The 53,397-nt window shown below is 61.6% G+C and carries 58 protein-coding genes, 1 tRNA gene and 3 pseudogenes (1 of these 62 only partly in view); 37 read left to right on the forward strand and 25 right to left on the reverse strand.

Annotated features, from left to right (window positions below; genetic code table 11):
• The 8 genes from HJB82_RS04320 to lipA form a co-directional block, all read left to right on the forward strand.
• Nucleotides 1-1,242, forward strand: partial view of a pyruvate dehydrogenase complex E1 component subunit beta gene (locus HJB82_RS04320; protein ID WP_221139619.1) — the 3' portion only. The gene continues 144 nt to the left of window position 1, outside the view; only the last 1,242 of its 1,386 coding nucleotides appear in the window; its start codon lies beyond the left edge, outside the window; it ends in the stop codon at nucleotides 1,240-1,242.
• Between the two features lie 15 nt (nucleotides 1,243-1,257).
• Nucleotides 1,258-2,610, forward strand: a complete 1,353-nt coding sequence (locus HJB82_RS04325; RefSeq protein ID WP_207584099.1) for a pyruvate dehydrogenase complex dihydrolipoamide acetyltransferase — start codon at nucleotides 1,258-1,260, stop codon at nucleotides 2,608-2,610.
• A 19-nt stretch (nucleotides 2,611-2,629) separates the two neighbouring features.
• Nucleotides 2,630-3,271 (forward strand): SGNH/GDSL hydrolase family protein, encoded by a 642-nt coding sequence (locus HJB82_RS04330; RefSeq protein ID WP_207584100.1) that lies wholly within the window; start codon nucleotides 2,630-2,632, stop codon nucleotides 3,269-3,271.
• 2 nt (nucleotides 3,272-3,273) lie between these two features.
• A complete protein-coding gene (locus HJB82_RS04335) occupies nucleotides 3,274-3,855 on the forward strand; it encodes an N-acetyltransferase (RefSeq protein ID WP_221117265.1) in 582 nt (193 codons plus the stop codon).
• A 16-nt stretch (nucleotides 3,856-3,871) separates the two neighbouring features.
• Nucleotides 3,872-5,317, forward strand: a complete 1,446-nt coding sequence (lpdA, locus tag HJB82_RS04340) for a dihydrolipoyl dehydrogenase (protein ID WP_221117264.1) — start codon at nucleotides 3,872-3,874, stop codon at nucleotides 5,315-5,317.
• A 137-nt stretch (nucleotides 5,318-5,454) separates the two neighbouring features.
• A complete protein-coding gene (locus tag HJB82_RS04345; protein ID WP_003539329.1) occupies nucleotides 5,455-5,709 on the forward strand; it encodes a GlsB/YeaQ/YmgE family stress response membrane protein in 255 nt (84 codons plus the stop codon).
• A 24-nt stretch (nucleotides 5,710-5,733) separates the two neighbouring features.
• Nucleotides 5,734-5,982, forward strand: a complete 249-nt coding sequence (locus tag HJB82_RS04350; protein WP_012757333.1) for a GlsB/YeaQ/YmgE family stress response membrane protein — start codon at nucleotides 5,734-5,736, stop codon at nucleotides 5,980-5,982.
• Between the two features lie 45 nt (nucleotides 5,983-6,027).
• Entirely contained in the window at nucleotides 6,028-6,999 is a 972-nt protein-coding gene (lipA, locus tag HJB82_RS04355) for a lipoyl synthase (protein ID WP_221139620.1), read from the forward strand.
• A gap of 9 nt (nucleotides 7,000-7,008) precedes the next feature.
• On the opposite strand, the gene HJB82_RS04360 is transcribed toward lipA, so the two are convergent.
• The gene (locus HJB82_RS04360) at nucleotides 7,009-7,671 is read right to left on the reverse strand and encodes a class I SAM-dependent methyltransferase (RefSeq protein ID WP_259669481.1); all 663 of its coding nucleotides are present in this window, start codon (nucleotides 7,669-7,671) and stop codon (nucleotides 7,009-7,011) included.
• 150 nt (nucleotides 7,672-7,821) lie between these two features.
• Here HJB82_RS04360 and HJB82_RS04365 point away from each other — a divergent pair, with 150 nt between their 5' ends.
• Nucleotides 7,822-8,382, forward strand: a complete 561-nt coding sequence (locus HJB82_RS04365; RefSeq protein WP_221139680.1) for an AAA family ATPase — start codon at nucleotides 7,822-7,824, stop codon at nucleotides 8,380-8,382.
• Here HJB82_RS04365 and HJB82_RS04370 read toward each other — a convergent pair.
• On the reverse strand, nucleotides 8,379-8,855 hold the full coding sequence (locus HJB82_RS04370) for a DUF1772 domain-containing protein (RefSeq protein ID WP_221139621.1): 477 nt from the start codon (nucleotides 8,853-8,855) through the stop codon (nucleotides 8,379-8,381). The genes HJB82_RS04365 and HJB82_RS04370 overlap by 4 nt on opposite strands.
• Nucleotides 8,856-8,879: 24 nt before the next feature.
• Nucleotides 8,880-9,248, reverse strand: coding sequence for an antibiotic biosynthesis monooxygenase (locus tag HJB82_RS04375; RefSeq protein ID WP_221117262.1), 369 nt, complete (start codon nucleotides 9,246-9,248; stop codon nucleotides 8,880-8,882).
• 96 nt (nucleotides 9,249-9,344) lie between these two features.
• Between HJB82_RS04375 and HJB82_RS04380 the strand changes: the two genes are divergently transcribed.
• The 4 genes and pseudogenes from HJB82_RS04380 (at nucleotide 9,345) to HJB82_RS04390 (ending at nucleotide 10,922) form a co-directional block, all read left to right on the forward strand.
• Nucleotides 9,345-9,821, forward strand: coding sequence for a MarR family winged helix-turn-helix transcriptional regulator (locus HJB82_RS04380; RefSeq protein ID WP_221139622.1), 477 nt, complete (start codon nucleotides 9,345-9,347; stop codon nucleotides 9,819-9,821).
• Nucleotides 9,802-10,332: a cytochrome b gene (locus tag HJB82_RS04385; RefSeq protein WP_221139623.1), complete on the forward strand. Its 531-nt coding sequence runs from the start codon at nucleotides 9,802-9,804 to the stop codon at nucleotides 10,330-10,332. Before HJB82_RS04380 ends, HJB82_RS04385 begins: the two co-directional genes overlap by 20 nt.
• A gap of 56 nt (nucleotides 10,333-10,388) precedes the next feature.
• Nucleotides 10,389-10,460, forward strand: a pseudogene (locus tag HJB82_RS31500) (AAA family ATPase); the annotation flags it as partial.
• Between the two features lie 9 nt (nucleotides 10,461-10,469).
• On the forward strand, nucleotides 10,470-10,922 hold the full coding sequence (locus tag HJB82_RS04390) for a type II toxin-antitoxin system RatA family toxin (protein WP_209884844.1): 453 nt from the start codon (nucleotides 10,470-10,472) through the stop codon (nucleotides 10,920-10,922).
• Between the two features lie 23 nt (nucleotides 10,923-10,945).
• On the opposite strand, the gene HJB82_RS04395 is transcribed toward HJB82_RS04390, so the two are convergent.
• Both HJB82_RS04395 and HJB82_RS04400 read right to left on the reverse strand, forming a co-directional pair.
• A complete protein-coding gene (locus tag HJB82_RS04395; protein WP_221117260.1) occupies nucleotides 10,946-11,449 on the reverse strand; it encodes a CinA family protein in 504 nt (167 codons plus the stop codon).
• Nucleotides 11,446-12,663: a bifunctional 2-C-methyl-D-erythritol 4-phosphate cytidylyltransferase/2-C-methyl-D-erythritol 2,4-cyclodiphosphate synthase gene (locus tag HJB82_RS04400; protein WP_221117259.1), complete on the reverse strand. Its 1,218-nt coding sequence runs from the start codon at nucleotides 12,661-12,663 to the stop codon at nucleotides 11,446-11,448. The genes HJB82_RS04395 and HJB82_RS04400 overlap by 4 nt, the downstream gene beginning before the upstream one ends.
• A 166-nt stretch (nucleotides 12,664-12,829) precedes the next feature.
• On the opposite strand from HJB82_RS04400, the gene dusB reads away from it, so the two are divergent.
• Genes dusB through ntrC form a run of 3 tightly spaced genes read left to right on the forward strand, consistent with a single transcriptional unit; the run spans nucleotide 12,830 to nucleotide 16,424 of the window.
• Entirely contained in the window at nucleotides 12,830-13,825 is a 996-nt protein-coding gene (dusB, locus tag HJB82_RS04405) for a tRNA dihydrouridine synthase DusB (RefSeq protein ID WP_221133049.1), read from the forward strand.
• The gene (locus HJB82_RS04410; protein ID WP_207584112.1) at nucleotides 13,822-14,976 is read left to right on the forward strand and encodes a nitrogen regulation protein NR(II); all 1,155 of its coding nucleotides are present in this window, start codon (nucleotides 13,822-13,824) and stop codon (nucleotides 14,974-14,976) included. Before dusB ends, HJB82_RS04410 begins: the two co-directional genes overlap by 4 nt.
• Nucleotides 14,973-16,424 carry a nitrogen regulation protein NR(I) gene (ntrC, locus tag HJB82_RS04415; protein WP_207584113.1) on the forward strand — a complete coding sequence of 484 codons (1,452 nt, stop codon included), beginning with the start codon at nucleotides 14,973-14,975 and terminating at the stop codon, nucleotides 16,422-16,424. Before HJB82_RS04410 ends, ntrC begins: the two co-directional genes overlap by 4 nt.
• Nucleotides 16,425-16,571: 147 nt before the next feature.
• On the opposite strand, the gene HJB82_RS04420 is transcribed toward ntrC, so the two are convergent.
• The 7 genes from HJB82_RS04420 to HJB82_RS04450 form a co-directional block, all read right to left on the reverse strand.
• Entirely contained in the window at nucleotides 16,572-16,928 is a 357-nt protein-coding gene (locus HJB82_RS04420; protein WP_207584114.1) for a TraR/DksA C4-type zinc finger protein, read from the reverse strand.
• 281 nt (nucleotides 16,929-17,209) lie between these two features.
• Entirely contained in the window at nucleotides 17,210-17,593 is a 384-nt protein-coding gene (locus HJB82_RS04425) for an EF-hand domain-containing protein (RefSeq protein ID WP_405048960.1), read from the reverse strand.
• A gap of 312 nt (nucleotides 17,594-17,905) precedes the next feature.
• A complete protein-coding gene (locus tag HJB82_RS04430; RefSeq protein WP_207584116.1) occupies nucleotides 17,906-18,847 on the reverse strand; it encodes an FAD:protein FMN transferase in 942 nt (313 codons plus the stop codon).
• A complete protein-coding gene (locus HJB82_RS04435; RefSeq protein ID WP_221117255.1) occupies nucleotides 18,828-21,026 on the reverse strand; it encodes a PepSY domain-containing protein in 2,199 nt (732 codons plus the stop codon). The genes HJB82_RS04430 and HJB82_RS04435 overlap by 20 nt, the downstream gene beginning before the upstream one ends.
• Before the next feature lie 18 nt (nucleotides 21,027-21,044).
• Entirely contained in the window at nucleotides 21,045-21,515 is a 471-nt protein-coding gene (locus tag HJB82_RS04440; RefSeq protein ID WP_221117295.1) for a DUF2271 domain-containing protein, read from the reverse strand.
• 34 nt (nucleotides 21,516-21,549) lie between these two features.
• The gene (locus tag HJB82_RS04445) at nucleotides 21,550-21,873 is read right to left on the reverse strand and encodes a hypothetical protein (RefSeq protein ID WP_207584118.1); all 324 of its coding nucleotides are present in this window, start codon (nucleotides 21,871-21,873) and stop codon (nucleotides 21,550-21,552) included.
• Nucleotides 21,874-21,918: 45 nt separating this feature from the next.
• Nucleotides 21,919-22,197 carry a PepSY domain-containing protein gene (locus HJB82_RS04450; protein ID WP_207584119.1) on the reverse strand — a complete coding sequence of 93 codons (279 nt, stop codon included), beginning with the start codon at nucleotides 22,195-22,197 and terminating at the stop codon, nucleotides 21,919-21,921.
• 134 nt (nucleotides 22,198-22,331) lie between these two features.
• Between HJB82_RS04450 and HJB82_RS04455 the strand changes: the two genes are divergently transcribed.
• Both HJB82_RS04455 and HJB82_RS04460 read left to right on the forward strand, forming a co-directional pair.
• Complete coding sequence (locus HJB82_RS04455) at nucleotides 22,332-22,991, forward strand: response regulator transcription factor (RefSeq protein WP_168294757.1); 660 nt, start codon at nucleotides 22,332-22,334, stop codon at nucleotides 22,989-22,991.
• Nucleotides 22,988-24,370: a HAMP domain-containing sensor histidine kinase gene (locus HJB82_RS04460; RefSeq protein WP_207584121.1), complete on the forward strand. Its 1,383-nt coding sequence runs from the start codon at nucleotides 22,988-22,990 to the stop codon at nucleotides 24,368-24,370. The genes HJB82_RS04455 and HJB82_RS04460 overlap by 4 nt, the downstream gene beginning before the upstream one ends.
• A 120-nt stretch (nucleotides 24,371-24,490) precedes the next feature.
• On the opposite strand, the pseudogene HJB82_RS04465 reads toward HJB82_RS04460, so the two are convergent.
• Nucleotides 24,491-24,845 (reverse strand): annotated as a pseudogene (locus HJB82_RS04465) (chloride channel protein); the annotation flags it as partial.
• On the opposite strand from HJB82_RS04465, the pseudogene HJB82_RS04470 reads away from it, so the two are divergent.
• The 7 genes and pseudogenes from HJB82_RS04470 to hflX form a co-directional block, all read left to right on the forward strand.
• Nucleotides 24,835-24,957: pseudogene (locus HJB82_RS04470) on the forward strand (helix-turn-helix domain-containing protein); the annotation flags it as partial. The pseudogenes HJB82_RS04465 and HJB82_RS04470 sit on opposite strands and share 11 nt — an antisense overlap.
• 607 nt (nucleotides 24,958-25,564) lie before the next feature.
• Nucleotides 25,565-26,554, forward strand: coding sequence for an aldo/keto reductase (locus HJB82_RS04475; protein ID WP_207584123.1), 990 nt, complete (start codon nucleotides 25,565-25,567; stop codon nucleotides 26,552-26,554).
• A 204-nt stretch (nucleotides 26,555-26,758) separates the two neighbouring features.
• A complete protein-coding gene (locus tag HJB82_RS04480; RefSeq protein WP_207584124.1) occupies nucleotides 26,759-29,029 on the forward strand; it encodes a PAS domain-containing sensor histidine kinase in 2,271 nt (756 codons plus the stop codon).
• Nucleotides 29,019-30,383: a sigma-54 dependent transcriptional regulator gene (locus tag HJB82_RS04485; protein ID WP_221139625.1), complete on the forward strand. Its 1,365-nt coding sequence runs from the start codon at nucleotides 29,019-29,021 to the stop codon at nucleotides 30,381-30,383. Before HJB82_RS04480 ends, HJB82_RS04485 begins: the two co-directional genes overlap by 11 nt.
• Before the next feature lie 67 nt (nucleotides 30,384-30,450).
• Nucleotides 30,451-31,314 carry a D-amino-acid transaminase gene (locus HJB82_RS04490; protein WP_207584126.1) on the forward strand — a complete coding sequence of 288 codons (864 nt, stop codon included), beginning with the start codon at nucleotides 30,451-30,453 and terminating at the stop codon, nucleotides 31,312-31,314.
• A gap of 105 nt (nucleotides 31,315-31,419) precedes the next feature.
• Nucleotides 31,420-31,662: an RNA chaperone Hfq gene (gene hfq, locus HJB82_RS04495; RefSeq protein ID WP_003539403.1), complete on the forward strand. Its 243-nt coding sequence runs from the start codon at nucleotides 31,420-31,422 to the stop codon at nucleotides 31,660-31,662.
• Nucleotides 31,663-31,739: 77 nt separating this feature from the next.
• Nucleotides 31,740-33,065 carry a GTPase HflX gene (hflX, locus tag HJB82_RS04500; protein ID WP_221133053.1) on the forward strand — a complete coding sequence of 442 codons (1,326 nt, stop codon included), beginning with the start codon at nucleotides 31,740-31,742 and terminating at the stop codon, nucleotides 33,063-33,065.
• Nucleotides 33,066-33,325: 260 nt separating this feature from the next.
• Here the strand turns inward: hflX and mazG are convergent, their stop codons facing one another.
• Together mazG and HJB82_RS04510 are read right to left on the reverse strand one after the other, a co-directional pair.
• Entirely contained in the window at nucleotides 33,326-34,165 is an 840-nt protein-coding gene (gene mazG / locus HJB82_RS04505; RefSeq protein ID WP_221139626.1) for a nucleoside triphosphate pyrophosphohydrolase, read from the reverse strand.
• 20 nt (nucleotides 34,166-34,185) lie between these two features.
• On the reverse strand, nucleotides 34,186-34,773 hold the full coding sequence (locus HJB82_RS04510) for a deaminase (protein ID WP_207584129.1): 588 nt from the start codon (nucleotides 34,771-34,773) through the stop codon (nucleotides 34,186-34,188).
• On the opposite strand from HJB82_RS04510, the gene HJB82_RS04515 reads away from it, so the two are divergent.
• From HJB82_RS04515 to HJB82_RS04540, 6 genes are read left to right on the forward strand one after another with little or no spacing between them, the layout of a single operon-like run.
• A complete protein-coding gene (locus tag HJB82_RS04515) occupies nucleotides 34,757-35,056 on the forward strand; it encodes a hypothetical protein (protein WP_207584130.1) in 300 nt (99 codons plus the stop codon). The genes HJB82_RS04510 and HJB82_RS04515 overlap by 17 nt on opposite strands.
• Nucleotides 35,040-36,476, forward strand: a complete 1,437-nt coding sequence (gene cysG / locus HJB82_RS04520) for a siroheme synthase CysG (RefSeq protein ID WP_207584131.1) — start codon at nucleotides 35,040-35,042, stop codon at nucleotides 36,474-36,476. Before HJB82_RS04515 ends, cysG begins: the two co-directional genes overlap by 17 nt.
• A 2-nt stretch (nucleotides 36,477-36,478) precedes the next feature.
• A complete protein-coding gene (locus HJB82_RS04525) occupies nucleotides 36,479-36,793 on the forward strand; it encodes a DUF2849 domain-containing protein (RefSeq protein ID WP_207584132.1) in 315 nt (104 codons plus the stop codon).
• 8 nt (nucleotides 36,794-36,801) lie between these two features.
• Nucleotides 36,802-38,472 (forward strand): nitrite/sulfite reductase, encoded by a 1,671-nt coding sequence (locus HJB82_RS04530; RefSeq protein ID WP_221139627.1) that lies wholly within the window; start codon nucleotides 36,802-36,804, stop codon nucleotides 38,470-38,472.
• Nucleotides 38,473-38,482: 10 nt separating this feature from the next.
• Nucleotides 38,483-38,995 carry a DUF934 domain-containing protein gene (locus tag HJB82_RS04535; protein ID WP_221139628.1) on the forward strand — a complete coding sequence of 171 codons (513 nt, stop codon included), beginning with the start codon at nucleotides 38,483-38,485 and terminating at the stop codon, nucleotides 38,993-38,995.
• 39 nt (nucleotides 38,996-39,034) lie between these two features.
• Nucleotides 39,035-40,246, forward strand: coding sequence for a UbiH/UbiF family hydroxylase (locus HJB82_RS04540; protein WP_221139629.1), 1,212 nt, complete (start codon nucleotides 39,035-39,037; stop codon nucleotides 40,244-40,246).
• Here the strand turns inward: HJB82_RS04540 and HJB82_RS04545 are convergent.
• From HJB82_RS04545 to HJB82_RS04560, 4 genes are all read right to left on the reverse strand, one after another.
• Nucleotides 40,214-41,176 carry an AEC family transporter gene (locus HJB82_RS04545; protein WP_221139630.1) on the reverse strand — a complete coding sequence of 321 codons (963 nt, stop codon included), beginning with the start codon at nucleotides 41,174-41,176 and terminating at the stop codon, nucleotides 40,214-40,216. The two genes, HJB82_RS04540 and HJB82_RS04545, sit on opposite strands and share 33 nt — an antisense overlap.
• A 189-nt stretch (nucleotides 41,177-41,365) precedes the next feature.
• Nucleotides 41,366-42,301, reverse strand: a complete 936-nt coding sequence (locus HJB82_RS04550; protein ID WP_221139631.1) for an MBL fold metallo-hydrolase — start codon at nucleotides 42,299-42,301, stop codon at nucleotides 41,366-41,368.
• A 170-nt stretch (nucleotides 42,302-42,471) separates the two neighbouring features.
• A complete protein-coding gene (locus HJB82_RS04555) occupies nucleotides 42,472-43,221 on the reverse strand; it encodes a cytochrome c biogenesis CcdA family protein (RefSeq protein ID WP_221139632.1) in 750 nt (249 codons plus the stop codon).
• Between the two features lie 170 nt (nucleotides 43,222-43,391).
• Nucleotides 43,392-44,273 carry a GyrI-like domain-containing protein gene (locus HJB82_RS04560; protein WP_207584143.1) on the reverse strand — a complete coding sequence of 294 codons (882 nt, stop codon included), beginning with the start codon at nucleotides 44,271-44,273 and terminating at the stop codon, nucleotides 43,392-43,394.
• A 331-nt stretch (nucleotides 44,274-44,604) separates the two neighbouring features.
• Between HJB82_RS04560 and HJB82_RS04565 the strand changes: the two genes are divergently transcribed.
• Both HJB82_RS04565 and HJB82_RS04570 read left to right on the forward strand, forming a co-directional pair.
• Nucleotides 44,605-44,680: transfer RNA gene (locus HJB82_RS04565), tRNA-Lys, on the forward strand.
• A 201-nt stretch (nucleotides 44,681-44,881) separates the two neighbouring features.
• Nucleotides 44,882-45,085 (forward strand): CsbD family protein, encoded by a 204-nt coding sequence (locus HJB82_RS04570; RefSeq protein ID WP_221139633.1) that lies wholly within the window; start codon nucleotides 44,882-44,884, stop codon nucleotides 45,083-45,085.
• Between the two features lie 105 nt (nucleotides 45,086-45,190).
• Here the strand turns inward: HJB82_RS04570 and HJB82_RS04575 are convergent, their stop codons facing one another.
• Nucleotides 45,191-45,418 carry a hypothetical protein gene (locus tag HJB82_RS04575; RefSeq protein ID WP_207584145.1) on the reverse strand — a complete coding sequence of 76 codons (228 nt, stop codon included), beginning with the start codon at nucleotides 45,416-45,418 and terminating at the stop codon, nucleotides 45,191-45,193.
• A 90-nt stretch (nucleotides 45,419-45,508) separates the two neighbouring features.
• On the opposite strand from HJB82_RS04575, the gene HJB82_RS04580 reads away from it, so the two are divergent.
• Nucleotides 45,509-45,679, forward strand: a complete 171-nt coding sequence (locus tag HJB82_RS04580) for a hypothetical protein (protein WP_207584146.1) — start codon at nucleotides 45,509-45,511, stop codon at nucleotides 45,677-45,679.
• Nucleotides 45,680-46,102: 423 nt separating this feature from the next.
• Here HJB82_RS04580 and HJB82_RS04585 read toward each other — a convergent pair whose 3' ends face one another.
• Nucleotides 46,103-46,558, reverse strand: a complete 456-nt coding sequence (locus tag HJB82_RS04585; RefSeq protein ID WP_221139681.1) for a DUF3237 domain-containing protein — start codon at nucleotides 46,556-46,558, stop codon at nucleotides 46,103-46,105.
• A 107-nt stretch (nucleotides 46,559-46,665) separates the two neighbouring features.
• Here HJB82_RS04585 and HJB82_RS04590 point away from each other — a divergent pair, with 107 nt between their 5' ends.
• Nucleotides 46,666-47,523: a LysR family transcriptional regulator gene (locus HJB82_RS04590; protein ID WP_221139634.1), complete on the forward strand. Its 858-nt coding sequence runs from the start codon at nucleotides 46,666-46,668 to the stop codon at nucleotides 47,521-47,523.
• 118 nt (nucleotides 47,524-47,641) lie between these two features.
• Complete coding sequence (locus tag HJB82_RS04595) at nucleotides 47,642-49,132, forward strand: FAD-dependent monooxygenase (protein ID WP_221139635.1); 1,491 nt, start codon at nucleotides 47,642-47,644, stop codon at nucleotides 49,130-49,132.
• Nucleotides 49,133-49,274: 142 nt separating this feature from the next.
• Here HJB82_RS04595 and HJB82_RS04600 read toward each other — a convergent pair whose 3' ends face one another.
• From HJB82_RS04600 to HJB82_RS04610, 3 genes are all read right to left on the reverse strand, one after another.
• Nucleotides 49,275-50,012, reverse strand: a complete 738-nt coding sequence (locus HJB82_RS04600; RefSeq protein WP_207584150.1) for a hypothetical protein — start codon at nucleotides 50,010-50,012, stop codon at nucleotides 49,275-49,277.
• 303 nt (nucleotides 50,013-50,315) lie between these two features.
• Entirely contained in the window at nucleotides 50,316-50,894 is a 579-nt protein-coding gene (locus HJB82_RS04605; RefSeq protein ID WP_207584151.1) for a Fic family protein, read from the reverse strand.
• A 3-nt stretch (nucleotides 50,895-50,897) separates the two neighbouring features.
• Nucleotides 50,898-51,107, reverse strand: coding sequence for a hypothetical protein (locus HJB82_RS04610; RefSeq protein ID WP_207584152.1), 210 nt, complete (start codon nucleotides 51,105-51,107; stop codon nucleotides 50,898-50,900).
• 843 nt (nucleotides 51,108-51,950) lie between these two features.
• Between HJB82_RS04610 and HJB82_RS04615 the strand changes: the two genes are divergently transcribed.
• Nucleotides 51,951-52,244, forward strand: a complete 294-nt coding sequence (locus HJB82_RS04615; protein WP_207584153.1) for a DUF982 domain-containing protein — start codon at nucleotides 51,951-51,953, stop codon at nucleotides 52,242-52,244.
• 93 nt (nucleotides 52,245-52,337) lie between these two features.
• On the opposite strand, the gene HJB82_RS04620 is transcribed toward HJB82_RS04615, so the two are convergent.
• Nucleotides 52,338-53,165, reverse strand: a complete 828-nt coding sequence (locus tag HJB82_RS04620) for a nickel-binding protein (protein WP_207584154.1) — start codon at nucleotides 53,163-53,165, stop codon at nucleotides 52,338-52,340.
• Nucleotides 53,166-53,397 lie beyond the last annotated feature (232 nt).

Here is a 53,397-nt window from a genome sequence, read left to right on the forward strand (position 1 = left end):
GAAGCCATCGACGAAGGCGTCATCGGCAAGCTGCTCGTCGACGCCGGCACCGAAGGCGTCAAGGTCAACACCAAGATCGCCGTGCTGTTGCAGGACGGCGAATCCGCCGCGGATATCTCCGCCGCCAAACCGGCCGCCGCTGCCGCCCCAGCGGTTGCCCAGGAACAAAAGCCGACCAATACCGGTTCTGCTGCAGCGCCGCTTCCGGCCGAGCCGAAGGGCGTCGTGCCGAATGACCCGGAAATTCCGGCCGGCACCGAAATGGTGTCGACCACCGTGCGCGAAGCGCTCCGCGACGCCATGGCCGAGGAAATGCGCGCCAGCGAAGATGTCTTCGTCATGGGCGAGGAAGTCGCCGAATATCAGGGCGCCTACAAGGTCACACAGGGCCTGCTGCAGGAATTCGGCCCTCGTCGTGTCATCGATACGCCTATCACCGAGCACGGTTTTGCCGGCGTCGGTGTCGGCGCCGCAATGGCCGGCCTTCGCCCGATCGTCGAATTTATGACCTTCAACTTCGCCATGCAGGCGATCGACCATATCATCAACTCCGCCGCCAAGACGCTCTATATGTCCGGCGGCCAGATGGGCGCGCCGATCGTGTTTCGCGGCCCGAATGGCGCCGCCGCCCGTGTCGGCGCCCAGCACAGCCAGGACTATGCTGCCTGGTACAGCGCAATCCCCGGCCTGAAGGTCGTCATGCCCTACACGGCATCCGACGCCAAGGGCCTGCTCAAGGCTGCGATCCGCGATCCGAATCCGGTCATCTTCCTCGAGAACGAAATTCTCTACGGCCAGCACTTCGATGTGCCGAAGCTCGACAATTTCGTCCTGCCGATCGGCAAGGCTCGCATCCATCGTCCGGGCAAGGACGTAACCGTGGTCTCCTTCGGCATCGGCATGACCTATGCGACGAAGGCTGTCGCCGAACTCGAAAAGATCGGCATCGACGTCGAACTGATCGACCTTCGCACCATCCGCCCGATGGATCTGCCGACCGTGATCGAATCGGTGAAGAAGACCGGTCGCCTGGTCACCGTCGAGGAAGGCTATCCGCAATCATCCGTCGGCACCGAAATCGCCACCCGCGTCATGCAGCAGGCCTTCGATTATCTCGATGCGCCGATTCTGACGATTGCCGGCAAGGATGTGCCGATGCCCTACGCCGCCAATCTCGAAAAGCTGGCGCTTCCGAACGTCGGCGAAGTCGTCGATGCGGTGAAGGCTGTTTGTTACAAATAAGGGGAGGGTATCTCGATGCCGATCAATATCACGATGCCCGCCCTCTCTCCGACCATGGAAGAAGGCAATCTTTCCAAATGGCTGGTCAAGGAAGGCGACACGGTCAAGTCTGGCGATGTGATCGCCGAGATCGAGACCGACAAGGCGACGATGGAAGTCGAAGCCGTCGATGAAGGCACGGTCGCCAAGCTCGTCGTTGCCGCCGGCACCGAAGGCGTCAAGGTCAATGCGCTGATCGCCGTTCTCGCCGCCGATGGCGAGGATGTCGCCGCTGCCGCAAGCGGCGCGGGCTCGCCCGCTCCGGCGCAGAAGGCCGAAGCCGCACCGGCCGCAAAAGCGGAGGCTGCACCGGCCCAGTCCGCTCCGGCTGCAGCACCGGCACCTGCCGCTGCACCTGCATCGGTTTCACCAGACGGCAGTCGCACCTTCTCTTCGCCGCTTGCCCGCAGGCTCGCCAAGGAGGCCGGTATCGACCTTTCGGCTGTCGCGGGCTCCGGCCCGCATGGCCGCGTCGTCAAGAACGACGTCGAAGCCGCCGTTGCCGGTGGTGGCGCCAAGGCCGCCACACCCGCAGCTACCGCTCCGCAAGCTGCTGCGGCTCCGGCTCCGGCCGCTGCAGCGCCGAAGGGCGCTTCCGAGGAGGCCGTGCTCAAGCTGTTCGAACCGGGTTCCTACGAGCTCGTGCCGCATGACGGCATGCGCAAGACGATCGCCAGACGCCTGGTCGAATCCAAGCAGACGATCCCGCATTTCTACGTCAGCGTCGATTGCGAGCTCGATGCTCTGATGGCGTTGCGCGCCCAGCTGAACGATGCAGCCCCGCGCAAGGATGGCGCTCCCGCCTACAAGCTCTCGGTCAACGACATGGTCATCAAGGCCATGGCGCTGTCGCTGCGCGACGTTCCGGATGCCAACGTCTCCTGGACCGACAACAACATGGTCAAGCACAAGTACGCCGATGTCGGCGTCGCCGTCTCGATCCCCGGCGGCCTGATCACCCCGATCATCCGCAAGGCCGAGCAGAAGACGCTGTCGGCGATCTCCAACGAGATGCGCGATCTCGGCAAGCGGGCCAAGGACCGCAAGCTGAAGCCCGAGGAATATCAGGGCGGCACCAGCTCGGTCTCGAACATGGGGATGATGGGCGTGAAGAACTTCGCCGCCGTCGTCAACCCGCCGCATGCGACCATCCTTGCGGTCGGCGCCGGCGAACAGCGGGTCGTCGTCAAGAAGGGCGAAATGGCTATCGCCACCGTGATGTCGGTCACGCTGTCGACCGACCATCGCTGCGTCGATGGCGCGCTCGGCGCCGAGCTGCTCCAGGCCTTCAAGGGCTATATCGAAAACCCGATGGGCATGCTGGTCTGACAACTGGGCGGAGGCGGAAATGACCAAGGCCGTTCTTTGTTATGGCGACTCGCTGACCTGGGGTTATGACGCCGAGACGATCGGCCGTCATGACTACAAGAATCGCTGGACGAGCGTGCTTCAGGCAGCGCTCGGCAGTGAGGCGCGTGTCATTGCCGAAGGCCTGAATGGTCGCACGACCGCTTTCGACGATCACCTGGCCGACTGCGACCGCAACGGTGCGCGCATTCTGCCGACGATCCTGCAGACGCACGCGCCGCTCGACCTCGTCATCCTTCTGCTCGGCACCAACGACATGAAGCCGGTCGTGGCCGGCTCGGCTTTTGCCGCCTGCCAGGGCATCAGCCGGCTCGTACGGCTGATCCGCAATCATGCCTGGCCCTTCGAATTCGACGGGCCGGAGATCCTGATCGTGGCGCCGCCGGCGATCTGCGCGACCGGCAATGTGCCTTTCGCCGCATCCTTTCCCGGCGGCATCGACGAATCGGCAAAGCTTGCAACCCTTTATCGTGATCTTGCCGACGAACTCGGCTGCGGCTTTTTCGACGGCAATTCCGTCGCCAGGACCACACCGATCGACGGCATTCACCTCGATGCGGAAAATACGCGTGCGCTCGGGCGTGGGCTGGAATCGATCGTACGGATGATGCTGGGGATCTGACCATGACCGCCTTCATCGCCCTGCGGCAGGCCTCACGGCGGGATGCCTCGGAGCTGGCGATCTTGGCGGATATTGCCTCGCACGGTTTTGCTTCCCGGCTCTGGTTCGCCGATGTGGCGAACGGCATCAGCGACACGCCCTTAGAGCGGGGCCGGCTGAAGATGAGCGAAGAGGAAGTTGTCGGCGGCTGGCAGGATGCCGTCATCGCCGAGGCCTATGGCGAGGTCGCGGGTGTGGCGATCGGCCATGCGCTGCAGGAAGGCATAGGCGATATCGAGGCGACGATTCCAGCGACCGAGCCGATGCTCGCCTTGCAGAAAACGGTAGTCGGAAGCTGGTTCGTCGGCAGTCTCGGCGTCTATCGCCATCTGCGCGGCATCGGCATCGGACGCAGGCTGCTGGAGGATCAGATCGACAGGGCCGATCGCCGCCCCGTCAGTCTCATTACCGCAAGTGATAACGAAGCGGCTCTGTCGCTTTATGGAAGAAACGGATTCCTGGAGGCTGCGCGCGCCGATGCCGTGCCGCTCTTCGAAAACAGCAAAAGACACGCGTGGGTGCTCATGACCCGCAGCGCAGCGTAACAAAGGCAGGAAACACATGGCTGAATCCTACGACGTCATCATCATCGGCTCCGGCCCCGGCGGCTATGTCGCCGCCATTCGCGCCAGCCAGCTCGGCCTCAAGACCGCGATTGTCGAGCGCGAGCATATGGGCGGCATCTGCCTGAACTGGGGCTGCATACCCACAAAGGCGCTGCTGCGCTCGGCCGAGGTGCTCGACCATGCTAATCACTTCAAGGATTACGGTCTCGTTCTCGAAGGCACGGTCAAGCCGGATGCCAAGGCCGTCGTCGGCCGCTCGCGCGCCGTCTCCGCCCGTCTCAATGCCGGCGTCGGCTTCCTGATGAAAAAGAACAAGATCGACATCATCTGGGGCGAGGGCAAGATAACCAAGCCTGGCGAGATCGTCGTCGGCAAGTCGTCAAAGCCCGCCGTCGAGCCGCAGCACCCGCTGCCGAAGAACGTCAAGGGCGAGGGCACCTATACCGCCAAGCATATCATCATCGCCACCGGCGCCCGCCCGCGCGCGCTGCCCGGCATCGAGCCTGATGGTAAACTGATCTGGACCTATTTCGAGGCGCTGAAGCCGGATGCACTGCCGAAGTCGCTGATCGTCATGGGTTCGGGCGCGATCGGTATCGAATTCGCAAGCTTCTATCGCTCGATGGGCGTCGACGTGACCGTTGTCGAAGTCATGCCGACCATCATGCCGGTCGAGGATGCCGAGATTACCGCCATCGCCCGCAAACAGCTTGAAAAGCGCGGCCTCAAGATCTTCACCAGCGCCAAGGTCACCAAGGTCGAGAAAGGTGCGGGCAGCATCACCGCGCATGTCGAGACCGCAGACGGCAAGGTCCAGCAGATCACTGCCGACCGGCTGATTTCGGCCGTCGGCGTTCAGGGCAACATCGAAAACCTCGGCCTCGAGGCGCTCGGCGTCAAGACCGACCGCGGCTGCGTCGTCATCGACGGTTACGGCAAGACCAGTGTCGCCGGCATCTATGCGATCGGCGATGTCGCCGGCCCGCCGATGCTGGCGCACAAGGCCGAGCATGAGGGCGTGGTCTGCGTCGAAAAGATCGCCGGCCTGGCGAACGTTCATCCCACTGATAAGGGCAAGGTCCCGGGCTGCACCTATTGCAATCCGCAGGTCGCCTCAGTCGGCATCACCGAAGCCAAGGCCAAGGAACAGGGCCGCGACATCCGCGTCGGCCGCTTCTCCTTCGCGGCGAACGGCAAGGCGATCGCGCTCGGCGAAGACCAGGGCATGGTGAAGGTGATCTTCGACAACAAGACCGGTGAGCTGCTCGGCGCCCACATGGTCGGCGCTGAAGTCACCGAGCTCATCCAGGGCTTCGTCGTCGCGATGAACCTCGAAACGACCGAGGAAGAACTGATGCACACCATCTTCCCGCATCCCACCGTTTCCGAAACGATGAAGGAAGCGGTTCTCGATGCTTACGGCCGTGTGCTGAACGCTTGATAATTTCCAAGGCCGCACTTTATCTCAGGGCGGCAAAGCCGTCCCGCCCGGGTGGCGTAAGCCATCCCCCGGGTTGGCCAAAACCATTCCCGTCGTGGCTTATTCCTCCGGGGTGGAAAAAACGAAAGGAAATCATCATGTCTATGGAGACACAGGCGTTGCTGGTGTTTTTGCTGATCGGCCTGGTCGCAGGCTTTCTCGCAAGTCTGGTCGTCGGTGGCGGCGGCTTGATAAGGTGCCTGCTGAGCGGCATCATCGGCGCCTTCGTCGGCGGTTATCTGTTCAGCGCGCTCGGTATTTCGCTGGGCATTGAAAATGCGCTGGTGGTACAGATCATCCACGCCACCGTCGGCGCCATCATCGTGGTGCTGATCGCCAGAGCGGTCGCTTGAGGCGCAACTGAAGGGCAGGGCAGAATGGAAAGTGTCGGCTGGATTTCGGCAATCATCATCGGCGGACTTGCGGGCTGGCTCGCCGGTAAGCTGATGGAAGCGCGATACGGGATTTTCCTGAACATCGTGCTCGGCATCGTCGGTTCGGTCGTCGCCAGCGCCGTGCTCGCGCAGTTTCATGTCGAAGTGGTCGGTGGGCGGCTCGGTTACTTCGTGACGGGTTTCCTCGGCGCCTGCCTGCTGATATTCCTGGCGCGGCTCGTGCGGCGCTAGATCCGGATGATTTGCCGCAAGGAGCGGTAGAAAGCTGATACTGCAATGGTGACCATTCTCGACACGATCAATCCTGACGCCAAGCGCGTGCGCCATCCCGAAAAGGCGCATCGGCCCGATACGGAAGTCATGCGCAAGCCGGACTGGATCCGCGTCAAGGCGCCGACCTCCAAGGGGTATGCCGAGACGCGCGCGATCGTGAAGGAGCACAAGCTCGTCACCGTCTGCGAAGAGGCCGGCTGCCCGAATATCGGCGAGTGCTGGGACAAGAAGCACGCCACTTTCATGATCATGGGCGAGATCTGTACTCGCGCCTGCGCCTTCTGCAACGTCGCCACCGGCAAGCCGAACGCGCTCGATATGGCCGAGCCGGAGAATGTCGCCAAGGCGGTCAAGGAGATGGGCCTATCCCACGTCGTCATCACCTCGGTCGACCGTGACGACCTGGAGGACGGCGGCGCCGAACACTTCGAAAAGGTGATCTGGGCGATCCGCGCAGCCTCGCCGATGACGACGATCGAGATCCTGACGCCGGATTTCCTGAAGAAGCCTGGTGCGCTGGAACGCGTTGTCGCCGCCAAGCCTGACGTTTTCAACCACAATATGGAAACGGTGCCCGGCAACTATCTGACGGTTCGCCCCGGCGCGCGCTATTTCCATTCGGTCCGCCTGCTGCAGCGGGTGAAGGAACTCGATCCCACCATGTTCACCAAATCGGGCATCATGGTCGGCCTCGGCGAGGAGCGCAACGAGGTGCTGCAGCTGATGGACGATCTGCGCACCGCCGACGTCGATTTCCTGACGATCGGCCAGTACCTGCAGCCGACCCGCAAACATCACAGGGTCGAAAGCTTCGTCACTCCAGACGAGTTCAAGTCTTATGAGACCGTCGCCTACAGCAAGGGCTTCCTGATGGTCGCCTCCAGCCCGCTGACCCGCTCCTCCCACCATGCCGGCGACGATTTCGCCCGGCTGAGAGCGGCGCGCGAAAAGAAGCTGCTGATCGCCGTCGAGTAAGAGCCGGCCTCAGGGTCGGCGTATCGCCCATTGCAGCGCGGGGTAGCTGCCGATCATCTGGAACGCGCCAACCTCGACTGCCTCGCGAATGGCGACAGCTACGCCACTGTGGGTATGCCCGAGAGTGTCGTGCCAATCGTCACCGGCGACAATACCGCCCGGTTTTACCTTACGCCTCAGCACTTTGAGCTCCTCGGCCGTGCCAGCATAGGAATGCGAAGAATCCAGATAGACCCAGTCAAGATGGTCGTCGGGAAGCTGCTCAAGGAAGGGTACTGAATAGGCCACATGCACCGATACGCTTGCGCCATGCGCATTCTTTTTGATACGTCGCGAAGCCACATCGTGGGCGCGCCTAGTCGATAACCGGCCATTGGCGGTATAAATGCCCCAGTCCGGATAGCGATTTCCGAAAATCAACCACCAAGGGTCGACGAAATAGGCGGACTTCGGTCTGGCCCGGTCGAGCAGAATGGTCGAGAACAATCCGGTGAACACGCCAAGCTCAGCGCCGACACCACCCTTAGGAAGCAAATCACAGAGGAATTGTCTGCTCTTCAATCGGTGGTCGAACAAAAATTCGGACTGTAGAAATTTATAGTCTAGAGGTGTGCTCCCGGCAAAAAGTATATCTTTTGCATTTGTGATGAAATGTTCTGTCAAAAAGCTCATGTGCGCCACCACCCATAATTGGGTGCCCCACATATAGGTTCAGTAGTCCGGTCTGGCAAGCAATCTTATTGGAATGTGCCATAACTATACTATATCGGTAAGATTAAGGATCGTCAGGGCAATCACCCGGTGGAACAGACATCGAAATCCATGCCAATCCATGTCGTTGACCCGGTTCGTCCGGCGGAAATCGTCAGAAGCGCCGACCGTATCCTGGTGATCGGCTGCCCCGGCAGCGGCAAGAGCACGCTCGCAAAGCGGCTTTCGCGAGCCCTCGACCTTGGCTACATCTCCATGGACCGCGACTTCTATTGGCTGCCCGGCTGGAGAAAGAGGCCGCGCGACGAGATCGACCGCCTGATCGCCACTGCCGCGGCGGCGGAACGCTGGATCATGGATGGGACCGGCCTCAGCTCCTTCCATCTCCGCCTGCCACGCGCCGATGCGGTCATTTGGCTTCGCCCGCCAAGATATGCATGCCTCTACGGTATCGTCTCAAGAGCGTTTCGTTATTTTGGGCGCGACCGTCCCGAACTGCCCGCCGGATGCCCTGAAGGCCCCTCGCTGGATGCTCTCGCCTATATCTGGAATTTCGAGCGGGATGCGGTCCCCTTGATCGAGGCCGCCCTTCGGGACTATGGGCTTGCAAATTCCACTGTCGTCATAACATCACGCGCAGCAGCTAGCCGGCTCGCCGCTACTAGTGCTTAGGAACGTGACCGCATGAGCGTTTCCTTTCGCCGGCTGATGGCCCACACTCCGAGCGAAGAGGCAGCAAAGGCGAGGGCGATGCGGAAGTTGTGAACGAACAGCCAGGTGTCGAGCTTCGCCGAAACCTGGTCGGCTGCCACCGCCTTTGCGCCGAAAGCGTCGTTGCTAGGCACAAAATAGGCCATCGTCAGCACGAGAATAGCGGCGATACAGCCCGCCTCGGCAAGCCAGAGATTGCGCGTTGCCGCATTGCTCCAGTCGATCCAGAGCATGCCGGCCACCCCGATCAGCGTTGGGATCACGACGAGTGGAATGGCGCGTTGGATAAAGCCGCCATACCTGCCGAACGAGTCAAGGAAATCGGCGGGAGGCAGGCTCTTCCAGTGTCCGCCAAGGATGATTCCGATGGCGAGCATGACGCCCCCGAACCCCGCAGGACCGGCGATTGCCATGATTTTGAACAGCAGTGACATGTGGTTGCTTCCTTCTAATGATGCTCAAGCTGTGCAGATGCCGGCTACGGCGATCTTCTGAAACAGGTGCGGTCTTGCAACCGCGGATGCCGGATACGCGGCGACCTGGGCGCGGAAGTCGGGATGATTGAACGCAGCGCGGAATGCTTCATTCGATTGCCACACCGCATAGTTCAGATAAGCCATGCTTTGGCCGAGCGCTCGATGGAGCTGCGTCGAGATGAAGCCGGGCTGTCGCTTCATAAAATCAGCGTCACGGCTCCAGACTTCGAGGAAGCGCGACTCATCAGCGCGGTCGAGCGTGAAGAGATTGATCAGCACGACCGGGGTTGCATCGACATCGAGCTGGCGCTGGATCGGAAAATTCTCGTCAAGTGGTTGCATATGCGTCATTTAAGACTCCTTCATATTGGTATAATGATGTCAATCTGGTGTGATGCATACATATTAACTTGACATGATGATGTCAATAACGACATATGGTGACAGATGGATGAAGCGACACGAACCCCGATAGGCGAGGCCTTGACGGATCTGATCCTTTCGATGTTTCGGGTGAACAACTTGACCTTGATCTGGGGAGACCGACTAGTTGCGCCCTACGGGCTGACCAGCGCACGCTGGCAGATATTGGGGGCGATCGTGCATGCCGATCGGCCGCAGCCGGTGGCATGGCTCGCCCGGGACCTCGGTGCCAACCGCCAGAACGTGCAGCGCATCGTCAATGATCTGTACGGAGAAGGGCTGGTCGAATTCGAACCCAACCCGCATCACCGGCGAGCGCAACTCGTCGTGCTGACCGGGAAAGGACAGCAAGCTTACGATGCCGCGATCGCTGCCTACAATCCGCGCGTCAACGCCATGGCCGGAGGACTTTCACTTGCCGAAATCCAAACCGCGCATCGCGTTATGATGACGCTGCGGCACAGTCTCGAAGGAGAAATCGATGCGGAAAAGCACGACTGATCGTTACGGCACAATCGCCGTCACCATGCATTGGCTGACCGCGATAGTCTTGCTCGTTGCCCTTGTCTCCGGTTTCCGAACCGGAAATGCCGTCGAGCCGCTCGCAAAGGCGGCGCTTCTCCGCGTGCATATCCCAGCAGCGATCATGGTTCTTTTGCTGACCGTGTGTCGCATCGCCTGGTGGTCGCTTTTCGATAAGAAACCGCTGCCAGCGAAGGGGGCACCCTCGTGGCAAGAGCGGTTGGCGCGCGTTGTTCATCTTGTCCTCTATGTCGTCATCCTCGGCATGATCGCGAGCGGTTTCGGCATGATCGCGCTGAGCGGCGCGGTGCAAGCCATATTCGGAGCTGGCACGGAATTGCCGGACTTCCACCTCTTTTCACCGCGCCTGCCACATGGGCTTGGGGCCAATCTACTGCTCGCGCTGCTCTTCACCCATGTTGGGGCGGCACTATTCCATCAGTTCATCCGCAGCGACGGGTTGCTCTGGCGCATGTGGTATGGGCGCTGAGAACGAAACTAGGCATCCCGGAACCGCGCTTGCGACGAGAAAGTCGCACCGCTGGCATGCCAATTCTTCAGCTAAAATCCCGTCGTCAGATGCGCGAGCTTCTTGATCTTCTCGGCCGGCCCGCTTAATTGCCGCCTATGCCGCAATTCGAAACCCATCGTCCCGTCCCGCACACACCCGAGCAGATGTTTGACCTCGTTGCCGATGTCGAGCGCTATCCGGAATTTCTGCCGCTCTGCGAGGCCCTGGCCATCAGGAGCCGCAAGGAGCGCGACGGCAAGATCCTGCTCGTCGCCGATATGACGGTCGGCTACAAGGCGATCCGCGAGACCTTCACGACCCAGGTGCTGCTGAACCGGGCCGAGCACGTTATCGAGGTCAAATATATCGATGGTCCGTTCAGATATCTCGACAATCGCTGGCATTTCGCCGAGACGCCGACCGGCGGCTGCACCGTCGATTTCTTCATCGACTACGAGTTCAAGAGCCGCATCCTCGGGGCGTTGATGGGCTCGATGTTCGACCGCGCCTTCCGCATGTTCACCGAAGCCTTCGAGACCAGGGCAAACCGGATCTACACGACGGCCTGACGCGGCGACTGCCGAAGGTGTCGTCAGCCGGCGAGGAGCGAGTGCACCATTTCCAGCGCCGTCCGGACGGTTGCCAGCCGAACCTCGCTGCGGCCGATATCGCCATAGAGCATCTTTCGATGGATGAGCGCGCCGGCGCGTGACTTGGCGGCGAGATGCACGAGGCCGACGGGTTTTTCGGGCGATCCGCCGCCGGGGCCGGCAATGCCGGTGACGGCAATGGCGATTGCGGCGCGCGAGCGGAAGAGGGCGCCATGCATCATCTGCCGCGCCGTTTCCTCCGACACCGCCCCGAAGCGCAGCAGCGTTTCCGCTTGCACGCCGAGCAATTCGATCTTCGCGGTATTGGTATAGGTCACGAAGCCGCGGTCGACGACGGCCGAGGAGCCCGATATCTCGGTCAGCGCGCCGGCGATCAATCCGCCGGTGCAGGATTCGGCGGTCGAGATCACCAGCCCGGCGGTGGTGAAGTCACGGATGATCGTCTCCGCCGCCGACAGAATATCCTGAGGAAAAAGGCTCATCATTTCCTCCCGCGATAGACGACGGTCGCCGTGGCGATCGCCGCGATGCCTTCGCGCCGGCCGACGAAGCCGATCGTCTCGTTGGTGGTCGCCTTGACCGAGCAGCGCTCGATATCGATACCGAGATAATCCGACAGTTTCGCCCGCATGGCTTGGCGATGCGGGCCGACCTTCGGCGCCTCGGCGATCAGCGAGACGTCGGCATTCATGATCGTGCCGCCGTGATCGCGCACGATCCGGGCGGCATGCTCGATGAAGATCCGCGACGCCGCGCCCTTCCATCGCGGGTCCGATGGCGGGAAATGATCGCCGATATCGCCGGCGCCGCAGGTGGCAAGCAGCGCGTCCGTCAGCGCATGCAGCGCGACGTCGGCATCGGAATGTCCTTTGAGCTTCTGGTCATGCGGAATGAACACACCGCAGAGCGTCACGCCATCGCCTGCTTCAAGCTGGTGCACGTCGTACCCATTGCCGGTGCGCACATCGGGAAGCGGTGACGTCGACAGCTTGTCGTCGGCCATGGCGATATCCTTCTTCACCGTCAGCTTGACGTTATCGGGCGTGCCCTCGACGATCGTCACCGGAATGCCCAGCCATTCGGCGATTGAGGCATCGTCGGTGAAATCGCTTCGCCCGCTCGCCGCCGCCTGTTCATGCGCGTCAAGGATCGTTTCGAAGGCGAAGGACTGCGGCGTCTGCGCCGCGTAGAGGTGCTCGCGCGAAACGGTCGTCAGCACGGTGCCGGCGCTGTCGGCGCGTTTCAGCGTGTCGGTGACCGGGATCGCCGGCAGCACCGCCTGCGCGCCGTCGCCGAGGCTCTCGGTAATGCGGTCGAGAAGCACGTGGTCGAAGAACGGCCGCACGGCATCGTGGATCAGCACATGGCTGATTTGCTTGTCCTTGAGATATCTGAGACCGGCCAGCACGGATTGCTGCCGGGTCGCGCCGCCATGCACCGTTTCGATCGGTGTTGCCGAGATGATGTGGCGAAAGGCTCTGGCAAACAGCGCCTCGTCATCGGGATGAATGACGACGACGATCTCGGTCGCCGCTTCCCATGTCATGAAGTTTTCAAGCGTATGCACGATAACCGGCTTGCCGCCGATCATGCGATATTGCTTGGGGCCTTCCTTTGAGGAGCCTGCACGCTCGCCGCGGCCGGCGGCAACGATGACAATTCCAGCCGATATCGGTTGCTTAGAAGGCATTTGCAGCATAAATCCCCTAAAATATGCGGAATTGACCCGAGTGCTCTAACGTCTTGCTTTGGCCTTTTCCAGCATCTGCCCGAAAAATATCGATTTCGATCCCAGCCCCCTTGGCAAGCCGGGGAACAATGGCTAAAAATCATGCAGTTCCACAGCATGCCCGAAAGATAATCATTTGATTTCCAAGGACCTCGCAGCGCCTTTCCGAGTAGGACCCGTCTCCGTGCGGAACCGCGTCGTGCTGGCGCCGATGTCCGGCGTCACGGACATGCCCTTCCGCGAGCTCGCCTGGCGCTTCGGTGCCGGCCTCGTCGTCACCGAAATGGTGGCAAGCCGCGAACTGGTCAACGACACCGCCGAATCCTGGTCGCGGCTGCGGGCCACGGGCTTCCGGCCGCATATGGTGCAGCTCGCTGGCCGCGAAGCGCACTGGATGGCTGAGGCGGCGAAGATCGCTGCCGATCACGGCGCCGATATCATCGACATCAACATGGGCTGCCCGGCGAAGAAGGTGATCGGCGGTTATTCCGGCTCGGCGCTGATGCGCGATCCCGATCATGCGCTCGGCCTCATCGAGGCGACGGTTAGGGCCGTCGACATTCCGGTGACGCTGAAGATGCGCCTCGGCTGGGATGAAAATTCCATCAACGCGCCCGACATCGCGCGCCGCGCCGAGGCGGCCGGCATCCGGCTGGTGACCATTCATGGGCGCACCCGCATGCAATTTTATGAAGGCCGTGCTGATTGGGATGCGATCCGCGCCGTCCGCGAGGCGATCTCCATTCCGCTGATCGCCAATGGCGATGTCGAAACTGCAGAGGACGCGCAGGAAATATTGCGCCGCTCCGGTGCCGATGCCGTCATGATCGGCAGGGGCTGTCAAGGCAGGCCGTGGCATGCCGGCGTTATCGCCGGTGGCGCCGAGCCGCACCGGCAGGAGATCGCCGATGTCGCCGTCGAACATTACGCGATGATGCTCGATTTCTACGGCGAGGCGGTGGGGATCCGCCATGCCCGCAAGCATCTCGGCTGGTATCTCCAGCGTTTCGCCGCTGATCTCACCGGTGGCGAAAAGGCAGCGATCATGACCTCACGAGATCCGCGCGAGGTGGCCGCGCGCCTTTACGAGGCGCTGGCATCAACTGTTGTCGACAGCCGGGAGGCGGCATGACGAAGGATATGACTTCTCCGCCCGATCACGCCGGCGGGACCGTCGCCATGGCCGTGCTCAACGCCATCCAGAACCCCGTCGTCATGGTCGACGAATCCGGTTTCGTCGTTTTCGCCAATTGGGAGGCGGAGGCCTTCTTCGGTGCCAGCGCCCCGCATCTGGCGCGTTACCGCATCTCGACCTTCATTCCCTTCGGCAGCCCGCTGCTTGCCCTGATTGACCAGGTGCGCGAGCGCAAGGCCCCGGTCAACGAATATCGCGTCGACCTGAGTTCGCCGCGCCTCGGCCAGGACAAGCTCGTCGATCTCTATGTCGCCCCGGTGCTCAGCGAACCCGGCGCCGTCGTCATCGTCTTTCAGGAACGCTCAATGGCCGACAAGATCGACCGGCAGCTGACGCATCGCGCCGCTGCTCGATCGGTGACCGGTCTCGCCTCGATGCTGGCGCATGAAATCAAGAATCCGCTCTCCGGTATTCGTGGTGCTGCCCAGCTGCTCGAACAGTCTGCGGTCGACGAAGACCGGGCGCTGACCCGGCTGATCTGCGACGAGACCGACCGCATCGTCTCGCTGGTCGATCGCATGGAAGTCTTTTCCGACGAACGCCCCGTCGACCGCATGCCGGTCAACATCCATTCCGTGCTCGATCATGTGAAGGCCGTTGCCAAGGCCGGTTTTGCCCGCAACATCCGCGTCACCGAGAGCTACGACCCGTCGCTGCCGGCGGTCTATGCCAATCGCGACCAGCTCGTCCAAGTCTTCCTCAATCTCGTCAAGAACGCCGCCGAAGCGGTCGGTGATCGGCCGGAAGGCGAGATCATGTTGACGACGGCCTATCGGCCCGGCATCCGTCTCTCGGTTGCCGGCACGCGCGAAAAGATCTCGCTGCCGCTGGAATTCTGCGTTCACGACAATGGCCCCGGCGTTCCTGCCGATCTGTTGCCGCATCTCTTCGATCCCTTCATCACCACCAAGCCGAACGGCAGCGGCCTCGGCTTAGCGCTCGTCGCCAAGATCATCGGCAATCATGGCGGCATCATCGAATGCGACAGCCAGAACAGCCGCACGACATTCCGCGTTCTCATGCCGGCGTCCAAGGACGCTTCGCTCGAGGACGCCTCTATAGCAAGCTCGACAGGACCTTCTCGATGACAGCTACGATCCTCGTTGCAGATGATGATGCGGCCATCCGGACCGTGCTCAACCAGGCTTTGAGCCGCGCCGGCTATGACGTCCGCATCACCTCCAACGCCGCTACCCTCTGGCGCTGGATTTCGGCGGGTGAGGGCGATCTGGTCGTCACCGATGTGGTGATGCCGGACGAAAACGCCTTCGACCTGCTGCCGCGCATCAAGAAGGCGCGTCCCGACCTGCCCGTTCTTGTCATGAGCGCGCAGAACACCTTCATGACCGCCATCAAGGCCTCGGAAAAGGGCGCTTACGACTATCTGCCGAAGCCCTTCGATCTCACCGAGCTGATCGGCATCATCGGCCGTGCGCTCTCCGAGCCGAAGCGCAAGCCGGCCAAGCTCGAAGACGATATGCAGGACGGCATGCCGCTCGTCGGCCGTTCGGCGGCGATGCAGGAAATCTATCGCGTTCTCGCCCGCCTGATGCAGACGGACCTGACGCTGATGATCACCGGCGAATCCGGCACCGGCAAGGAGCTCGTCGCCCGCGCCCTGCATGACTACGGCAAGCGCCGCAACGGCCCGTTCGTGGCGATCAACATGGCGGCGATCCCGCGTGACCTGATCGAATCGGAACTGTTCGGCCATGAGAAGGGCGCCTTCACCGGTGCGCAGACCCGCTCGACCGGCCGCTTCGAGCAGGCCGAAGGTGGCACGCTCTTCCTCGACGAAATCGGTGACATGCCGATGGACGCCCAGACGCGGCTTCTGCGCGTGCTGCAGCAGGGCGAATACACCACCGTCGGCGGCCGCACGCCGATCCGCACCGACGTGCGCATCGTCGCCGCCACCAATAAGGACCTGAAGCAGGCGATTAATCAGGGCCTGTTCCGCGAGGACCTCTATTACCGCCTCAATGTCGTGCCGCTGCGCCTGCCGCCGCTGCGCGATCGCGCCGAGGACATTCCCGATCTCGTGCGCCATTTCATCCAGCAGGCCGAAAAGGAAGGTCTTGGCTCCAAGCGTTTCGATCAGGAAGCGCTGGAACTGATGAAGGCCTATGCCTGGCCGGGCAATGTCCGCGAACTGGAAAATCTCATCCGCCGTCTGGTGGCGCTCTATCCGCAGGATGTCATCACCCGCGAGATCATCGACGCCGAGTTGCGCTCCGATGTGCCCGACAGCCCGATCGACAAGGGTCCGATCCGCAACGGCTCGATGACGATCGCCCAGGCCGTCGAGGAGAACATGCGCACCTATTTCTCAGGCTTCGGTGAAAACCTGCCGCCGCCCGGCCTCTATGACCGCGTGCTGACGGAAATGGAATATCCGCTGATCCTCGCCGCGCTCACGGCAACGCGCGGCAACCAGATCAAAGCAGCCGATCTTCTCGGTCTCAACCGCAATACCTTGCGCAAGAAGATCAGGGAGCTGGGTGTCTCGGTCTACAGAAGTTCCCGCACCGCCTGAGCGTGTTCGGGCTTGCACGGTACTACGGAGGGATGTCGAACGCATCCTCCCGGTCGCGATGACGCTCATGAATGGCTCATCGGCGCACGCGCCGGCTGAGCTGGCCCGGTATCAGATATCGCTTCATGAACATGGTGACCTTGCAACTCAGGCCTCAAACGACTGAGCGCAAGACTGACAGAAAGGTGTGTGGGGGACTGCGCCAAGCCTCTTCTCGCCGACCGGCATGCTGCATTTCACACATGTGCCAAAAGTTCCGGCTTCAATCCGGTCCAACGCCGCTTGGACGGCGAGGAGCTCCTTTTGTCCAGCCTCGCCGAGTTCTTCCAGGACTTCATCGTTATTTCGCTCTGTGGCACGATCATTATCGTCAGGATTCCGAGGCTCTTCGAAATCATGCTCGATCGCTTGCAGGCGGGTTTCCAGCTCGCGCCGGCGTTGGTCAAGGATCGCCTTGTACTTTTCGATATGCTGCCTCGTTTGCGAGGAGGACTGCTTCTGCATGATCGCTCTCCAGCCGGCCTTTTGTTCGCGACCGACACCGTGTTTTACTGGGAATTTCGCCCCTGACGGGAAGCGGCAAAGCTAGGCGTGTAGGGCGTCCGTCGGATTGATCCGAATCAAGGTAGCTTTCGATCCGCGAGTGCCGATGAGAGCGGATTTCGTCCTGCCGACCGCATCTTCGAAACGGGTCGCCAACAGGGTTCTATCGAACGTGTAGGTCATGAGAAGTCTCCTTTGGGCGGTGGCTCCCATGCAACGGCCGTCAAATGCCGGGCCTCCAATCACCTGTCCTGCATAAACGCCTGCATTTCCTCAGGCGTAACCTTGCCGTCATTGCTTGCGTCAACCGCGTCGAAGACGCGTTTATGGATCGCGGTCAACTCTTCGAAAGAAATTGCGCCGTCCCCATCACTATCAGCGATGGCAAACATGATCTTCACCATATGACCGCTCATTGGCCCCATCATGCGCATTCCTGGGGACATGCCAGATGGCATCATGTTGCGGCCCATCATGCCTGGCATCATTTCCGATCCGTCCGCCTCGGGTTTAGCCTCAGACTGGGCCGGGTCTGGACTTTTCGTCTGGGCGGAGGCGATGCCCATGGCACCGACGGCACCGAGCAAGGCCAGCAGAGTGATCGTTGGCAGTCTGAACATGGACATCCTGACTCTCCTCTTTGAGTGTTGTCCTCCACGAGTTGGAGCGTCCTTTGAAGATACGACGCACACAGGGTTCAAACATTGCGCTGGATCAAACCACTTGCATGGTTCGAGTCGTCGATGAGGGACCGATCGACTTTGCGCCGCGTCATGCTTGCGATGCGAGCCACCAGAATCTCCGAGGAGTCATAGCGGCCGAAGCGATACCGAGGATCGAGCCGGACGACGCAAGAAACAAGGTGACTTCCGAGTGCGATGAGCTCGTCTCGGGGCCGGTAACGGATGAGCTTTCGAGCTGGCTTCTGCGAGGTCTGGTCAGCGCGCAAACAGGCCGCATCCGATCCCTTTCGGCTGGTCATGCCTGAGGAAGAGAACAGACAGACCGAGCCTTTCCGCGAGCGCAAGACCGTGTGCTTGGCCAAGAACCATCATCGCCGTCGCCCAGGCGTCGGCGCTCATGCAATCGCAGGCGATCACGGTCGCCGAGGCGGGCGGATCTCTAAGCGGGAAGCCGAGGCGCGGCTCCATGGTGTGCGAGAGACGATGGCCGCCGACATCAATCCAGTGTCGATAGTCGCCTGACGTCGCAACGGCGGCATCATCCAGCTCGAGCATGGAATGCACGGCACGCACTTCCAGATTTGGCGTTTCGACGGCGACGGTCCAGCCACGACCGTCGGGCTGAGTGCCGAGTGCTTTCAGTTCGCCGTCGATGGCGAAGAGGCCGGCTTCGATTCCGTGCTCGCGCGCAGCCTTCGCCAGTTGATCGGCGCCATAACCCTTGGCGATGCCATTGAGATCGAAGCACATCTCGGAGTGCTTGCGGGCGCGTCCGGCGGACTTGTCCAGCTCGAGAACATCATGGGCCGGGCTGCGTTTCGCAAGACGGGCGGTCCTGATCATGTCCTCGCTTGCGTCCAACATGCCGAAACCCCACGCGGTGGTGGCATCGCCCACGCCGATATCGAAGGCGCCGCCCGAGGTGCGGCCGATGGCAAGACCCGCTCCCAGCACGGTAAGCAGCCGGTCGGGCAGGGCAATCCATCCACCGGGTCGCGCGGCGTTCAAGCGATTCAGATCGCTTTCAGGCCTCCAGGTGGACATTTGTTTGTCGACTTCGGTCACGGCGTCGGCCATCGCCTTGCGGGCGGGGGCGACATCGAAATGCGATGGCATGTGAAAGAGGGCGGACCAGCGCGTGCCCATGGTCGGACCGTTCATCGCGTAGCGCGTCATGTCAGTAGATGTCCTCGGCATAGCGGCCAGTGGCTTTCAGGAGCGCGAGGTTGAAGCCCTGTGCCGCGAGAATGTCGGCAAGCACGGCGGCAACGGCCGCCGCCATGTCCCGACTCCCGCAGATGAGAACCTGACCGCCTGCGGCAATGAGCTTGCCGATGCGCTCGGCGTCCTTACGCAGAATATCCTGCACATAGGCCGGGCTTGCAGTTCGCGAAAAGGCGGTCGATACCGAGGTCAGCCGGCCGTCCTTTTTCCAGTAGGAAAGCTCCTCGGCGTAAAGCGCGTCGCTGGCTGGATGGCGAGTTCCGAAATAGAGGTGCATGGGGCGGCGTGCCCGGTTTCGACGCGCGAAGCCGGCAAGCGGACCGATACCGGCGCCGGCGCCGATGAGAATGACCGGCTTGCCTCCCCGGGCCGGGCGGAAGGAGGGGTTTGGGCGCACGAAGGCCGCAACAGTATCCCCCGGTTTCAATGCGGTGAGTTGGGTCGAGCAAAGCCATCCCACTTGCTTGCGGACGCAGATTTCGAGAAAGCCATCCGTGGTACCGGAAGCAAGTGAGTAGAAGCGCGGCAGATCCGAGCCTTGCGGCACGATGCCGATCAGGTCTCCGGCCTCGAACCGCGGGAAACCCTTGCCTGTCAGACGCTGCCGGAGCGAGATGTTCGGCAGGGCAAAGCGCAGGATGGCGGTGGTCGCCTGTACGCCTGCGCCATAATCGCGGCGGGATATCAGCGGCAATCTCCAGGTCTTTGGAGCGGTTGGTTGGTGCGTCAGCTCGAAATCGAGGCCAAGCGTCTCAGCCAGGAGCCGTCCCCAGCGGGCGAAATCCTGAGGCGATTGGCGGTCTACCGTGTCGAAGGGTATGAGGGAGGCCCAGCCCTTGTCCTTGGCGATCGTCGCGATCTCGGAGGCGAAACCGCAGAAGGCCGGGAAGCTGCGATCGCCGAAACCGAGCACGGCGAGCGGCAGGCTGGGCTTTGCGGGCGTACGCTCGAAACGTTCGATGAAGCCCATGGCGGAGGCGGGCGCTGCGCCGTCACCATAGGTGGCGGCGAGCAGCATAACACGCCGCGCCTTCGGCCAACGGGCCGGTTCGAAATCGGACATCGGGCCGACGTGGACGCAAAGACCCTCTGCGGAAAGAGCAACCTGCAGCGTATTGGCAAAGCCTTGGGTCGTGCCGCTCTCACTGCCGACGAGCAGGATCGTATCGGCCTCGCCAGCGTCTGCCGAGGTTGCTCTTGGGGCGCGGCGCCCCTTGAGCCAGACAAGCAGGCCTGTCCAGCCGAGAACAGGTACAGCAAGCGCAGAGAACCCGAGGACGAGCCCGAGCCAGGCCAAGCCGCACCCCGTGTGCAGCATGGTGATGAGGAGCGTGACCCTGTCGACCCAGCCGGCGTCCGACCAGGCCAGCAGCGCGCCGTTGCCCTGATCGATGTAAGCTTCTCCTGCTGCTGTCTTGAGTGTGAAAACGTCCGTTGCGTCGCCCGTAGCAGGGAAAGTCAGCGAGAGCAGGTCATTGACCGGCGTCTCTTGAAGCAGAGCGACAGACGTGAGCGCTACCCCGGTCTTGCCGCTGACGTCGGCCGGGAAGGCCGGCGCACCCGCGCTTTCCGGCAGCAGGCCGAAAACAGCAGCCGTCATCCAGAGCGCAGTGAGCGAGGAGAGGAAGAGGCCCGGCAGAGCTAGGCGCGAGACGACGGCGTGTAAGCGTCCGTCGCCGGTACCGCGAACGGATTTCAGGACGAAAAGCCAGCCGCCGGCGCGCCGTGCCATCAGGAACAGCCCGGAAATTGCGAGGGCAAGCATAACCGCTGCACCGCCCGCAGTTATGAAACGTCCAGTATCGTCGAGGAAAAGCGAGCGATGGAGATTGGTCAACCAGCGCTCCAGATCCGAGGTGTCGGCGCTGCCGGCCGGCGTGCCAGTGGCAGGGTCGATGACAGAGGAGGCGGGTTGGTCGCCTTCGTAGTAATAGGCGGTGATCCGCCCGGACGGCGCGCGTCTGATCTGTTCCACCGTAGGTTCTGCCGCCTGGACTCGCGCGGTGAGTTCGGCAACGCTGATGTGCTGCGCGGCAGGCGTGGTGAGCGCCTCAGCGGCGGGGAAGATCGACAGTGCAGCGCCGCTCAGCGCGACGACGGTGAGAAGCACCGTGGCGATCAGCCCAAACCAGCGGTGAAGCGAGCGGTTCATGGCGAGCGTCCTTCCCGCTCAACGCGCATAGGTGAAGGCGGCGACGTAGCGCATGCCCTTCACCTTCTGCCCCAAGCCGGCCGATGCCAGCGGCACCACGATCTCGTTTGGGCTGTCGCGCATGTCTTCCACGGCGGAGTCGATGTGAAGCTGATAGCCGGCATCGAACAGCGTATCGGCAAGATCGACCGTGACCTTGAGTGAACGGCCGGCACCAACACTGGCACCCGTGATGCCTTTGATCTCGGCGGTATCGCCACCGGTGGCGCGGGACCAGCCGGTGAGATGCTCGTAATACCTGCTCTTGCCGCCCGCCATCCAAAGGCTGCCGACATATTTGCCCTGCGCATCGGTGACGTAATAAGCAAGGTAGGCACCATCGCCGCCGTAGTTGCGCATGCTGGTGGTGAAGGTCACCTCACGCGCCATGGCAAGGCCAGGAACGGTAAGAGCCGTGGTGACTGCAAGCATGGCGATAACGGATTTCATTCTCATCGATATTCTCCTTGGCTGATTTGACGGTTCAGTTCGTCTGGACCCGCGGCTTGGAACCAGGCGTGAATAGGCCGTTGCTGGGCGGGGTGGTGTTCTGCTGCTGCACGGTGCCGCCTAGACCGCAGGCATCGTCATCCCAGTTTTCGCAGTCATCGGCGGCGTGACGGCCGGTGTCGTCGTGACGGAGGTGATGCTCCTCCTTGTGTTCATCGTCCTCGCTTTCTTGATAGCCGGCTGGTACGGCCCCGGCGGCGGCACTCTTCTGTGTGGGGGACGGCCTGGCCAGACTGCCGAGGGGAGCGAGAAAGCCGATGCCGGCGCAAGCGGCCAGAAAAAATTTGCGGTACGTCATAAGTGACCTCCAGTTGGCTATCTTTATGGGGATTGGGAGCGATGCTCAGCGATCTTCGCGGCGTCTATCGAGTTGGATGACTTCAAGCGTCACCGGATCGATTTTCGCTTCGAAGCGACGGCCGTCCCTGTCGGTGCCCCGGATTTCGTAACAACCGTCATCGATCTTGATGCGCTTCAACGTCCAACCCCGTTGCCCGGCCATGGCGCGAACCGCCGCATGCGTCTTCCAATTGCTGATCGGAACGTCGCAGTCGTCTCTTGCCTGAGCGGATGTCACGGCGATGACGGCGAGCGCCAAGATGGGCAAGGTGCCGTTTTTCATTCTTGTTTCCTCTCATTTCGGTCTGATCAATTGCGTTCCAAGCTGACCGGCATCTGACAAACCGCGCGACATTGCTTCAGCTTCCCGTAAGCTGGCCGGTGGACTAGGAGACGAAAGAGAGAGGGAGGGTTGCGATGCGGGTTCTGCTGATCGAGGACGATACGGCGCTGGGCGCGGCCATTCGCGACCAGATCGCTGCCGACGGTCACTCCGTCGATTGGGTCAATCGCCTCGACCAGGCGGGCGATGCGATCGTTGCTGCTGCCTACGATCTGGTGCTGCTCGATCTGATGCTGCCCGATGGGCTTGGCATTCCCTTTCTGAAGGCGTTGCGTGGGCGCGGCGACGTGACGCCGGTCATGATCCTGACAGCGCTCGACCAGGTCTCTGACCGCATTGCCGGATTGAACGCTGGCGCCGATGATTACATGGTGAAGCCCTTTGATCTTGCTGAGCTTTCGGCGCGGATCGGGTCGGTGGCGCGCCGTTATGCCGGCAATCCCAATCCCAACATCACGCTTGGCCCGCTCGCCATCGATCTCGCCGCCAGAAGCATCACGCTGAATGGCAAGGCCGTGGTTCTAACGGCGCGAGAATGGGTCCTGTTTGAGGCCTTCCTGCAACGTCCGGGCCAGCTTCTTTCGAAGGCGCAGCTCGAAGAGCGGCTCTATTCCTTCGATAGGGAAATCGACAGCAACGCCATCGAGGTCCATGTCAGCCGGTTGCGCAAGAAGCTCGGTACTCATGTGATCGAGACCGAGCGCGGGCTCGGCTATCGTCTGGGACGGCCATGAGGATCGGCGCTTCGCTCCAGACGCGCCTGGCGCTCGCCCTCGGGCTTTCAGTGACTCTGCTATGGCTTGTGGCGGCAGCGGTGACCGCGCACCGCCTTGGCGGGCAGATGGAAGAGGTGTTCGATGATGGCCTGAAGGCAACAGCGCAGCGCATTTTGCCGATTGCCCGGCACGACCTGCGAGAAGGCCATCAAGGCCGCGATGCGACCGATTACGACGACAATGGTGAGGACGACGACGGCGATGGACGCATCGACCGAGAGGCTCGCTACGGCGAAGATGTAAGCTTCATCGTGCGTGACCAAAACGGGCAGGTTCTGCTCGGTTCGAAGGGGGCGGATGCCTCGAGCTTCCCACCGTCCACGAAACGCGGCTTTCTTCGAACCGCAACGCACCAGCTCTATTACGATACGAGCTTCGACGGGAACCTGACGATTGCCGTCGCCGAACCGCTTGACCATCGCACGGAATTGTCACGCAAGATGCTGTTGGGCCTCGTGCTGCCGCTGATCGTGGTGATCCCTCTCAGCCTGCTCGCGATATACCTCGCGGTGCGCCGCTCCTTACGGCCGGTGCGCGCGCTTAGGCACGAGCTGGCCAATCGCGGCGCGCAGGATTTGTCGCCCGTCACCGACAGTGGCCTGCCGACCGAACTTCTCCCGATTTCGGCAGGTGTCAACCAGCTTCTCGACCGCCTGACGGCAGCGTTCCACGCCGAGCGCGCCTTTGCGGCCAATGCCGCGCACGAGCTTCGTACGCCGGTGGCCGGCGCAATCGCGCAGGCGCAACGCATTCGCTCCGAAACCAAGGAAAAGCTGACGAGCCAGCGGGCGACGGAGATCGAAACGACGCTGAAGCGGTTGATGCGCATATCTGAGAAGCTGATGCAGCTTGCTCGCGCTGAAGGCGGACGTCTACAAAGTGACCAGCCGTCCGATCTCAGAACCGTCCTGCAGATGGTCCTTCAGGATTTTGCCCGGGCCGGAGAGGGGCGCGTCTTGCTGGCACTGCCGACGGCGCCGGTGCGTTCGATGCTGGATCCGGACGCAGTCGGCATTCTCTGCCGCAACCTGATTGAAAACGCGCTGAAACACGGGGCGCAAGATGGAAAGGTTGAGGTTTCACTTCAGCTTGGCGGCCTGCTGAGTGTTGCCAATGACGGCCCGATACTGCCCCCAGACGCTGTAGACAGGCTGATGCGGCGCTTTGAGCGCGGGAACGTTGAGATCGGGGGAAGCGGTGTCGGGCTTGCTATCGTCACGGCCATCGCCGATCGCATTGGAGCCGATGTGACGATTGTGTCTCCGCGACCCGAGAGGAACGAAGGTGTGCAGGTTGAAATAAAGCTACCCGTGTGGTCGCCGAGGCTGAGTGTTTAGCGGGTGGCCGCCGAGGTGCCAATCGCGAAGCCGGCGCTGTCCAACCATCTGTATGCCATGCCGATCGGGGAGATGACGGCGCATCGTCGTTGTCCAGCCGCCGAGATTAAGTCTAGGAAGTCACTCCGTTCTGCTTCTTTTTCGACTGACCCCCGCGGCGATGAACACGCGCGAAAGCCCGTGATAGACCGGTTCGCGCGTCAGAATGCGCGACGTTATGTAGCCGATCATCGAAACGGCCATGATCGGGATGACGGCCTGGTGGTCGCCGATCATTTCAAGGATGATGACGAAGGCGGTCGTCAGCGCCTGCACGACGCCAGCGAAATAGCCTGCCATGGCGAGGATGGCCGCTAACGCGATGCTGGTGCCGAGCAGCGATCCGACCGTGCTGCCGAAACCGGCGCCAACCGCAAGCGATGGTGCAAAGATGCCGCCCGGATGCCTGGATCATCGACAGGAAACTGGCGGCGACGTGCGGCAACCAGATCGAGGCGGCCGGTCTTCTCGGTCTCAACCGCAACACCTTGCGCAAGAAGATCAGGGAACTTGGCGTCTCGGTCTACAGGAGTTCCCGCACCGCCTGAGTGTGTTCGGGGGCGCGATAAAAAGAAGGCGGCGGGCCCTCATGTTTGCCCACCGCCCACCCCTCCCGGCGTCCGCCGCCACGGTCGGGAGGAGAGCTGAGCCTATCCGAGCCAGGTCGCGGTTTGTATCCAAGCAGACAAACAAAATTGCGGTGTCATTCAACAGTCACATAAGCATTTGTGAGGGGTGATTTGACGCCAGGCGAATGTCATTGAAGTTGCTGCGGTCGTCGTCGCAATGCCTGTGGATAAGCTGTGGATATCCGGTGGACGACACGATCAATCAGCGGGCTATAATGTCGCAGATTTCTATCGCATGTTGCCTATCCGTTCCGAATCTCATCATCTGCCATTGCTGCTGTCGACCTCCGCCGCAAACGTTGTCGATCGCATGCCACGGGCGCTCCGACTAATGTCGTGGAGCGCCCTTTTTCTTTACGGTCGGGGCTGATGGGAACTGCGACATTGTGTTTTGGTCAACTTCGCGGGCTGAGCCTCGCATCTCGTTGAGCATGCCATAGATTACACGAATCGGTCGTCGATCAATCGGGCGACGCCGTCCCCGGTGACAGGCCGGCACATATTCATAATTTACGGGAGTTGCATGATGGAATATCGACGTTTGGGAAAGTCAGGCCTGAAAGTGAGCGAGTTCTCCTTCGGTTCATGGGTGACGTTCGGCAAGCAGGTCAATGGAGGCGACGCCGTCGACCTCATGAAGCTTGCCTATGACAACGGGGTGAACTTCTTCGACAATGCCGAAGGATACGAAAGCGGCAAGTCCGAAATCGTCATGGGCGAGGCGCTCAAATCGCTTGGCTGGAGCCGCGACAGCTTCGTCGTCTCGAGCAAGGTCTTCTGGGGCGGCCAGAAGCCGACGCAGCGCGGCCTGTCGCGCAAGCATGTGACCGATGCCTGTCACGCCGCATTGAAGAGGCTTCAGGTCGACTACCTCGACCTCTATTTCTGCCATCGCCCGGATATCGATACGCCGGTCGAGGAAACGGTGCGGGCGATGCACGATCTCGTTGCCCAGGGCAAGGTGCTCTACTGGGGGACGTCGGAATGGTCCGCGCAGCAATTGACGGAAGCCTACGCCGTGGCTCGCGACTTGCGCATCACGCCGCCGACAATGGAGCAGCCGCAATACAACATCTTCGAACGTCAGAAGGTCGAGTCCGACTATCTGCCGCTCTATGACCTCATCGGCCTCGGCACCACGATCTGGTCGCCGCTCGCCTCGGGCGTCCTGACCGGCAAATACAATAATGGTGTGCCAGCCGACAGCCGCATGAACCTGCCGGGATACGAATGGCTGAAGGAAAAGTGGTCCAGCGATGCTGGCCGCGCTCAGCTCAAACAAGTTGGTGAGCTTGCAAAGCTCGCGGACGAGATCGGCCTGTCGATCACGCATCTCGCTTTGTTGTGGTGCCTCGCCAATCGCAACGTCTCCACCGTCATTCTCGGCGCCTCGCGCGCCAGCCAGTTGCAGGACAATCTCGCGGCGCTTTCGCACAGGCACAAGATGACGCCTGACGTGCTGGACCGGATCGACACGATTGTTGGAAACAAACCGGAAGAACCACGTCGTTTCTAAAGAGCATGTGGGCCGAGGCCCTGCGCGGCTTGACAATGTGACGGACGGCGTTGCATTTTCGCCACAATGCGTTGCTTAAAGGTCACGCAAGGGTTTTGGACTTCGCTCCCGATCGAGTCGTTGCAGCGCTGGCTTTCTTGAGCCGGCGTTCTTTGGTTTCGATCGGCTGGCGAGGGCGGCGGGTGCCGCCTGAAGAGAGGCCGAATGACGCAGGATGGGGTATCGCCGGCGGCGGCGGGCGAGGCGGTGACCACGGTGACCGATCGCCGCGCCCTTTTTGCCGTGCCCGGCCTTGTGCTTGCCGGCGGCGCGCTTCTCTGCGCCACGGCGACACTTTTCGTGCTGCTCGGCCTCACCCCGATCGCCCCGAGTTCGCACGTCGTCATCACCTCGGTGATCGTCAATTCCTTCTTTGTCCTGACGCTGCTGGCGCTGATCGCCCGTGAGGTGGCAAGGCTGCTCAAGGCCCGCACCCGAGGGCGGGCGGCTGCTCGCCTGCATATCCGCATCGTCGTGCTCTTCTCGATCGTCGCGATCACGCCGGCAATCCTCGTCGCCATCTTCGCCAGCATCACCCTGAATGCCGGTCTCGACCGCTGGTTTGCGTTGCGCACCCAGTCGATCGTCAGTTCGTCGCGCAATATCGGCCAGGCCTACATGATGGAAAACGCCAGCTACCTGCAGGGGCAGACGGTTTCCATGGCCAACGACCTGGAGCGCAACCGCGCGCTCTACAGCCTCGACCGGACAGGTTTTGCCGACCTGATGACGCGCCAGGCGAGGGGCCGCGGCCTGCTCGGCTCCTTCCTCGTCGAGCGCGACGGTTCGGTGATCGTCCAGGCCGACATCGCCACCGAAAAGCCGTTGCCGGCGATCCCGCAGGACGCGCTTGAGAAGGCCGCGGCCGGCCAGCCGACACTGATTCCGCCCGGCGTCACCAACCTTGTCGGCGCCATCATCAAGCTCGATGCCATCCAGGGCACCTTCCTCTATACGGTGCGCGCCGTCGATCCCAAGGTCATGGGCGCCATGCGCATGATGGAGGAGAACGCCACCGAATATCGCTCGATGGAAGCCAACCGCTTCTCGCTGCAAATCGCCTTCGCCGTGCTCTATATCGGCTTCGCGCTGATCGTGCTGCTCGCGGCGATCTGGACCGCGATCGCCGTTGCCGACCGCATCGTCCGGCCGATCCGGCTGTTGATCACCGCTGCCGACAGCGTGGCATCGGGCAATATGGATATTGTCGTGCCGGTGCATGCCGTCGACGGCGACGTCGCCAATCTGTCGCGCACCTTCAACAAGATGATCTCGGAAATCCGCACTCAGCGCGACGAGATCCTCGAAGCCAAGGACGAGGTCGACGATCGCCGCCGCTTTATCGAAGCGGTGCTGTCGGGCGTCACTGCCGCCGTCATCGGCGTCGAGCAGGATCGCCGCATCGCCATCGTCAACAGTTCGGTCGAAACGCTGATGTCGCTGTCGGCCGATGAGATGCTCGGCAAGCAGCTGGTCGACATCGCGCCGGAGGTCGATCACGTGCTGACCGAGGCGGCTTCGCGTCATCGCGGCGATTTCCGCAAGCAGATCGCGCTCGTGCGCGGCGGCACGGTCAGGACGCTGAGCGTGCAGGTCACCCGCGAGGAAGTGCGCGATCAGAGCGAATCCTATGTGATCACGCTCGACGACATCACCGACTTGGTCATCGCCCAGCGCTCGACCGCCTGGGGCGACGTCGCAAGACGCATCGCCCATGAGATCAAGAACCCGCTGACGCCGATCCAGCTTTCCGCCGAGCGCATCCAGCGCCGTTACGGCAAGCAGATCGACCCGGGCGACCGGGCCGTCTTCGACCAGTGCACCGATACGATCATCCGCCAGGTCGGCGATATCGGCCGCATGGTCGACGAATTCTCTGCCTTCGCCCGCATGCCGAAGCCGACCAAGGAGCCGAGCGACCTGCGCGATATCTTGCGCGACGCGATCTTCCTGCGCGAGATGGGCAATCATCACGTCAGTTTTGCCCAGGATTTCGGTGAGCAGCCGCTGGAGGGCCTGTTCGACAGCCGCATGCTCGGCCAGGCTTTCGGCAATCTGATCAAGAATGCCGTCGAAGCGATCGAGGCCGTTCCGAGTGACGAACGCGACGAACGCAAGATACTCGTCCGAGCCGCCCTCGACACCGGCCGCGACCGCTTCACCGTCGATGTCATCGACAATGGCCGCGGCCTGCCGGTGGAGAACCGCCACAGCATTCTGGAACCCTATATGACGATGCGTGAGAAGGGCACTGGACTCGGTCTCGCCATCGTCAAGAAGATCATCGAGGAACATGGCGGGCAGCTTGAGCTGCATGATGCGCCCGCCGATTTTGACCGGGGAAGAGGGGCCATGATCCGCGTGCATCTGCCACGTCGGGATCCGACGCCCGCCTCTCCCGCAGCCAATGACAAGGAAAGCGTTTATGGCCTCTGATATTCTTGTCGTCGACGACGAGCACGATATTCGCGAGATCGTTTCCGGCATTCTCTCCGACGAGGGACACGAAACGCGCACGGCCCATGACAGCGACAGCGCGCTGGCGGCGATTTCCGACCGGGTGCCGCGGCTGATCTTCCTCGATATCTGGATGCAGGGCAGCAAGCTCGACGGTCTGTCGCTGCTCGACGAGATCAAGACCCGCCATCCGGAATTGCCGGTGGTAATGATCTCCGGCCATGGCAACATCGAGACCGCCGTCTCGGCGATCAAGCGCGGCGCCTTCGATTTCATCGAGAAGCCTTTCAAGGCCGACCGGCTGATTCTGATCGCCGAACGGGCGCTTGAGAATTCCAAGCTGAAGCGCGAGGTCTCCGAGCTGAAGCGCCGCACCGGCGACGCATTGGAGCTGATCGGCACCTCGGTTGCCGTTTCGCAGCTGCGTCAGACCATCGAGAAGGTCTCACCGACCAACAGCCGCATCATGATCCTCGGCGCATCCGGCTCCGGCAAGGAGCTGGTGGCGCGGATGATCCACAAGAAGTCGGCCCGCGCCAACGGCCCCTTTGTGGCGATCAATGCTGCCAACATCACGCCCGACCGCATGGAAGTGGCGCTGTTCGGCACCGAGGGCACGCCCGGTCAGGCCCGCAAGATCGGCGCGCTCGAGGAAGCCCATCGCGGCATCCTCTATCTCGACGAAGTCGGCGAGATGCCGCGCGAGACGCAGAACAAGATCCTGCGCGTGCTGGTCGACCAGCAGTTCGAGCGGGTAGGCGGTTCCAAGCGCGTCAAGGTCGATGTCCGCATCATCTCCTCGACCGCCTATAATCTCGAGAACCGTATCGCTGAGGGATGGTTCCGCGAGGATCTTTATCATCGCCTCGCCGTCGTGCCGGTGCGAGTGCCGGCCCTGGCCGAGCGGCGCGAAGACATTCCTTTCCTCGTCGACCAGCTGATGCGGCAGATTTCCGAGCAGGCCGGCATTCGTCCGCGCCGCATCGGCGACGACGCCATGGCCGTGCTGCAGGCGCATGATTGGCCGGGCAATATCCGCCAGCTGCGCAACAATATCGAGCGCCTGATGATCCTTGCCCGCACCGACGGGCCGGATGCGCCGATCACCGCCGACATGCTGCCGACCGATCTCGGCGACATGCTGCCGAAGGTCTCCGCCAAGAACGACTATCACATCATGACGCTGCCGCTGCGCGAAGCCCGCGAGATGTTCGAGAAGGATTATCTGATCGCCCAGATCAACCGCTTCGGCGGCAATATCTCGCGCACCGCGGAATTCGTCGGCATGGAGCGTTCGGCGCTGCACCGCAAGCTGAAGTCGCTCGGCGTCTGATTTGCATTCGGCGCGGCCGACGCCGCGCCGTGCCCCTTGTATTGCTTCCCGGAAGACCAGGTTTCCCATGCCGAGAATTGCCTATGTGAATGGCCGTTACGTCAAGCATTCCGATGCCAGCGTGCATATCGAGGATCGCGGTTATCAGTTCGCCGACGGCGTCTATGAGGTCTGCGAGGTGCGCCATGGCTACATCGTCGATCTCACCCGCCATCTGAACCGTCTCGACCGTTCGCTCGGTGAGCTGCGCATCGCCTGGCCGATGAGCCGGGCGGCACTGACGCAGGTCATTCGCGAGACGCTGCGCCGCAACCACGTCTGCAACGGGCTTTTCTACATGCAGGTGACGCGCGGAGTGGCGCGCCGTGATCATGTCTTCCCGGCCGAGGGAACGACGCCCTCGCTTGTTATCACCGCCAAGAGCACCGATCCCAAAATCATCGCCGCCAAGAATGCCAATGGCATCAGGGCGATCACCCTTGTCGACAATCGCTGGGACCGCGTCGACATCAAATCCGTCGGTCTGCTGCCGAACGCGATGGCCCGCCAGCAGGCCAAGGAGGCCGGCGCCCAGGAAGCGATCTATGTCGACGGCGACAGGATGGTCAAGGAAGGGGCGGCGACCAATGTCTGGATCGTCGATTCCGAGGGAATGCTGGTGACGCGGCCGGCCGAACACGGCATCCTGCGCGGCATTACCCGCACCACCTTGATGGACGTCGCAGCCAAGCTCGGGTTGCAGATCACCGAGCGAAACTTCTCGGTTTCCGAGATGCTCGCAGCCCGCGAGGTCTTCCTCACCGCAGCCACAAGTATTTGTTTTCCGGTCGTTTCCGTCGATGGCCAGACGATCGCCAACGGTCATCCGGGCAGCGTCTCGCAGAAAGTCCGCGAAGCCTTTTTCGACGTTGCGGAAAAGATTGCGATTTGATACCAAGATTTGCTGGACGGGTGAATGAGGCGCCGGTCTTGCGGGTGAGGTTGATTGATATTCTACCGGCCGGATCAGGTCGGCAATAAAGAAAGAAGCGGCGCGATGGCGGAACGTTCTCAGAATCTGCAGGACTTATTTCTCAATACTGTTCGCAAACAAAAGATTTCCCTGACAATCTTTTTGATCAACGGCGTGAAACTCACGGGCGTTGTTACGTCTTTCGACAATTTCTGTGTTCTTCTTCGCCGTGACGGCCATTCGCAGCTCGTGTATAAGCATGCGATCTCGACGATCATGCCGGGCCAGCCCATGCAGATGTTCGAGAGCGAAGAAGCAGCGTCCTAACAGGATCAGCCGTCATTTCGACACGCGATACCAAGAACGATTCGATCATCCCTGAGGCCGCCAAGCACAGGGACGACATGCGCGCGACTGTCGTCGTGCCGGTTCTGAAATCGCGTAGCCGCGGCGGCCAGAGCGAATCGGCCTCGACCCGCACGCCGGAAAGCCGGCTCGAAGAGGCGATGGGGCTTGCCCAGGCGATCGACCTCGATGTCGTCAGCGGCTCGGTCGTCCCGGTCAATGATCCGCGACCGGCCACATTGCTCGGCACCGGCAAGATCGAGGAGATCAAGGCGCTGCTCAATGAGCGGGATTCCGGTCTCGTCATCGTCGATCATCCGCTGACGCCGGTGCAGCAGCGCAATCTCGAAAAGGAATGGAACGCCAAGGTCATCGACCGGACGGGCCTCATCCTCGAAATCTTCGGCCGCCGCGCCTCCACCAAGGAAGGCACGCTGCAGGTCGATCTCGCCCACCTGAATTACCAGAAGGGCAGGCTGGTTCGAAGCTGGACCCACCTTGAACGTCAGCGCGGCGGCGGCGGCTTCATGGGCGGCCCGGGCGAAACCCAGATTGAAGCCGACCGGCGGATGCTGCAGGACCGCATCATCAAGCTCGAACGCGAACTGGAGCAGGTCGTACGCACTCGCCAGCTCCACCGCGCCAAGCGCCGCAAGGTGCCGCACCCGATCGTGGCGCTGGTCGGCTATACCAATGCCGGCAAGTCGACGCTGTTCAACCGCATCACCGGCGCCGGCGTGCTGGCCGAAGACATGCTCTTTGCCACGCTCGATCCCACGCTTCGGCGCATGAAGCTGCCGCACGGCCGCACCGTCATCCTGTCCGACACCGTCGGCTTCATCTCCGACCTGCCGACCCATCTGGTCGCCGCCTTTCGGGCGACGCTCGAAGAAGTGCTGGAAGCCGATCTCATCCTGCATGTCCGCGACATGTCCGATGCCGACAACCAGGCCCAGAGCTCCGACGTCATGCGCATCCTTGGTGATCTCGGCATCGACGAGGCCGAAGCCGAGAAGCGGCTGATCGAGGTCTGGAACAAGATCGACCGCCTGGAGCCCGAGGTGCACGACACCATGGTGCAGAAATCGGCCGGCGCCAGCAACGTCGTCGCGGTCTCGGCCGTCAGCGGCGAGGGCGTCGACACGCTGATGGATGAGATCAGCCGCAGGCTCTCCGGCGTGATGACCGAAGCGACCATCCGCCTTCCGGTCGACAAGCTAGCGCTGTTGCCCTGGCTCTACGACCACGCGATCGTCGATGCCCGCGAGGACAATGAGGACGGCTCGATCACGCTCGACCTGCGCCTCTCCGAAACCGAAGCCACCGAACTCGAACGCCGCATCGGCAATGGCGCGAAGTCTTCGAAGGAAGATTGGGAGCGGTGAGTCACTCCCTTCTCCCCAGCGGGGGGAGAAGGTGGCCCGAAGGGTCGGATGAGGGGGCCGCACGGTACACCCTTCATGCTGCCCTTCGCTTGCGCTCAGCGCACTCGCTCCTGGCGTCGCTCACCCCCTCATCTGCCTGCCGGCATCTTCTTCCCGCTGGGGAGAAGGGAGATGTGGCAACGCTCTGCTCACTCAGCCTGACCGCCTTGAGCCGAGCATGACGGAGAGTGGGGTTGGCTTCTTGCCAAACTTAGGCCGATCTACCCAGCCACGAGCGCTCTTTCAATCGCCTTGGCCGCTTGCCAGATCTCCTCCATTCGCTCGAGACTGGCCGCTTCCAGTGTCTCGCCTCCTTTATCAAGAACATTCTCTATATGGCTGAACCTACGCCGAAATTTCGTGTTCGTCCCGCGCAGCGCCTGTTCCGGATCGGTCTTCACATGCCGGCCGATATTGACAACCGCGAAGATCAGGTCGCCGAGTTCGTCACTGACCTTCGCGCGATCGCCTTCGCTTAATGCTACCCGCAATTCGCCGATCTCCTCTTCGATCTTGTCGAGGATCGGTTCCGGCGCCGACCAGTCGAAACCGACTTTCGCGGCGCGTTCCTGCAGCTTCAACGCTTCGGTCAAAGCGGGAAAACTGCGCTGCACCGAGCCGAGAAAGCCGCCGTTGAAATCCTCGGTGATCCCCCGCCTGGACCGGCGCTCTGTACGCTCGCGTTTTTCCGCCTGCTTGATCTCGTCCCACTGTTTCTTCACCGCATCCGGCGTATCGGCGGCCGAGCGGGCAAAGACATGTGGGTGGCGGCGGATCATCTTGGTGGTGATGGCGTTGACCACGTCGCCGAACGAGAATTCGCCGGCCTCCTCGGCCATGCGGGCATGGAAGACCACCTGCAGCAGCAGGTCGCCCAACTCGTCGCAAAGATCGTCCATATCGCCGCGCTCGATCGCATCGGAGACCTCATAGGCCTCCTCGATCGTATAGGGCCTGATCGTCTCGAAGCTCTGCTCGATGTCCCAGGGGCAGCCGGTTTCGGGATGGCGCAGCGCCGCCATGATCTCGATCAGCCGTAAAATCTCTGTGGAAGGTTCCATGGTGCCTCGGTTCAGCGGCCTCAGTTGAGCGGTATGTCGTTGGCGCTCTTCGACGACTGGTAGGTGGTGGAAAGCGCGTCGTAGCGCGCCTTGATGCGGGCGGTCTGGGACTGCAGCGCGGTCTTCAGCTGAGCCTCTTCGGTCGCGACGAGATCGGCGATGGCAAAGCTGTTCCAGAAGGCGTTCTGCCTGCGATAGCCGCCGGGTTCAAGCCCGAAGACCTCCTTCAGGATCTTCAGGTCGTGCGGAATGGCGAAGGCATCGCGGGAATCTTCGTGGCTGAAAAAATAATAGAAATTGTCGAAGCCCGCCCAGGTGATCGCCGACATGCACATGGTGCAGGGTTCGTGCGTCGACAGGAAGATCAAATCCTTGGTCGCCGGCTTGTCGCCAAGCTCGTAGAAGCGCTTCAGCGTATGCACTTCGCCGTGCCAGAGCGGATTGTCGAGCTCGTTGTTGGTCTCGGCGACGACGAGCGAAAGATCGGATTTGCGCAGGATCGCCGCGCCGAACACCTTATTCCCCAGTGAAACGCCGCGCTCGGTCAGCGGCAGGATATCGTCTTCGACAACGGAAAGCAGGCGGGCGGCGATGGTTTTGTCGGGCATTGATCTCTCCGGTTTTCCCTCAGTCTATCGCCTCGGCGGCGCAAGTGAAATGCGCGAAACGCCGGTGGACGTCTTTTGTCACAGGCTTTACAATGCGCTGCAGCAAATGCGCTCACTTGTGCTGTTTTGGTCAGCATGGGTGACTTTTCTCAAATCGCTAATGAGACGAGCAAAAGAATACCCGCTTGCTGGGGCTTTCGAATTTCTGTTCCTTCAATCCCTTGTCGATCAAGGGCATAGTCTGGCAACTTCGAAGTGGATTGATGATGTCTCCCAAGACTGAGCAGCTTTCGGTATTTCCAGCCTTCTTTCGCGTGGAAGGCCAGAAGACGGCTGTCTTCGGCAATGGCGACGAAGCGTTCGCCAAGGTGCGGCTGCTCTTGAACACACGGGCGCGGATCGTTGCCTATGCCGATCGGCCGCAAGCCGATTATCACGCCTTCCTGATCGCCAACCGTATCGAGACCGTGCGCACCGGCTTTTCCGCCGAGCAGGTCGAGGGATCGGCGCTGGTCTTCGCCGCCACCGGCAATGAGGCTGACGACCGCCGGATTGTCGATGCCGCCCGCACTGTCAGAATTCCGGCCAATGCCGTCGATCAGCCCGATTACTGCGATTTCTTCACGCCGGCGCTGGTCAATCGCGCCCCCGTCGCCGTTGCGATCGGCACCGAAGGGGCGGGGCCGGTTCTGGCGCAAATGATCCGTGCGCAGATCGATCAGCTTCTCTCCCCCTCGCTCGGCCGGCTTGCCGGCCTGGCGACGAGCTACCGCAAGGCCGTTGACCAGCTCGTTCCGCGTGGCGTCACCCGCCGCGTCTTCTGGCGCCGCTTTTTCTCCGGCGCCGTGGCCGATGCGATCGCCAACGGCAACCTGCCGCAGGCCCGCCACGCCGCCGACCGGCTGTTGGGCTCGATGGACAAAGTCGCCGGCCATGTCTGGCTGGTCGGTGCCGGTCCCGGTGCCGAGGATCTTCTGACGCTACGCGCCCAGCGCGTAATGATGGAAGCCGACGTCATCGTCTATGACGCGCTCGTGCCGCAGGCGATCGTCGATATGGGCCGCCGCGACGCCGAGCGGCTTTCCGTCGGCAAGCGCAAGGGCTGCCATTCGAAATCGCAGGAAGAGATCAACGACCTGCTGGTCGACCTCGGTCGCCAGGGCAAGCGTGTCGTCCGCCTGAAATCCGGCGATCCGCTGGTCTATGGCCGGGCAGGCGAAGAGATGGCGGCAATGCGCGCTGCCGGCGTCACCTATGAGGTGGTGCCCGGCATCACCTCGGCTTTCGCCGCCGCCGCCGATTTCGAGCTGCCGCTGACGCTGCGCGGCGTTGCCTCCTCGCTGGTCTTCACCACCGGCCATGATTTGACCGGCGACGTGCTGCCCGATTGGGCAAGCCTTGCCGTCTCCGGCGCGACGATCGCCGTCTATATGGGCCGCACGGTTGCCGCCTCCGTTGCCGAGCGGCTGATGCAGGCCGGCATTCCCGCCGAGACCACCGTCGCCGTCATCGAGAATGCCAGCCGCACTGAGCGCCGCCTGCTGCATGGCACGCTCGCCGATCTGCCCGACCTGCAGCACCGCGACGAGCTGACCGGTCCGGTCATGGTCATTATCGGCGATGCGGTCGCCGGCGCCAATTTCGAACTGTCCGAGCCGCTGGTGCGTGCGAACGCCCGGCTCGAGGAACTTGCAAGGAGCTAAACATGGTAGACAAGGTTCTGACGGCCAACCGGCTGACGGACGGCATTGCCGTCTGGCTGGATGCGAAGGGCGCGTGGTCCACCTCGCTGCAGGAGGCGCTAGTCGCCCGCCATAACGAAGCCGTTGAAGCGCTGGAAGCCATCGGCAAGAAATCCTATGCCGATAACGAAGTCGTTGACGTCGCCGTCGTCGAAGTCCAGGACACTAACGGCAGTCTCTGGCCGCTTCGCCTTCGCGAGCGCATCCGCGCCCAGGGTCCGACCATGGAATATGCCCCGGGCTACGCTCCGGCCGATCCCGAATTCATTGCAGTCTGAGGAAGACGATGTACCGTTACGACGAATTTGACCATGCCTTTGTCAGCGAGCGCGTCGAGCAGTTTCGCGACCAGGTTCAGCGCCGCCTTTCCGGCGAACTTGCCGAGGATGCGTTCAAGCCGCTGCGCCTGATGAACGGCGTCTACCTGCAGCTCCACGCCTATATGCTGCGCATCGCCATTCCTTATGGCACGCTGAGCGCCCGCCAGCTGCGCATGCTCGCCCATATTGCCCGCACCTATGACCGCGGCTATGGCCATTTCACCACGCGCCAGAACCTGCAGTTCAACTGGCCGAAGCTGTCGGAAATCCCCGATGCGCTCGCCGATCTCGCAAGCGTCGAGATGCATGCCCTGCAGACCTCGGGCAACTGCATCAGAAACGTGACGGCCGATCACTTTGCCGGTGCCGCCGCCGATGAGATCGCCGATCCGCGTCCCTATGCCGAAATCCTGCGCCAGTGGTCTTCGGTCCACCCGGAATTCTCCTTCCTGCCGCGCAAGTTCAAGATCGCCGTCACTGGCGCCGAGCGCGACCGCGCCGCGATCCAGGTCCATGATATCGGCCTGCACCTGAAGAAGAACGACAAGGGCGAGATCGGTTTTGCCGTCTATGTCGGCGGTGGCCAGGGCCGCACGCCGATGATCGCCAAGTTGATCCGCGACTTCCTGCCTGAGGAGGATCTGCTTTCCTACACCACGGCAATCGTGCGCGTGTACAATCTGCACGGCCGCCGCGACAACAAGTACAAGGCCCGTATCAAGATCCTCGTCCATGAGACCGGCGCCGAGGAACTGGCGCGCCAGGTGGAAGTGGAATTCGCCGCGCTGAAGGATAGCGAGCTGAAGCTGCCGGAAAAGGACGTCGAGGCGATCGCCAGCTATTTCGCACTGCCGGCTTTGTCCGAGCGCGCCGAAGGCTGGGAAAACCTCGCCCGCTGGAAGAAGGCCGATCCGGATTTCGCCCGCTGGGTGCAGCAGAACGTGCAGCCGCACAAGAACCCCGATTACGGCATGGTGACGATCTCGCTGAAGCCGATCGGCGGCATTCCGGGCGATGCCACCGACGCGCAGATGGATGCGATCGCCGATCTCGCCGAGGAGTATGCCTTCGACGAAATCCGCGTCAGCCATGAGCAGAACCTGATCCTGCCGCATGTGGCGCTGGCCGATCTCGAAGCCGTCTATCGCGGCCTCGTCGCCATCAATCTGGCCGAAGCCAATGCCGGCCTGATCACCGATATCATTGCCTGTCCGGGGCTCGACTACTGCGCGCTCGCCAATGCGCGCTCCATCCCGCTGGCGCAGGAAATCTCCCGCCGCTTCGGCAGCGCCGAACGCCAGGCCGAGATCGGCGAGCTGAAGATCAAGATCTCCGGCTGCATCAATGCCTGCGGCCACCACCATGTTGGCCATATCGGCCTGCTTGGTGTCGAGAAGAAGGGCGCCGAACTCTACCAGATCACCCTCGGCGGTTCCGGCGACGAACATACCTCGATCGGCGAGATCATCGGCCGCGGTTTTGAGCCCGACCGGGTGACGGACGCGATCGAGACGATCGTCGACACCTATCTCGGCCTGCGCCTCGATCCATCGGAGATCTTCCTTGCCACCTATCGCCGCGTCGGGCCGCAGCCTTTCAAGGCTGCGCTCTACGGCTCAACCGCCGAAGCGGCATAAGGAGGCGATGATGACGAAGATCTGGAGAGAAACCGGTTTTGTCGAAAGCGATCCCTGGGTGATCGAGACCGACGAGGCGAAGGCGACCGGCGAGCAGAAGCCGCTGCTCAGCCTCGACGAGCTGATCGCCAAGGCCGACGTAAGCAACGATGTCGGCCTCGGGGTGCTGATCAAGCCGGCCGACGATGTGCGCCGGCTGGAGCCCTATCTCTATCGCCTCGAAATCGTTGCCGTCGCCTTTCCGGCGTTCAACGACGGGCGGGCCTTCAGCCATGCCTCGCTGCTGCGCCAGCGCCTCGGCTACACCAACGAGCTGCGCGCCGTCGGCGACGTGCTGATCGACCAGGTGCCGCTGATGCTGCGCGTCGGTATCGACAGCTTTTCCGTCAGCAACGCCACGGCGCTGAAGCGGCTTTCCGAAAACCGTCTTCCCGCCATTCCCCATCATTATCAGCCGGCGGTGCGTGACGCCGAAGCCGGCAAGGGCTATAGTTGGCGCCGTCAGGCGAAGCCGGCCGCATAAGCGACCGATCCGCCTTTTTACGATGAGCGGAACGGTAGCATGAAGACATTCGAAGTGGCGGTGATCGGTGGCGGTCTCGCCGGCATGATCGCCGCAATCGCGCTTGGTCGCGGTGGCCGTAGTGTGGCGCTGATGGCGCCCGTCGCGGCAAGAGAGGACCGGCGCACCACAGCGCTGATGGATCAGTCGATCCGCTTCTTCGACCGGCTGGCGCTCTGGGAAAAGCTGCGCCCGGCAGCCACGCCTCTCACCAGCATGCGCATCGTCGACGGCACTGACCGGCTGCTGCGCGCGCCGACGACCACCTTCCGCGCCGCTGAGGTCGGCCTCGATGCCTTCGGCTATAATTTCCCCAACAAGGCGCTGATCGACGTCCTCGAAAATGCCGTCGCCGACGAGGGCAATATCACCCGCTTCACCGATATGGCCGAATCGATCGCGATCTCCGCCGAGACCGTGTCGATCACGCTTGCGGGCGGCGAGATGCTTTCAGCCGATTTTGCCGTCGGCGCCGACGGCCGCGGCTCGAAGCTGCGCGAGACGGCAGATATCGGCGTGCGCAACTGGTCCTATCCGCAGTCGGCGATGGTGCTGAATTTCGCCCATTCGCTGCCGCACCAGAACATCTCGACCGAATTCCATACCAAACATGGCCCCTTCACCCAAGTGCCGCTGCCCCAAGGTCGCTCCAGCCTCGTCTGGGTACAGGACCCCGCTGAAGCAGCAAAGCGCCTGGAATTGCCGCTTGCCGAACTCGGCGCCCTTGTCGAGGCGCGCATGCAGTCCATGCTCGGCAAGGTCGATGTGGAGGAGGGCGTCCAGGTCTGGCCGCTGTCCGGCATGATCGCCCATCGTTTCGGCAAGGGGCGCATCGCGCTGATCGGCGAGGCCGCCCATGTCTTCCCGCCGATCGGGGCGCAGGGGCTGAACCTCAGCCTGCGCGATATCATGGCGCTGACCGAGATCCTCTGCGACAGGGCGGAATTGCCGGTGCCGGCCGATGCCGGCGAAAGCTTCGACCGCAAGCGCCGCGCCGATATCATGACGCGCACGGCCAGTGTCGATCTTCTCAACCGCTCGCTGCTTTCGGATTTCCTGCCGGTGCAGATGCTGCGGGCGGCCGGCCTGCATATCCTCTCTTCCATTCCGCCGTTGCGCAACATCGTCATGCGCGAGGGCATCGAGCCCGGCCGGGGCTTGCGCGATATTCCGGATGCGCTACGGCAAAAGCTGAAGCGGAAGAAGGCCTGAGCGGATCGCGATCAGCCAGAGCGAAACGCTGACGACCGAAAGCACCGTCGTGATCAGGATCGTTGCCGAGGCGCGCTCCTGCCAGACGCCATATTGCTGGCCGATGACGAAGACATTGGTCGCCGTCGGCAGGCAGGCGAGCAGCACGGCGGCGTGGATCCACACCGGCTCGAAACCGCCGACAACTGTCAGCGCCAGGAAAACCACGATCGGATGCAGGATCAGCTTCGCCGGCACGATATAGCCGATCTCAGCCGGGACGCGTTTCAGCGGCCGGAGCGCCAGCGTCACGCCCATGGCAAAGAGGGCGCAGGGAGCAGCGGCCTGGGCGAGGTAATCGACGAGGCGCTGGAATGCCAGCGGTTGATCGATGTGCAGGGCGGCGACTGCAAAGCCCGCCGCCGTCGACAGAATGAAGGGATGCAGCGCCACCTTCCGGGCGATATCGCCGGCAAGCCGACTGGGCGAACGTTTATCGTCGCCGGCCGCCGCCATCAGCGCCGGCGCCACGATAAAATGCAGCGCATTCTCGAAGCAGATGATCAGCGCCACCGGCACGGCAGCGCCTTCGCCGAGCGCGAGCAGCGCCAGGCCCGGCCCCATATAGCCGATATTGCCATAGGCGCCGGCAAAGGACTGGATGGTGCAGTCGGCGAGCGAATTGCCGCGCACGAGGCGGCCGATGACGAAAAGCAGAATGAACACCGCATAGGTCGCGGCGATATCGGTGACGATGAAATCGACGCGCGTCAGCTCTTCGATCGGCGTGCGCGAAACGAGCTTGAAGAACAGAGCGGGCAGGGCGGCATAGATGATGAAGGTGTTCAGCCATCCCAGCGCCTCGGCCGGCTGCTTCGTCGCCTTGGCGGCGATGTAACCGATCAGGATCAGGCCGAAGAACGGCAATAGCAGGCTGACGATATCGGCCAAGAGGTCTTCCAGTGCGCGGGGATCGACGGGTCAGGACCTGACTTACGCAATTCCAGCGAAACTGTGTAGCGGTTTAGCCTCCGGAATTGCATGAGAACAAATCGATAGGGCGTTTTCGTCAATGCAAGGAAAGACGGAAACGCTCTACAGACGGGAGGCGCTTTAGAACAGGGCCTGATCCGATAGCGGTCAGTAGTCCCAGAAGACCGGCACCCAGCGGAAGGCATCGCCGTCAACCGCCACATGGCAGACGGACGGGAACGGCAGGTGAGTGGCGACCAGCAGCTCGCCGGTCGCCGCCAGCTCCCGCAGGAGACCGACCCGGACGCGAGCCGCCTCCTCGGGGTCATGCTCGAAGCCGTTATGCCAGTCAGGTTGGTCGAACCCGACCGCGAACACCGCGTCGCCGGCAAATGTCAGCCTGTCGCCTCCGGACGCCATGCGGATCACGCTGTGTCCTGGGGTGTGGCCGCCGGTGCGGCGGGCGACGACCCCTGGCGCCACTTCGCACTCGTCATCGAACAGCCGCAGGTGGCTGCGGTACTCGTTGACGAACCGCTTGGCGGTCGCCCGAAGCGCATCCGGGAAGCCCGGCGGCATGCGGGTCTGGGAGAAATCGGGCGCTTCCCAGAACTTGACTTCGGCGGCCGCCAGGTGGATCCGCAGGTCGGGACGCAGCCGGTCCTTCACCCCGTCGACGAGAAGCCCGCCAATGTGGTCCATGTGCAAGTGAGTCAGCACCACGTCGGTCACGGATGCAAGATCGACGCCGGCGGCGTCCAGTCGGCTGATCAATTGCCCGGCCCGCGGCAGGTGCAAGTCCGGGTCCAGGCCCAGCCCAGCGTCGAGAAGTATGGTTTGCCCGCCGCTGCGCGCTACGACCACGTTCAGCGGCCAATCCAGCGAGTCTTGCGGCAGGAACATGTGGTTCAGCCAGGCTTCCCGGACCGCGGGCTCGGCGTTGTGTGCCAACATCGTGGTTGGGAGCGGCAGGACCCCATCGCTGATCACCAGCACCTCAATCTCGCCGATCTGCACCGCGTAGCGCGACGGCACCAGTTCGCCGGGCCCTGGTGCACCGGGATGTGACGTGTTTTCCAGGCTCTTATTTGTCGCGAGGCTCATGTTTGTCTCCTTCTGACCGCCGCCTTAAACACGGCACCGACGACGCTACAGTGAGGCCTGTTTTCGGTCGATTGGGTCGAGGGATAAGGGCGAGTATGGCCAAGGACAGGGCGAGCTATACCACCGCATAGGTCCTGTCATTCAGGTTGCGGGGCGTCGAAGCGCTGACTCTAACCGATCTGCATCAGGATCGGGAAGGTCTGCTGAAACCAGATGGCCACATCGCTGACCCATCCGAACAGAAAGGCGAGACCGGTCAATACGAGGAAGACACCCATTGCCTTTTCCACCGTGCCGAGATGCCGGCGGAAGCGCGACAGGAAGCGCATGAAGGCGCCGGAAAAGCCGGCGGCGATCCAGAAGGGGATCGCAAGGCCGAGCGAATAGACGGCAAGCAGCCCGGCGCCGGAGCCGACCGTCTCGCGCGAGGCGGCGACACCGAGAATCGCCCCGAGCACCGGCCCGATGCAGGGCGTCCAGCCAAAGGCGAAGGCAAGGCCCATGATATAGGCGCCGGTCAGCGTCGCCGGCTTGCCGCCGCCCTGGAAGCGCGCCTCGCGGGCAAGGACGCCGATTCGGAAGAGGCCGAGGAAATTCAGCCCCATGACGATGATGATCAGCCCGCCGAGCTTGGAGAGCAGGTCGAGATGCTGGCGAAGCGCCATGCCGATACTGGAAGCGCCGGCGCCGAGCGCCACGAAGACGGTGGCAAAGCCGAGCGTGAAGAGCAGGGCGGAGAACAACACGCCGCGCCGGACATCGGGCGCGACGGCAACCGCACCGCCGCCACGGAACTGCTCGACCGAAATGCCGGCCATATAGCAGAGATAGGGTGGGACGAGGGGAAGCACGCAGGGCGAAAGAAAGGAAAGCGCCCCGGCAATCAGCGCGCTCCACAGGGAAATATCGGCAATCGACACACATTCTCTCCGGCTGCAATCTGCATGATGTTCCTAGCTTTGCGAGGCCGGGATTGCCAATCACCTTTTTGCGCTTTGCTTAGCCTCGAACCGGTAGAGACGGAGAATGGGCGGATAATGGCCCGTAGATTTCCCAGCGATCGGGAGCGACAGGCCGCGGCCATAGAATGCTATTTCAGCGGCAAAAACAGTTCCGCGACCGCCTCATGCTCCGCCACCTCCGGAAAGAAGCTCAGCCGCTGGCAATAGATCGGGAAGTCGCGTGCTTCCTCGCCGCTCACCGGAAGCCAGTCGCGATAAAGATAGAGCGCGGCGGGCTCCAGATTGTCGGTGTTGCCGACGATGCGCAGCACCGCGCAACGTCCGCCGGGGATTTCGCCGGCCTTGACCTGCGCGCCGTTCGGCTCGATCGGTTGGTCGGTCCCGACACAGAGGTCCACGCTGTAATCGGCAGGCGAGGCAGGGCGCCGCTCGGACCGCCAGACATTGAAGGTCGGATTTGTCTTGGGGTGCAGGCCGGCGGCCTGGCGCCAGGCGATGAACCGCTGGATGGTGGCGCCGAGCGTCGCCGGGTCGCCCCGATGCTCGATAATCGCCACCGGTGTCGGAGGCACATTGCGAATCGTCACGTCGTCAGTGGTAAAAGTCTTCTGCATGCGCTTGCTCCTTGCGTTGTCGAGGGGCCCGAAGGCCGCAAGCCACGGCTCCCAGTCGGGAGATTTCCGGAACGACGAAGGCGATTGCCCGAACCGTTGCCGAAAGGCGCGGGCGAAGGCATCAGGTGCATCGTAACCGGCATCCATCGCTATATCGGTGACACTTTGGGCATCCCTGTAGGCCAGCCGGTGCGAAGCGCGCTTCATCCGGGCAAGCTGGATATAACGATACACGGATAGACCGAAGGTCGCCGTGAACTGCCGGTGGAAATGAAACTTCGAGAACGCCGCAACACCGCTCACCGTTTCCAGGTCCAGATCGTCGTCCAGATGCCGATCTATGTAGTCAAGCACCCGCTGCATCCGGTCATGGTAGTTTTGAAGCGCCGCCTTCATCGTTCCGTCCTCCGTGGCAGCATGAGATAAGCGCATGCCGACATGACGCGCTCGACCGATCTTGCGGTTTTGTCATGGGTCGCAGAACCTTGCCAAGGATTTTGGAGATGATGCTCGCATCCGCCGCCGCGCGCCTTTGAGGCTGCAGCCTGGATATGTGCCTTGCCCCCGCAAGATATTTACCTTGGCCCTTGGCCCCGCAAGATGTGCATTGCTCGCGCAAGAAATGTGCCGACTGCCGGAAAAAGCCGAATTTTTCGGTTGACCGCAATGGGTCGCCTGCCTATGTTCCGCCCACTTCCAGCCGGGGTGCTTCACACCCGCGGAGCGGGAGAGCGTAGCTCAGCTGGTAGAGCAACTGACTTTTAATCAGTAGGTCTCGGGTTCGAACCCCGACGCTCTCACCATTTCTAATCTTCAATATGACTGCCGCTAGCTGAGATCAGCAGTCAAAGGCGTCGCTGCTGTCGCGCACATGCACGTATGGTCTGGAAGGCAATCACAGCCAAACGCAGAATCACGCGACGGTTCAAAAATCAGCTTCGTCACAGGAACCAACTTCCACTGCGGTCCGTTTTCTTCTCACCAACATATAGGAGAAATCGATCATGGATTGGAATCGTGTCGAAGGAAATTGGAAGCAGGCGAAGGGCAAAATCAAGGAGCAGTGGGGCAAACTCACTGACGACGATCTCGACCAGATCGCCGGCAAGCGGGATCAGCTGGAAGGCAAGATCCAGGAGCGCTACGGCATCGAAAAGGACCGTGTCAGAAACGATGTCGATGATTGGTATGGCCGCCAGACTTGGTAATTACCTCAACAAAAGCCCGGTGAAAGCCGGGTTTTTGCCGTCGAAGGAGCTGAGGTGCAACCAGCTCTGCGAGGTTCCTTTGGAGCGATCAAGTCGGTCGGATGTTCATGAATATCCCCCAAAAGCCAGGAGAAGTGCGCCGACGGCGATAACGGCCAGAGCTGGCCAGTTCTGGGATATCCCGAGGAACCTGAGGCCTTGGCGCCGTGGTTCCAGCGTGCTGCCGCCTTGCGGCATGTGATGCGGATCGCTCGGTCTTCGACCAAGCGCCGACGAAAACAGAAAAACAAAGCCGCCGATTATGAGAGCGGCACCGATCAGGATTGCCCACATGGTGGCCTCCGCTAGTAACAGGGATTTTGGGTAAACCGGATTCGGACCTGTTCGTTCCGTGAAAGACTGCTGAGCAATCCTGGAGATCCCATGGACAAGACACCGAAAACGGCGATCCGCGGAATGATGTTGTACCTACTCGCTCTTCTCGTCCTGGGCGTTCTGGCCGGCGCCGCCTACACAATCTATGGCCATCCCGCCGATCCGTCTGAGCGACCAGCGGCTGAGACGATTCCGCAAAAAGCCACGGCTCCGCAGTAAAGCACATCACACCAACTATTTATTGATCACCCTTCGAGAAGAAACGGTGACCCGGGAAAGCACTTGCCACATCGGCTTCCCACCCGGTCAGGTCGTGTTGAAGCGCCCGGGTTCCACGGCAAGAAAGCCGCAAGCGGCAAGCAACATCGCTTTGGAAAGCAAGGCAGAAATTCCTGTCGCAAGTCGTTCCAACCAGCAGGGACCTTTATTTATAGGGAGAACAACCTGCGACACGGAATCAGCCTCTGCTGAGCGAAGCCGTTGCGGCATTATGTTACCCAACGCCGATGGCGCATCTAAAGCATGTCGCGCAAAAGTGTGCAGCGGTTTTCCCAGGCAAAGCGCGAAGCGCTTTTGCCAACGACATGCGTAAAAACAAAGACCTAAAGCGCGAGGAGCGAATCTGAAAGATCGCGACGCGCTTTAGAGAATTTCAAATACGTCATACTCAACGCCGCCCGGACACCGTCCGCCCTGCGCAACCGCGACGATTTGGTTGAGCCACGCATGCCGTGGCGCGGCCGTCTCGAAATAGGGCGTTGTCCGCAGATAGTATTCGGAGGCGTCGACCGCTTCGCCGCGTGCCAGACGCTCGTCAACGGCCGAGGTGGAGCGCCTGATGCCGCGATAGGTCATCAAGATCAGATCGTCATCGGCGACGAGCAGGAGCCTGGCATCCTGCTGAAACGTGCCGTCTGCACGCGCAAGCAGCAGATCGGAGCCGATCAGCGGCGACACTTCGCCTTTCAGGCGCTCGCCCTCAAAATATCCACCGGAAACGGAAAATATGCGGCGGCCTCCGGCCGGCGTCTGGCCGAGCTCCAGGGCCGGATGAAGTGTCATGAAAAGTCTGAATAAGGGCCGAGATTGCAGGGTCATGTCAGATCGCCTATTGTTGACTTCAACCCTAGCTACAAGCGCGCTGTCCCCAAAACGCGCTTTGCTTGTGAGCATCACAAGAAAAACTCATCAAAAGCGAAGAGATCATGCGGCCGCCGTTGGAGTCCTTGCGAATTCTGGAAGCGTGCGTTTCTGCCGGCAGCTTTGCCCGTGCGGCCGAGCGTTTATGTCTCACCCCAGCGGCAGTCAGCCTGCGTATCCGGTCGTTGGAGACCGAACTTGGTCAGCCGCTGTTCCAGCGTGCCGGGCGCCGCGTTGTCCCGACGGCTGCTGCCGCTGTTCTGGCGGGTCGAATTCGGGCTGCATTGGATGGCATCGCCGGCGCGCTTGATGAGTTCCAGGCGGCCATGCCACCGCTCCGGCTGACGGCGCCTCCGACATTCGCCTCGCGCTGGCTCGCACCGCGGCTGTCCCGCTATCACTCAGTGGGAACATCACCGATCGAGGTCGACGTCTCCGCCGATATTCGCGATCCCAGCGCATTTGACGTCGCCATACGGACGGGGCGTGGCGGATGGGAAGGGCTTGACGAATATCGGCTCGCTCCGGTTGAGGCAACTCCGATGCTGGCGCCCTCACTGCTTGGAACGAGAACCCTGCACGGGCCGGATGAGCTGACGGATTTCGAGCTTTTGCCGCATCCGGATTGGCATGCCTGGTTCCAGGGCGCTCAATGCGAGACGCCGCCGGCTCTGCGGTTTGCGATGGTCGATTATCCCACGCACGAATTGGACGCCAGTGCGGCGGTGGCAGGCGTCGGCGTGGCGCTGTTGTCGCCGTCCATGTTTCGACCGCTTTTGGACAAGGGAGTGCTGATCGCACCCTTCCCATATGTGCTGACCGGGCCGGCCTGGCATTTCGCGTTAATGCGCACCGGCGACTCCCGCCTCGCGCCCAGGCAGCTCTGCGCATGGCTTTGTGAGCGGGCTCACGAGCCAGCCTGATAGGGAACAACCTGCGGCAGGCAAGATCGACAGCAGGCCAGCCCATCAATTTGGCTTCCCGGAAGCAATTGAGCCTCTATATCGCCCTCGGAAGTCGGAACAGAGGAGTTAGCGGACGATGGAGCATGCAGTCGTTATTGCCGGAGGGGGGCCGACCGGCCTGATGCTGGCGGGCGAATTGGCCTTGGCGGGCGTCGATGTCGCGATCATCGAACGCCGGCGGAACCAGGAGATCGTCGGTTCGCGCGCCGGCGGTCTGAGCGCGCGCACGCTCGAGGTTCTCGACCAGCGCGGCATCGTCGAGCGGTTTCTGGCGGAGGGCCAGATCGCCCAGGTCACCGGATTTGCGGTCACGCGGCTGGATATCAGCGATTTTCCGACCCGGCATAATTATGGTCTGGCGCTGCGGCAGAAGCATATTGAGCGCATTCTGGCCGGATGGGTCGGCGAGTTGCCGGTGCCGATCTATCGCGGCCGCGAACTGACGTCCTTTCAGCAGGACGACACCGGCGTCACCATCGAACTCTCCGATGGGGCTTCGTTGAGGGCAGGTTATCTCGTCGGCTGCGATGGCGGCCACAGTCTGGTTCGCAAGATGGCCGGCATTGAATTTCCAGGATGGGATGCGACGACGAGCAACATTCTCGCCGAGGCCGAGATGGAGGAGGAGCCGCCACTTGGCGTCCATCGCACCGCGCTCGGCATGCATGCCTTTGGCCGGGAGGAATATGAAATTCGCGACGGCAAGGTCGTCTTTGCCAGCGAAGGTCCGATCAATGTCATGGTGACGGAAAAGAATGCCAGCGCCACGAGCGAACCGACGCTCGGCGATCTCAAAGAAGGCCTGATCGCCGCATGCGGAACGGATTACGGAATCCATGGTCTGACCTGGATTTCCAGGTTCACCGACATGTCGCGGCAGGCGTCGGCCTACCGCAAGGGCCGCGTTCTCCTGGCTGGCGATGCCGCGCATGTGCATTCTCCGGTGGGCGGGCAGGGCCTCAATACCGGTGTGCAGGATGCCGTGAATCTGGGCTGGAAGCTGGCCCAGGTGGTGAAGTGCATATCGCCGGAAAGCTTGCTCGACACCTACCACGCCGAGCGCCATCCAGTGGCCGCCCGCGTGTTGCGGACGACGATGGCACAGGTCGCCTTGCAACGGACCGATGACCGAACCGAAGCCCTGCGGGACGTGGTCTTGGAGCTGCTCGCCATGCAGGAGCCGCGCAAAAGGATCGCCGCCGAAATGTCCGGCCTGGCCATCCACTACGACCTTGGCGACGGGCATCCGCTGCTCGGCCGCCGCATGCCCGACCTCGACCTCACCACGCTCGATGGCCCCTTGCGCGTCTATACGCTGCTCCAAAATGCGCGGCCGATGCTCGTGAATCTCGGCACGCCCGGCAGTCTCGACATCACGCCGTGGTCAGACCGCGTCCAGCTGGTTGACGCCGGCTGTGATGGTGCGTGGGAGCTGCCTGGGCTGGGTGCGGTCTCTGCACCGACTGCAATTTTGATCCGACCCGATGGCTATGTCGCGTGGGTCGGTGAGGGGACGCAGGATGGTCTGCGCGAGGCGATGAACAGCTGGTTCGGAGCGCCAGGCTGAAAATCGCAAGAAGCTAAAGCATGTCGCGCAAAAGTGTGCAGCGGTTTTCCCAGGCAAAGCGCGAAGCGCTTTTGCCGCAACGACATGCGTAAAAACAAAGACCTAAAGCGCGAGGAGCGAATCTGAAAGATCGCGACGCGCTTTAGGCGGCAAGCGAGATCGAGACGCAATCCGATAGCATCTCGGCCTCCGGCATCGGTTTGCCGCGACGCTCCCATGTCCGGCGGCTGATGCCGAAAGCCTCCCAGGGGCGCGCTTGGCTAAAAGAATTGGCGAGATAATCGGCTCTGGGAAGCGCGCCTGCGGCACGGCGTTGCTGCTCTTTCCGGCTTCGGTCCCGCTGCCGCCGCCTTTGTTTTTGAAGTTTTGCTCTTTTCCCTTTCGGCACATCGAAGGCCCCGATCGTGCGGATATCGAGGGCGCAGCGCTCCGAGTAGCTCAAATGCAGAGCGTGGCCGAGCGCGTCGGCCGACAGCGAGGAAAACCGCACCTTCGTTCTCTCGTAGATCACGTCCTCAATGTCGGCTTTCCCAGCCCAAGGCAGCCAGCGTGCCGCCCAGCCGAGAACCACGTCGACAAACGCTTCCTTGAATTCCACGAGGGCGAGGCTGGCGATCACCTCGACATAGATCAATGCGTCATCCGCCTCGGGCACGATGTCGCCATGGCGATGCCTTATCAATTTCTCGATCTCGCGCATCCGGCCGCGGAAGTGGTTCCAGCGGCCGCCCCGCGCGCGGCGCTGCACGGCCTTGTAACCCAGCAGGCAGTCGCCAACTTTGATGGCTGAAACTTCCCGGGCAAACCCATCCGGCTGATCGGATTTTGCAGCCCGCTTCCTGGATTGAGTCGCGTCATCTGCGGCAGTAGGACGATCCATCGATTTCCCTCACGATCGGCTCCGGGAGGCCGAAACGCTTGACTGTAAAGGACGTCGAGGGGGGTGATCCACACATCATTCGGTGGATCGTCAACAAAACGGGCATGAATCCCGGTGCGACCCCGATGCTTCACCATGGTTTTTCGAAGGGCGTGCGAGATTGCTTGTTTGTCGCGAGGAGTTAGTCGCGATCGAATAGCCGCGTTCCGAACTCAGGCGGGCAATTCACGAACCGCCGCCTTCAACCCACCCATCGCGACACGTCGCCAACGCCCGCTGCGGTCCTTTTGTCGGGCAGTAAGCCTAAATCATTCGCCGGATTTCGTTGACAAGAGGTGCCAGCTCGCGGTGGAAGCTTTTGATCATCGCTTGTAGAAACGGCCCAGGGCGTAGTTCGCCTTCATCGACCTCATATCCTGCATTGCGCGCCAGCATCGTGAGGAAGACCAGCTGGATACGTCCATTGCCCTCACGGAATGGATGGATCGCGTTGATTTCCCCCAAAAACCATGCGGAACCTTCGGCAAAGGCGTCCTTTGTTTCGGCCGTTGCGAGATATCCGCGGCTTGCCAATTGAGCAAACAGTCGTTTGGCCTCCGCCTCGATGTATTCGGGAAAACCGAACCAGTTGTCACCCTTGCCTGTGCGGATGGTACGAATATTCCCGGCCCAGCCGTATACATCCTGGAAAAAATGGTAGTGTAGCGCGCCATAATGCGCGAAATCCAAGTTGCCGTTCGGGAGGGATTCCGTGGCACGAGAGTCGAACATGAGCTGCTCGAATTGGTCAAGCTGATCCTGATCTTCGATATCGGCTTTATTGACCAGGACGTGAGTGCCCGGATAACAGAGCGGGTCCTCGACGGCATTGTAGCGGACCACCCGTCAGACTTTCTTGAAAGCTTTGACTATCTCTCGGCGGTAAGCGTCCCCCTTAAGGTCGCCGGACGTCAGTTTCTGCGACAGCGCCTTGGAACCGGCACTCAGCTTCAAACCTTCGACCTCGGCAAATTTCGCCGCCTTCTTTTCACCGATCGGACGTGTGACAAATCGACCGGATTCAGCAGGCCGACCTGATTTCGTTTCTTTTGTCATATCGCATCGTAACATCCAGCCAACCCTCACGCGATCATAATTATCGGAGCCGCGGCCAGATTCGTCCGGCTGTCGCCGCGAGGACAAACCGGTCGAGCCGCCACAACTTCCGTCAGTGACGTCTTACTCAGCGAAAGCCGAAGAAACTCAAAATCGCGAGCACGATAACGACAGCGCCGACAAGCCAGATCAAATTGTTCATTGGGAACCGTTCTCCTGTTTGAATTGAGCCAACCGTGACCCGTTGACCTAACTGCGGGCGGGGCTTGCGGTTCCCTAACCATTCCCGTTGCTGCAGCGCGCCTCACGACGCGGTGATACCGCGGCTGCTCTCCTGGGAAGCGGGGTTCAGCAGCATCTCGCACTTCGGCGGCCCGGCAATCTCAGCGAAGCGCTGAACGAATGTCGGGCGCCAGCGCCATCAATAACTGCACGAGCGCGCGTTACCGGGCCTGAAGCCACCCGCGCATGCCGGGTTTACCGATGTATCCCGTTGATACTGAAAATCTTCGCGATCGTGCTTGCTGGGCGAGGTGCAGGAAGACGTGATCGCAGACACACCGATCAGCATTCCGGCAGCCACCAATGTGAGAAATCGATTCATTGAACGTCTCCTTGCGAGGTTGATCCTGGTCACAATCTACCATGCCGTCACGTTAGCTTGTGGAGCCTTGAAGCTAGATCGCTGATCAATTCACTCAAGATAATCTGATCGAGCTATTCTGTCATTATGGAAGTAGTTGCCGATGGTTTCAGCGAAAAACAGCCGTTTTTGTCTTGAATAAATTATGGTTTTTCAGTAATATTATCCCATAAAAAAGTAATATAAATGGGAGGAATACTATGAATGAAACTCGGTTCGATCCGGTTTTGCTTCATCGTCAGCATTTCATCGCTGAGATCACGTGTCTCGATGAAATCTTCGATATTCTCGGTGAATGGCCGGAGGACAAGCGAGGTCTGGCATATGACACGCTGTTGAAGGCGTGCAGAGACACGGCCAGCGGCCGTTTCCCGCTGAGTGCTGCGCGCGAGAATTTCCGGCGGTTTCTGAAGATGTCGGGTGTGCTGGCCAAGGTCGAGGGCGCCCCCAAATTCGAACAGCTGATGGGCGATCGAAATATCGGCAATGCCTGATGATACTGAGTAGGCAGGGGCGCGCCGTCACATCATGTGCGGCGCGTCTTGCGTTCGATGTCGGCTGCCCCGCCCTCGCCACAAAGCGTCACGTCAAGCATGCCCGCCATTCGCCCATTCGCATCGGAAGACCATCATAGGCTTCGAAAACCCCTTGAGCCGACGGCGCGTGGCGTGGCCGAAGAGATCGGCGGCACCATACTCCCGAAAAATATTCTCCGAGACGAGAATCTGGTCGCTGGCGGCAACCGCACAAAGGCGCGCCGCAAGCTGCACCGTCGATCCGAAGAGGTCATTGCTGTCCTCGACCGGCTCGCCGCAATCAAGCCCGATGCGGATGTGGATCGGCTCGGCGTTTCCGCCGTTGTAACGCTTGAATTCCTGCTGGATCGTCATGGCGCATTCGACGGCGGCTGATGTGGCGGAAAAGGCGGCCATGATGCCGTCGCCGGTGTGTTTCACTTCCCGGCCTGACGTTTGGCCAAGGCATCGGCGCACGATCGCGTCATGGGCTCTCACCATTTCGGTCCCTATGCGGTCGCCGAGCCGCGCCGTCATCTCGGTCGATCCGACGATATCGGTGAAGAGGATTGCCCGGTGGCCGGGATCCACCTGCGCCGAGGATTGGCCAGCCGCCGGCTCGAGGTCATGAATTCGGCCGAGAAAAGCCTCGACCGCAGACAACGCGACCTCGACGATCTCGTTGGCGACGAAACCGTGCGCATCGCGATGCACACATTGGGCGGTCTCCATGTCAGGCGCATCGACGAGACAGAAGACGGTCCCGCGCTGCTGGTCGAACCAATAGGTGAGAAATTTGACGTCGTAGCGATCCTGAATGTCGAGATCCATGCGGTGCGCCCGGGCAACGTCGGCCGCCGACGTTCCCTCGAGAAAGTGCCGGTCCATGAAGATAGGCATCGCGCGTCCTCCCAGAAGGGATGGCATTGTACGATCTGGATGCGGCTGCGTCCACCTTTGGGACAATCAATATCCGATCATTTCGGCCTGTTGCTTCCAGAAATGCCAATGAAATCCTGTCAGTTCTATAGAATACTAGGGAAGAGATTGATTTTAATGAGTAGGTTCGGGAGGGAAAGCCTGATATTTACCATAATCTGTCGTTTGATAACTGATCGCCGGGTTCTCTGCG

This window comes from Rhizobium sp. NZLR10, from assembly GCF_019685125.1.
In the GTDB taxonomy this organism is placed as follows: domain Bacteria; phylum Pseudomonadota; class Alphaproteobacteria; order Rhizobiales; family Rhizobiaceae; genus Rhizobium.

What these genes read in the sequence shown, in the direction of transcription:
- HJB82_RS04325 (WP_207584099.1), top strand. Translation starts at nt 1,258, where the DNA reads ATGCCGATCAATATCACGATGCCCGCCCTCTCTCCGACCATGGAAGAA.
- HJB82_RS04330 (WP_207584100.1), top strand. Translation starts at nt 2,630, where the DNA reads ATGACCAAGGCCGTTCTTTGTTATGGCGACTCGCTGACCTGGGGTTAT.
- HJB82_RS04335 (WP_221117265.1), top strand. Translation starts at nt 3,274, where the DNA reads ATGACCGCCTTCATCGCCCTGCGGCAGGCCTCACGGCGGGATGCCTCG.
- lpdA (WP_221117264.1), top strand. Translation starts at nt 3,872, where the DNA reads ATGGCTGAATCCTACGACGTCATCATCATCGGCTCCGGCCCCGGCGGC.
- HJB82_RS04345 (WP_003539329.1), top strand. Translation starts at nt 5,455, where the DNA reads ATGTCTATGGAGACACAGGCGTTGCTGGTGTTTTTGCTGATCGGCCTG.
- HJB82_RS04350 (WP_012757333.1), top strand. Translation starts at nt 5,734, where the DNA reads ATGGAAAGTGTCGGCTGGATTTCGGCAATCATCATCGGCGGACTTGCG.
- lipA (WP_221139620.1), top strand. Translation starts at nt 6,028, where the DNA reads ATGGTGACCATTCTCGACACGATCAATCCTGACGCCAAGCGCGTGCGC.
- HJB82_RS04360 (WP_259669481.1), bottom strand. Translation starts at nt 7,671, where the DNA reads ATGAGCTTTTTGACAGAACATTTCATCACAAATGCAAAAGATATACTT.
- HJB82_RS04365 (WP_221139680.1), top strand. Translation starts at nt 7,822, where the DNA reads ATGCCAATCCATGTCGTTGACCCGGTTCGTCCGGCGGAAATCGTCAGA.
- HJB82_RS04370 (WP_221139621.1), bottom strand. Translation starts at nt 8,855, where the DNA reads ATGTCACTGCTGTTCAAAATCATGGCAATCGCCGGTCCTGCGGGGTTC.
- HJB82_RS04375 (WP_221117262.1), bottom strand. Translation starts at nt 9,248, where the DNA reads ATGACGCATATGCAACCACTTGACGAGAATTTTCCGATCCAGCGCCAG.
- HJB82_RS04380 (WP_221139622.1), top strand. Translation starts at nt 9,345, where the DNA reads ATGGATGAAGCGACACGAACCCCGATAGGCGAGGCCTTGACGGATCTG.
- HJB82_RS04385 (WP_221139623.1), top strand. Translation starts at nt 9,802, where the DNA reads ATGCGGAAAAGCACGACTGATCGTTACGGCACAATCGCCGTCACCATG.
- HJB82_RS04390 (WP_209884844.1), top strand. Translation starts at nt 10,470, where the DNA reads ATGCCGCAATTCGAAACCCATCGTCCCGTCCCGCACACACCCGAGCAG.
- HJB82_RS04395 (WP_221117260.1), bottom strand. Translation starts at nt 11,449, where the DNA reads ATGATGAGCCTTTTTCCTCAGGATATTCTGTCGGCGGCGGAGACGATC.
- HJB82_RS04400 (WP_221117259.1), bottom strand. Translation starts at nt 12,663, where the DNA reads ATGCTGCAAATGCCTTCTAAGCAACCGATATCGGCTGGAATTGTCATC.
- HJB82_RS04410 (WP_207584112.1), top strand. Translation starts at nt 13,822, where the DNA reads ATGACGAAGGATATGACTTCTCCGCCCGATCACGCCGGCGGGACCGTC.
- ntrC (WP_207584113.1), top strand. Translation starts at nt 14,973, where the DNA reads ATGACAGCTACGATCCTCGTTGCAGATGATGATGCGGCCATCCGGACC.
- HJB82_RS04420 (WP_207584114.1), bottom strand. Translation starts at nt 16,928, where the DNA reads ATGCAGAAGCAGTCCTCCTCGCAAACGAGGCAGCATATCGAAAAGTAC.
- HJB82_RS04425 (WP_405048960.1), bottom strand. Translation starts at nt 17,593, where the DNA reads ATGTCCATGTTCAGACTGCCAACGATCACTCTGCTGGCCTTGCTCGGT.
- HJB82_RS04430 (WP_207584116.1), bottom strand. Translation starts at nt 18,847, where the DNA reads ATGCCGAGGACATCTACTGACATGACGCGCTACGCGATGAACGGTCCG.
- HJB82_RS04435 (WP_221117255.1), bottom strand. Translation starts at nt 21,026, where the DNA reads ATGAACCGCTCGCTTCACCGCTGGTTTGGGCTGATCGCCACGGTGCTT.
- HJB82_RS04440 (WP_221117295.1), bottom strand. Translation starts at nt 21,515, where the DNA reads ATGAAATCCGTTATCGCCATGCTTGCAGTCACCACGGCTCTTACCGTT.
- HJB82_RS04445 (WP_207584118.1), bottom strand. Translation starts at nt 21,873, where the DNA reads ATGACGTACCGCAAATTTTTTCTGGCCGCTTGCGCCGGCATCGGCTTT.
- HJB82_RS04450 (WP_207584119.1), bottom strand. Translation starts at nt 22,197, where the DNA reads ATGAAAAACGGCACCTTGCCCATCTTGGCGCTCGCCGTCATCGCCGTG.
- HJB82_RS04455 (WP_168294757.1), top strand. Translation starts at nt 22,332, where the DNA reads ATGCGGGTTCTGCTGATCGAGGACGATACGGCGCTGGGCGCGGCCATT.
- HJB82_RS04460 (WP_207584121.1), top strand. Translation starts at nt 22,988, where the DNA reads ATGAGGATCGGCGCTTCGCTCCAGACGCGCCTGGCGCTCGCCCTCGGG.
- HJB82_RS04475 (WP_207584123.1), top strand. Translation starts at nt 25,565, where the DNA reads ATGGAATATCGACGTTTGGGAAAGTCAGGCCTGAAAGTGAGCGAGTTC.
- HJB82_RS04480 (WP_207584124.1), top strand. Translation starts at nt 26,759, where the DNA reads ATGACGCAGGATGGGGTATCGCCGGCGGCGGCGGGCGAGGCGGTGACC.
- HJB82_RS04485 (WP_221139625.1), top strand. Translation starts at nt 29,019, where the DNA reads ATGGCCTCTGATATTCTTGTCGTCGACGACGAGCACGATATTCGCGAG.
- HJB82_RS04490 (WP_207584126.1), top strand. Translation starts at nt 30,451, where the DNA reads ATGCCGAGAATTGCCTATGTGAATGGCCGTTACGTCAAGCATTCCGAT.
- hfq (WP_003539403.1), top strand. Translation starts at nt 31,420, where the DNA reads ATGGCGGAACGTTCTCAGAATCTGCAGGACTTATTTCTCAATACTGTT.
- hflX (WP_221133053.1), top strand. Translation starts at nt 31,740, where the DNA reads ATGCGCGCGACTGTCGTCGTGCCGGTTCTGAAATCGCGTAGCCGCGGC.
- mazG (WP_221139626.1), bottom strand. Translation starts at nt 34,165, where the DNA reads ATGGAACCTTCCACAGAGATTTTACGGCTGATCGAGATCATGGCGGCG.
- HJB82_RS04515 (WP_207584130.1), top strand. Translation starts at nt 34,757, where the DNA reads ATGGTTTTGTCGGGCATTGATCTCTCCGGTTTTCCCTCAGTCTATCGC.
- HJB82_RS04510 (WP_207584129.1), bottom strand. Translation starts at nt 34,773, where the DNA reads ATGCCCGACAAAACCATCGCCGCCCGCCTGCTTTCCGTTGTCGAAGAC.
- cysG (WP_207584131.1), top strand. Translation starts at nt 35,040, where the DNA reads ATGTCTCCCAAGACTGAGCAGCTTTCGGTATTTCCAGCCTTCTTTCGC.
- HJB82_RS04525 (WP_207584132.1), top strand. Translation starts at nt 36,479, where the DNA reads ATGGTAGACAAGGTTCTGACGGCCAACCGGCTGACGGACGGCATTGCC.
- HJB82_RS04530 (WP_221139627.1), top strand. Translation starts at nt 36,802, where the DNA reads ATGTACCGTTACGACGAATTTGACCATGCCTTTGTCAGCGAGCGCGTC.
- HJB82_RS04535 (WP_221139628.1), top strand. Translation starts at nt 38,483, where the DNA reads ATGACGAAGATCTGGAGAGAAACCGGTTTTGTCGAAAGCGATCCCTGG.
- HJB82_RS04540 (WP_221139629.1), top strand. Translation starts at nt 39,035, where the DNA reads ATGAAGACATTCGAAGTGGCGGTGATCGGTGGCGGTCTCGCCGGCATG.
- HJB82_RS04550 (WP_221139631.1), bottom strand. Translation starts at nt 42,301, where the DNA reads ATGAGCCTCGCGACAAATAAGAGCCTGGAAAACACGTCACATCCCGGT.
- HJB82_RS04560 (WP_207584143.1), bottom strand. Translation starts at nt 44,273, where the DNA reads ATGAAGGCGGCGCTTCAAAACTACCATGACCGGATGCAGCGGGTGCTT.
- HJB82_RS04570 (WP_221139633.1), top strand. Translation starts at nt 44,882, where the DNA reads ATGGATTGGAATCGTGTCGAAGGAAATTGGAAGCAGGCGAAGGGCAAA.
- HJB82_RS04575 (WP_207584145.1), bottom strand. Translation starts at nt 45,418, where the DNA reads ATGTGGGCAATCCTGATCGGTGCCGCTCTCATAATCGGCGGCTTTGTT.
- HJB82_RS04580 (WP_207584146.1), top strand. Translation starts at nt 45,509, where the DNA reads ATGGACAAGACACCGAAAACGGCGATCCGCGGAATGATGTTGTACCTA.
- HJB82_RS04585 (WP_221139681.1), bottom strand. Translation starts at nt 46,558, where the DNA reads ATGACCCTGCAATCTCGGCCCTTATTCAGACTTTTCATGACACTTCAT.
- HJB82_RS04590 (WP_221139634.1), top strand. Translation starts at nt 46,666, where the DNA reads ATGCGGCCGCCGTTGGAGTCCTTGCGAATTCTGGAAGCGTGCGTTTCT.
- HJB82_RS04595 (WP_221139635.1), top strand. Translation starts at nt 47,642, where the DNA reads ATGGAGCATGCAGTCGTTATTGCCGGAGGGGGGCCGACCGGCCTGATG.
- HJB82_RS04600 (WP_207584150.1), bottom strand. Translation starts at nt 50,012, where the DNA reads ATGGATCGTCCTACTGCCGCAGATGACGCGACTCAATCCAGGAAGCGG.
- HJB82_RS04610 (WP_207584152.1), bottom strand. Translation starts at nt 51,107, where the DNA reads ATGACAAAAGAAACGAAATCAGGTCGGCCTGCTGAATCCGGTCGATTT.
- HJB82_RS04615 (WP_207584153.1), top strand. Translation starts at nt 51,951, where the DNA reads ATGAATGAAACTCGGTTCGATCCGGTTTTGCTTCATCGTCAGCATTTC.
- HJB82_RS04620 (WP_207584154.1), bottom strand. Translation starts at nt 53,165, where the DNA reads ATGCCTATCTTCATGGACCGGCACTTTCTCGAGGGAACGTCGGCGGCC.